The sequence below is a fragment of the Actinomyces sp. genome, from assembly GCF_030524025.1.
Classification (GTDB): domain Bacteria; phylum Actinomycetota; class Actinomycetes; order Actinomycetales; family Actinomycetaceae; genus Actinomyces.
In genome coordinates this window covers 1-47013 of the sequence record NZ_JAUNHI010000019.1, presented here as the reverse complement: position 1 = coordinate 47013, position 47013 = coordinate 1, and the positions used below count along the sequence as shown (strand labels likewise).

At 72.4% G+C, this 47013-nt stretch carries 43 protein-coding genes and 2 pseudogenes; 5 read left to right on the top strand and 40 right to left on the bottom strand.

Annotation, left to right across the window (positions count from 1 at the left end; translation table 11 throughout):
- Positions 1-390: 390 nt before the first annotated feature.
- The 5 genes and pseudogenes from tyrS to Q4C85_RS08175 all read right to left on the bottom strand — a co-directional run bounded on the left by tyrS (position 391) and on the right by Q4C85_RS08175 (position 6849).
- A complete protein-coding gene (gene tyrS, locus Q4C85_RS08195) occupies positions 391-1653 on the bottom strand; it encodes a tyrosine--tRNA ligase (RefSeq protein WP_303141184.1) in 1263 nt (420 codons plus the stop codon).
- A gap of 97 nt (positions 1654-1750) precedes the next feature.
- Positions 1751-1900: pseudogene (locus Q4C85_RS08190) on the bottom strand (SAM-dependent methyltransferase); the annotation flags it as partial.
- Between the two features lie 68 nt (positions 1901-1968).
- On the bottom strand, positions 1969-2604 hold the full coding sequence (locus tag Q4C85_RS08185; RefSeq protein WP_368501438.1) for a DNA-3-methyladenine glycosylase: 636 nt from the start codon (positions 2602-2604) through the stop codon (positions 1969-1971).
- An 80-nt stretch (positions 2605-2684) separates the two neighbouring features.
- Positions 2685-4190: an argininosuccinate lyase gene (gene argH / locus Q4C85_RS08180; protein WP_303141182.1), complete on the bottom strand. Its 1506-nt coding sequence runs from the start codon at positions 4188-4190 to the stop codon at positions 2685-2687.
- 208 nt (positions 4191-4398) lie between these two features.
- Entirely contained in the window at positions 4399-6849 is a 2451-nt protein-coding gene (locus Q4C85_RS08175) for a hypothetical protein (protein ID WP_303141181.1), read from the bottom strand.
- A gap of 556 nt (positions 6850-7405) precedes the next feature.
- Between Q4C85_RS08175 and Q4C85_RS08170 the strand changes: the two genes are divergently transcribed.
- Positions 7406-8293: a formate/nitrite transporter family protein gene (locus Q4C85_RS08170; RefSeq protein ID WP_303141179.1), complete on the top strand. Its 888-nt coding sequence runs from the start codon at positions 7406-7408 to the stop codon at positions 8291-8293.
- A gap of 48 nt (positions 8294-8341) precedes the next feature.
- Here the strand turns inward: Q4C85_RS08170 and Q4C85_RS08165 are convergent, their stop codons facing one another.
- The 9 genes from Q4C85_RS08165 to pheS all read right to left on the bottom strand — a co-directional run bounded on the left by Q4C85_RS08165 (position 8342) and on the right by pheS (position 19157).
- Complete coding sequence (locus Q4C85_RS08165) at positions 8342-9586, bottom strand: argininosuccinate synthase (protein WP_303141178.1); 1245 nt, start codon at positions 9584-9586, stop codon at positions 8342-8344.
- Between the two features lie 87 nt (positions 9587-9673).
- Positions 9674-10234 carry an arginine repressor gene (locus tag Q4C85_RS08160; RefSeq protein ID WP_303141177.1) on the bottom strand — a complete coding sequence of 187 codons (561 nt, stop codon included), beginning with the start codon at positions 10232-10234 and terminating at the stop codon, positions 9674-9676.
- Entirely contained in the window at positions 10231-11472 is a 1242-nt protein-coding gene (locus Q4C85_RS08155) for an acetylornithine transaminase (protein ID WP_303141176.1), read from the bottom strand. Before Q4C85_RS08155 ends, Q4C85_RS08160 begins: the two co-directional genes overlap by 4 nt.
- Complete coding sequence (gene argB, locus Q4C85_RS08150; protein ID WP_303141174.1) at positions 11469-12404, bottom strand: acetylglutamate kinase; 936 nt, start codon at positions 12402-12404, stop codon at positions 11469-11471. Before argB ends, Q4C85_RS08155 begins: the two co-directional genes overlap by 4 nt.
- Positions 12401-13582 carry a bifunctional glutamate N-acetyltransferase/amino-acid acetyltransferase ArgJ gene (gene argJ, locus Q4C85_RS08145; protein WP_303141172.1) on the bottom strand — a complete coding sequence of 394 codons (1182 nt, stop codon included), beginning with the start codon at positions 13580-13582 and terminating at the stop codon, positions 12401-12403. The genes argB and argJ overlap by 4 nt, the downstream gene beginning before the upstream one ends.
- Complete coding sequence (gene argC, locus Q4C85_RS08140; RefSeq protein ID WP_303141171.1) at positions 13579-14688, bottom strand: N-acetyl-gamma-glutamyl-phosphate reductase; 1110 nt, start codon at positions 14686-14688, stop codon at positions 13579-13581. The genes argJ and argC overlap by 4 nt, the downstream gene beginning before the upstream one ends.
- 138 nt (positions 14689-14826) lie before the next feature.
- Positions 14827-15321: a flavodoxin domain-containing protein gene (locus Q4C85_RS08135; RefSeq protein WP_303141169.1), complete on the bottom strand. Its 495-nt coding sequence runs from the start codon at positions 15319-15321 to the stop codon at positions 14827-14829.
- Between the two features lie 91 nt (positions 15322-15412).
- Positions 15413-18070 (bottom strand): phenylalanine--tRNA ligase subunit beta, encoded by a 2658-nt coding sequence (gene pheT, locus Q4C85_RS08130; RefSeq protein WP_303141167.1) that lies wholly within the window; start codon positions 18068-18070, stop codon positions 15413-15415.
- Between the two features lies 1 nt (position 18071).
- Complete coding sequence (pheS, locus tag Q4C85_RS08125) at positions 18072-19157, bottom strand: phenylalanine--tRNA ligase subunit alpha (RefSeq protein WP_303141166.1); 1086 nt, start codon at positions 19155-19157, stop codon at positions 18072-18074.
- 698 nt (positions 19158-19855) lie between these two features.
- Between pheS and Q4C85_RS08120 the strand changes: the two genes are divergently transcribed.
- From Q4C85_RS08120 to Q4C85_RS08110, 3 genes are read left to right on the top strand one after another with little or no spacing between them, the layout of a single operon-like run.
- Complete coding sequence (locus tag Q4C85_RS08120) at positions 19856-20707, top strand: MerR family transcriptional regulator (protein ID WP_303141164.1); 852 nt, start codon at positions 19856-19858, stop codon at positions 20705-20707.
- Positions 20704-21687, top strand: coding sequence for an ABC transporter ATP-binding protein (locus Q4C85_RS08115; RefSeq protein ID WP_368501437.1), 984 nt, complete (start codon positions 20704-20706; stop codon positions 21685-21687). Before Q4C85_RS08120 ends, Q4C85_RS08115 begins: the two co-directional genes overlap by 4 nt.
- Positions 21687-23366 (top strand): ABC transporter permease, encoded by a 1680-nt coding sequence (locus Q4C85_RS08110; RefSeq protein WP_303141163.1) that lies wholly within the window; start codon positions 21687-21689, stop codon positions 23364-23366. Before Q4C85_RS08115 ends, Q4C85_RS08110 begins: the two co-directional genes overlap by 1 nt.
- Positions 23367-23374: 8 nt before the next feature.
- On the opposite strand, the gene Q4C85_RS08105 is transcribed toward Q4C85_RS08110, so the two are convergent.
- From Q4C85_RS08105 to hisH, 19 genes and pseudogenes are all read right to left on the bottom strand, one after another.
- On the bottom strand, positions 23375-24238 hold the full coding sequence (locus Q4C85_RS08105; RefSeq protein ID WP_303141162.1) for an amino acid ABC transporter permease: 864 nt from the start codon (positions 24236-24238) through the stop codon (positions 23375-23377).
- On the bottom strand, positions 24235-24891 hold the full coding sequence (locus tag Q4C85_RS08100) for an amino acid ABC transporter permease (RefSeq protein ID WP_303141161.1): 657 nt from the start codon (positions 24889-24891) through the stop codon (positions 24235-24237). The genes Q4C85_RS08105 and Q4C85_RS08100 overlap by 4 nt, the downstream gene beginning before the upstream one ends.
- Positions 24892-24958: 67 nt before the next feature.
- A complete protein-coding gene (locus Q4C85_RS08095; RefSeq protein WP_303141159.1) occupies positions 24959-25918 on the bottom strand; it encodes a glutamate ABC transporter substrate-binding protein in 960 nt (319 codons plus the stop codon).
- A gap of 172 nt (positions 25919-26090) precedes the next feature.
- Positions 26091-26822 carry an amino acid ABC transporter ATP-binding protein gene (locus Q4C85_RS08090; protein ID WP_303141186.1) on the bottom strand — a complete coding sequence of 244 codons (732 nt, stop codon included), beginning with the start codon at positions 26820-26822 and terminating at the stop codon, positions 26091-26093.
- Between the two features lie 588 nt (positions 26823-27410).
- The gene (locus tag Q4C85_RS08085) at positions 27411-28304 is read right to left on the bottom strand and encodes an RNA methyltransferase (RefSeq protein ID WP_303141157.1); all 894 of its coding nucleotides are present in this window, start codon (positions 28302-28304) and stop codon (positions 27411-27413) included.
- A gap of 93 nt (positions 28305-28397) precedes the next feature.
- Positions 28398-29288 carry a sirohydrochlorin chelatase gene (locus Q4C85_RS08080; RefSeq protein ID WP_303141156.1) on the bottom strand — a complete coding sequence of 297 codons (891 nt, stop codon included), beginning with the start codon at positions 29286-29288 and terminating at the stop codon, positions 28398-28400.
- A complete protein-coding gene (locus tag Q4C85_RS08075) occupies positions 29285-30172 on the bottom strand; it encodes a sulfite exporter TauE/SafE family protein (protein WP_303141155.1) in 888 nt (295 codons plus the stop codon). The genes Q4C85_RS08080 and Q4C85_RS08075 overlap by 4 nt, the downstream gene beginning before the upstream one ends.
- A 45-nt stretch (positions 30173-30217) precedes the next feature.
- The gene (cobA, locus tag Q4C85_RS08070) at positions 30218-30940 is read right to left on the bottom strand and encodes a uroporphyrinogen-III C-methyltransferase (RefSeq protein WP_303141153.1); all 723 of its coding nucleotides are present in this window, start codon (positions 30938-30940) and stop codon (positions 30218-30220) included.
- Positions 30937-32250 carry a sulfate adenylyltransferase subunit 1 gene (locus Q4C85_RS08065; RefSeq protein WP_303141152.1) on the bottom strand — a complete coding sequence of 438 codons (1314 nt, stop codon included), beginning with the start codon at positions 32248-32250 and terminating at the stop codon, positions 30937-30939. The genes cobA and Q4C85_RS08065 overlap by 4 nt, the downstream gene beginning before the upstream one ends.
- Entirely contained in the window at positions 32250-33218 is a 969-nt protein-coding gene (gene cysD, locus Q4C85_RS08060; protein WP_303141151.1) for a sulfate adenylyltransferase subunit CysD, read from the bottom strand. Before cysD ends, Q4C85_RS08065 begins: the two co-directional genes overlap by 1 nt.
- Complete coding sequence (locus Q4C85_RS08055; RefSeq protein WP_303141150.1) at positions 33215-34015, bottom strand: phosphoadenylyl-sulfate reductase; 801 nt, start codon at positions 34013-34015, stop codon at positions 33215-33217. The genes cysD and Q4C85_RS08055 overlap by 4 nt, the downstream gene beginning before the upstream one ends.
- On the bottom strand, positions 34012-35760 hold the full coding sequence (locus tag Q4C85_RS08050; protein WP_303141149.1) for a nitrite/sulfite reductase: 1749 nt from the start codon (positions 35758-35760) through the stop codon (positions 34012-34014). The genes Q4C85_RS08055 and Q4C85_RS08050 overlap by 4 nt, the downstream gene beginning before the upstream one ends.
- 508 nt (positions 35761-36268) lie before the next feature.
- Positions 36269-37735 carry a diguanylate cyclase gene (locus Q4C85_RS08045; protein WP_303141148.1) on the bottom strand — a complete coding sequence of 489 codons (1467 nt, stop codon included), beginning with the start codon at positions 37733-37735 and terminating at the stop codon, positions 36269-36271.
- Between the two features lie 158 nt (positions 37736-37893).
- Entirely contained in the window at positions 37894-38274 is a 381-nt protein-coding gene (rplT, locus tag Q4C85_RS08040) for a 50S ribosomal protein L20 (RefSeq protein WP_303141147.1), read from the bottom strand.
- A 28-nt stretch (positions 38275-38302) separates the two neighbouring features.
- On the bottom strand, positions 38303-38497 hold the full coding sequence (gene rpmI / locus Q4C85_RS08035; protein ID WP_303141145.1) for a 50S ribosomal protein L35: 195 nt from the start codon (positions 38495-38497) through the stop codon (positions 38303-38305).
- 248 nt (positions 38498-38745) lie between these two features.
- A pseudogene (gene infC, locus Q4C85_RS08030) lies at positions 38746-39255 on the bottom strand (translation initiation factor IF-3); the annotation flags it as partial.
- Between the two features lie 224 nt (positions 39256-39479).
- A complete protein-coding gene (locus tag Q4C85_RS08025) occupies positions 39480-40310 on the bottom strand; it encodes an SseB family protein (RefSeq protein WP_303141143.1) in 831 nt (276 codons plus the stop codon).
- A complete protein-coding gene (gene priA / locus Q4C85_RS08020; protein ID WP_303141142.1) occupies positions 40303-41037 on the bottom strand; it encodes a bifunctional 1-(5-phosphoribosyl)-5-((5-phosphoribosylamino)methylideneamino)imidazole-4-carboxamide isomerase/phosphoribosylanthranilate isomerase PriA in 735 nt (244 codons plus the stop codon). Before priA ends, Q4C85_RS08025 begins: the two co-directional genes overlap by 8 nt.
- 47 nt (positions 41038-41084) lie before the next feature.
- Positions 41085-41732 (bottom strand): imidazole glycerol phosphate synthase subunit HisH, encoded by a 648-nt coding sequence (gene hisH, locus Q4C85_RS08015; RefSeq protein WP_303141140.1) that lies wholly within the window; start codon positions 41730-41732, stop codon positions 41085-41087.
- Between the two features lie 366 nt (positions 41733-42098).
- On the opposite strand from hisH, the gene Q4C85_RS08010 reads away from it, so the two are divergent.
- Complete coding sequence (locus tag Q4C85_RS08010; RefSeq protein WP_303141139.1) at positions 42099-42347, top strand: hypothetical protein; 249 nt, start codon at positions 42099-42101, stop codon at positions 42345-42347.
- A gap of 113 nt (positions 42348-42460) precedes the next feature.
- On the opposite strand, the gene Q4C85_RS08005 is transcribed toward Q4C85_RS08010, so the two are convergent.
- From Q4C85_RS08005 to Q4C85_RS11785, 7 genes are all read right to left on the bottom strand, one after another.
- A complete protein-coding gene (locus Q4C85_RS08005) occupies positions 42461-43276 on the bottom strand; it encodes a hypothetical protein (protein WP_303141138.1) in 816 nt (271 codons plus the stop codon).
- On the bottom strand, positions 43276-43875 hold the full coding sequence (gene hisB, locus Q4C85_RS08000) for an imidazoleglycerol-phosphate dehydratase HisB (protein WP_303141137.1): 600 nt from the start codon (positions 43873-43875) through the stop codon (positions 43276-43278). Before hisB ends, Q4C85_RS08005 begins: the two co-directional genes overlap by 1 nt.
- Positions 43872-45029 (bottom strand): histidinol-phosphate transaminase, encoded by a 1158-nt coding sequence (locus Q4C85_RS07995; protein ID WP_303141136.1) that lies wholly within the window; start codon positions 45027-45029, stop codon positions 43872-43874. The genes hisB and Q4C85_RS07995 overlap by 4 nt, the downstream gene beginning before the upstream one ends.
- Before the next feature lie 22 nt (positions 45030-45051).
- Positions 45052-45390 carry a hypothetical protein gene (locus Q4C85_RS07990; RefSeq protein ID WP_303141135.1) on the bottom strand — a complete coding sequence of 113 codons (339 nt, stop codon included), beginning with the start codon at positions 45388-45390 and terminating at the stop codon, positions 45052-45054.
- A gap of 93 nt (positions 45391-45483) precedes the next feature.
- On the bottom strand, positions 45484-46002 hold the full coding sequence (locus tag Q4C85_RS11795) for a hypothetical protein (RefSeq protein WP_368501436.1): 519 nt from the start codon (positions 46000-46002) through the stop codon (positions 45484-45486).
- Positions 45971-46702 carry a cation:proton antiporter gene (locus Q4C85_RS11790; RefSeq protein WP_368501435.1) on the bottom strand — a complete coding sequence of 244 codons (732 nt, stop codon included), beginning with the start codon at positions 46700-46702 and terminating at the stop codon, positions 45971-45973. The genes Q4C85_RS11795 and Q4C85_RS11790 overlap by 32 nt, the downstream gene beginning before the upstream one ends.
- On the bottom strand, positions 46675-46824 hold the full coding sequence (locus Q4C85_RS11785) for a hypothetical protein (protein ID WP_368501434.1): 150 nt from the start codon (positions 46822-46824) through the stop codon (positions 46675-46677). Before Q4C85_RS11785 ends, Q4C85_RS11790 begins: the two co-directional genes overlap by 28 nt.
- Positions 46825-47013 lie beyond the last annotated feature (189 nt).

Below are 47013 nucleotides of genomic sequence, written 5' to 3'. Positions count from 1 at the left end.
CCCAACATGGCATAAAAAACATGACACACTATCGAGTTCTCAAACAACACACCCACCGGAATTCAACGGCCACTTTCGCCTGCCGCCTCGCTCCGGAAGCGCCCGATCAACTTTAGCGAGTCGATGTCTTCCGGTCAAACCCTGGATCAGTGATCCCGGTCTCCCGATCGACTCGCTGTTCAGTTGCCGGTTCCCGCCGGTGACGGTCATCCTTGGCAGATCACCGGCCGCCGGGCCGCGGAGTACATTACGCAGCGGTCAACCCCGGGTCAAACGCCAGGGCGGTGACTGTAACCACACGCCGCGGGCCGCGCCACGCGGCACACGATCTTGTCCGCGCACCGGGACGGCGTCGGTCCCGGGCAGTGGTGCCCGTCGGGCTCGTCCGGTTCACACGGTCCTGGCCACGGCCAGGTTGCGCCGTCCGCGGCGGATGAGCACCACTCCCCCGGCCAGCAGATCAGCCTGGGCGACGGGGGCGTCCTCGTCAGTGACCTTGACGTTGTTGAGGTAGGCCCCGCCCGAGGCGACCGTCTTGCGGGCGGCGTTGCGCCCCTTCTCCAGGCCCGTGCCGACGAGGAGGTCGACGATGGTCGACCCGCCGACGGTCAGGTCGGTTGCCGGCAGCGCCTCGGTGGCCGCCGCCAGTGTCGAGGCGTCGAGGGCCCTGAGGTCACCGGTGCCCCACAGGGCGGCCGTCGCAGCCTCGGCCTGAGCAGTCGCCGCGGGCCCGTGGACCCAGGTCGTCACCTCGTGGGCCAGAATCCGCTGTGCCTCGCGCGCACGGGGGTTGGCGGCGGTGGCCGCCTCAAGACGCTCGATCTCTTCACGCTCCAGGAAGGTGAAGACCTTGAGGAACCGCACGACGTCGACGTCGTCCGTCTGGAGCCAGAACTGGTAGAAGGCGTAGGGGCTGAGCATCTGCGGGTCGAGCCACACGGCCCCGCCCTCGGTCTTGCCGAACTTCGTGCCATCCGCCTTGGTAATAAGGGGGTTGGTCATGACGTGGACGGTGGCTCCCTCGACCTTGCGGATGAGGTCCATGCCACCGACGAGGTTGCCCCACTGGTCGTTGCCGCCGACCTCGAGGATGCACCCGTAGCGGCGGAAGAGCTCGAGGTAGTCGTTGGCCTGGAGGATCTGGTAGCTGAACTCCGTGAAGGAGATGCCCTCCTCGCTGGCCAGGCGCCTGGCGATGATGTCCTTGGAGAGCATCGTGCCCATGCGGAAGTGCTTGCCCAGGTCCCGCAGGAGGTCGACGGCGCTGAGGTCGGCGGTCCAGTCCAGGTTGTTGACGATCCGCGCGCCGTTCTCGCCGCTGAAGTCCAGGAGGTTCTCCAGCTGGGCCTGGAGCCCCGCCGACCACTGGGCGACGACATCCTTGGTGTTAAGGGCGCGCTCACCCTTGGCCCGCGGGTCCCCGATGAGACCGGTGGCCCCGCCGACCAGGGCCAGCGGCCGGTGCCCGGCGAGCTGGAGGTGGCGCATCACCTTGACCGCGACGAGGTGGCCGTGGTGGAGGCTCGGCGCGGTGGGGTCGAAGCCGCAGTAGTAAGTGACCGTGCCCTCGGTGAGCACCGCGCGCAGCGCGTCGATGTCGGTGTGCTGGGCCACAAGGCCCCGCCACTGCAACTCGTCCAGGATGTCGGTCACGTTCCTGCTCGCCTTTCGTGCGGTGTCACAGCGCCTCGCGGGCACCGGTCCGGGACGGGGAGTCCCGGCGCGGCAAGTGTGCCATGTCCGACGGCGGCTACTCGGGACGGTCCCACACGAGGGTGTATCGGTAGTAGAAGCGGCGCCTGACCCGGGCACCCGGGAGCACTCGTGTCGCCGCCCGCCGGATCTCGGTCAGCGACTCGCGGGGCTCGGCAACCGGGAGGCCGATATCGGGCGTTTCGTGGCGTCGGCGACCAGCGCGTTGTGGAAGGCGACGTTGTGGTTCCAGTACTCCTCGGCCATGGTCGCAACCTACTGCGACGCGGAGGACCTCGTTCGGCGTCTGGGGGCGGCGGCCCGGTAGGGCGAGACTGTGGGCTCGCCGTCGATCCAGAAGCGCCAGGGGTAGGTCCGGCCGTCACCGCCCGGTCCGGAGACGCCGGTGCGCGCTCCAAACCGGAGGCGGTCCTCGGCCACAGGTGTCTCCGGGAGGGACAGGCTGAGGCGGCTGTCGTCCGGGCCGAGGCGGAGGCCGTCGTCGGCACGGGTCAGCCCAAGCGCTGCGCACAGGCGTGCCGGGCCACGGGCCAGGTCCCGGTCGACCGACGCGGCGGGGCGCCGCCGCCGGGCCAGGTCGATGCCCTCAACGATCTGGCCGCCGCGCAGCAGGACCGCCGCTGCCTGCCCGGCTGGCCCGGTGACGAGGTTGACACAGTGGTGCATGCCGTAGGTGAAGTAGACGTAGACCGCTCCGGCGGCCTCGAACATGGTGGCGTTGCGGGCCGTGCGCCCGCCGAAGGCGTGGGATCCCGGGTCGGTCCGACCGCGGTAGGCCTCGACCTCGGTCAGGCGCACGCCGACCCTCCCCTCGGGGCCCGTCACCGACAGTCTCGCCCCGAGCAGGCCCGGGGCGGCCGTCAGGCTGTCGCCTGACAGCAGAGTGAGCACGCGCTCGATCTCCTCCGGCCCCGTGCACGAGCCGGTCGGAGCCACGGCCCCCACCGGTTCGGCCGGACCCGCGGGCGCCATCAGGCCCGGTCCGCCCCGCAGGCCCCGTCGCTCCCCGCCGGGGGCGGGTCCGCGGCGGCGTCAGCGTCATCAGCGGCGCCGGCGGCAGCGCCCTCCTCCAGCACCGAGCCCTCCTCGGCGAAGCCGCGCAGCTCGGCGGCGCGCTCACCGGCGCGTGCCAGTTGCTCGACCACCCGCACCGGCGCCGTGCCGCCGCGCCCGTCGCGCGCCGCCACCGATCCGGCGGCGCTGAGCACCTCGCGCACCCCGGGGGTCAGGCGCGGGTCGATGGCCGTCATCTCGGCGTCGGTCAGCTCCCACAGCTCGATGCCGCGCTCCTCGCAGGAGCGCACGCAGGCACCGGCGATCTCGTGGGCGGTGCGGAAGGGCACTCCCTCCTTGACCAGCCACTCGGCGAGATCGGTGGCCAGGGAGAAGCCTTGGGGGGCGAGCTCGGCCATGCGCTCGGTGTGCAGGGTCATCGTGTCGATCATCCCGGCCACCGCGGGCAGCAAGAGGTCCAGGGTGTCGAGGGCGTCGAAGACCGGCTCCTTGTCCTCCTGGAGGTCCCGGTCGTAGGCCAGGGGCAGGGCCTTGAGAGTGGCCAGGAGCCCGGCCAGGTCGCCGATGAGGCGGCCGGCCTTGCCACGGGCCAGCTCGGCGACGTCGGGGTTCTTCTTCTGGGGCATGATCGAGGACCCCGTGGAGTAGGCGTCGTCAAGGGTGATGAAACCGAACTCCTTGGTGGCCCAGATGATGACCTCCTCGCTCAGGCGCGAGATGTCGACCGCGGTCATCGCCAGGATGAAGCTCATCTCGGCCACGACGTCGCGCGCCGCGGTGCCGTCGATCGAGTTGTCGACCGCCGACTCGAAGCCGAGCTCGGCGGCGACGGCGTCGGGGTCCAGGCCCAGCGTGCTGCCGGCAAGCGCCCCCGAGCCGTAGGGGGAGACGGCGGCCCGAGCGTCCCAGTCGAGCATCCTCTCAACGTCGCGCATGAGCGGCCAGGCGTGCGCCAAGAGGTGGTGGGCCACGAGGACGGGCTGGGCGTGCTGGAGATGGGTGCGCCCGGGCATGATCGCCTCGCCGGCGCCGCAGGCCTGGGACACGAGGGCGTCGACGACGTCGAGGACGAGACCGGCGGTGTGGCGCGCCGCGTCGCGCAGGTACATCCGGATAAGGGTGGCGATTTGGTCGTTGCGCGAGCGGCCGGCGCGCAGTCGACCACCCAGGTCCTCGCCCGCACGCTCGATGAGGCCGCGCTCGAGGGCGGTGTGGACGTCCTCGTCACTGGGTGCCGGCGCGAAGGCGCCCGAGACGACGTCCGCCTCGAGACGGTCGAGGGCGGCGAGCATCGCGGCGAGCTGGGCGGGATCGAGCAGGCCCACGGCGCCCAGGGCACGGGCGTGGGCACGAGAGCCGGCGACGTCGTAGCGTGCCAGGCGCCAGTCGACGTGGGTCGAGACGCTCAGAGCCGCCAGCGCCTGGGCGGGGCCGCCGGCGAAGCGTCCTCCCCACAGGCTCATGGCGGGACGCTGAGCGGAGGGGCCGGGGGGGAGGTCGGGTCCGTGACCGGAAGCGGTGCTCGTCGAGCTCATGGGGGCCATCATTCCTCACCCGAGGCCGGTGGCGGGACTCTCCCCGCCACCGCAGCCGGGTTGCCCCGCCCTCCGCAGACACCAGTGGCGGGGCAACCCGGCCGATCCGGTGCCTGCGGAGGGCGGGTCCGTGCGCTCACCAGGAGTCGGTCACCGTGATCTCGGGCTCGCCGGCGTCGTCGAACTCGATATTGCCCTGCATGGTGAACTCGATCTCCGTCTCGGGAGGATCGGGGTTCCACTGGGTGGCCTTGGGCTTGATGGCGATCGTGGCCGACCCGGAGGTGAAGGAGCCGACCGACAGCTCCGTGATCTCCGTGGGGGACGCCGAGACCCGGAGAGACTGCAGGTTGGTCGACTGCACCTGCCAGGGGCACTCCGACCCGGTGTTGCCCGGCACCGAGGCGCAAGTCTCGACGGCGCTCTTGACGGCCTCGAGGACCTTGGTCTCCAGCTCATCGCTGGGCTCGACGGTCATGGACACGGCGGCCGTGTCCCAGTCCTGATCGTCGCCTGCGTCGATCACTCCGTCATCCATCGTCACATAGGTCGACAGGTCCTTCGAGGCCGTGACGGTGTAGATACCGGGGTAGGCGTAGACAGTGACGGTGCGCTCGTAGGTGTCCGTGTCCCCATCCTGGGACGGATCCTCCATCGCGATGGAGGCCCGTCCGACCATGACCGAGTCGACCATCTCGGCGGTGATCTCGCATGGCACGGCCAGCGAGCTGGAGACCTCCCACTCGTGGAGGACGATCATCGAGTTGTCCCTCTTCTTGACCTCGACCTGCGCCTGACGTTTCTCGCCGTCGATCTGGTAGTCGACATCGACGATCACCGTGGAGGAGTCATCGGGGCTGTCAGAGGACACCTCGACCTCCTGGACGGTCATCGTCGAGGTCCGCCCGGACATCGCGGCGTCGGTGAGCAGGCCGCGCTGGGCGTTGGGGACGCCGGGGTCCACCAGGGCCGTAGCGGCGTCGGCCTCCCCGGCAGCGATGAGCTCGACGTACTCACGAGCCGCCGCCTCGGGCGTGCGGGAGGAGTTGAGGACGGCGACGGCCACGACGCCGGCGATGACGGCCAGGGCTAGCACCGCCGCGGCGAACAGTCCCAGCCGGAGGCGCTGACGGGCCGAGGGCGACATGGGAGGGGGCGGCGCCAGTGACGGTGCACCGGCAGCCGGTGCCGCTCCGACCGGCTGGGCCGGTGACGGGGACTGTCCCACAATGGGGAAGGCGCTGGTCGCCAAGGGCTCTGTCGGCGGGGGCGGAGGGGCCGCCGCCTGCGCCGCGACGAGGGCCGGTGCGCCCTGCGGCATGGCGGGGGCCGGTGCGCCCTGCGGCATGGCGGGCGCCGACGCACCCAGTGGGGCGCCCGGGATCGGGACTGCCTGTGGCGTGCCGGCCACCCAGGACTCGAGCGCCCGGCGTCCGGCGAGCACCTGGAGCAGCCGGGGGAACAGACCGTAGGCGGGGGCGGGCAGGAGCTCTGCCAGGACCGAGACGATGGCGACCGCGATGGGCACGGTGACCAGCGCCAGCACCGAAGGGCTGATCGAGAACTCCATTCGCAGGAAGGAGCTCGAGACCGATCCGCCGCCGGACAGGGCGGCAAGAACGAGGGGGATCCAGATGACGGTCCAGGCCGCGGGCAGCTGCCAGCACCTGCTCCACCGAGGAGCCGCCAGGCGCTGGCGGTGCACGCCGACGCGCAGGGCCACGACGACGAAGGCAAGCACGGCCAGTACGACGAGCAACCAGCCCCAGGCCGAATCGGTCCAGGCGTAGTGGGTCTCCGAGGGCGAGCCCAGCTCAGTGGACGAGGCACTCACCCCGCCCAGTGCGCCCAACGTGAGAAGCCCGACGACAAGGTTGGGCGCGACGAGCGGGATGGCGAGCAGGATGCTCGGGTCGTCCACGGCAGCGATGATGGTCAAGATGAGCACCGCCGCGGTGAAGACGGCCGCCAGGACCAGGGCCGACTGCACCACCTCGATGCGGACCTGCCGGGAGCGCGACCACCATGGGGGCATGCCGGATGCCGGCAGGCGGGACAGGCGCCCGGTGGCCGAGCCGAGCGCGGAGACCAGGAGGATTGCCAGGAAGATCCGGGGTGCCGACGGCGAGATGGTCAGCTCGCCGTAGTCGGTCAGACCCAGCGGGTCCGAGAAACCACCCCCGCTGGTGATGGTCGCCAGTCCGGTGAGCAGGGCGGTGACGGCCGCGGCGACAAGGCCCTCGACCAAGGAGCGCAGCAGCAGCGGGCCCATGGAGGCGGCACGGGAGTCTACCGGGCTGCGGCGACGCGTCGTCCAGGCGGTGAGCACGCCGACGGCCACCAGCGGTCCCAGGCACAACAGCGAGATGAACGCCTTGAAGTACTCGTGCTCCATCGTGAACCCGCCTCCGGCGACGGCGCCGGAGGCCACCAGGAAGGTGGTCAGCATCGAGGTTCCCCCCAAGGACACCTCCCCCGTCTCCAGGCCGACACACAGGAGGATCCCCGAGATGAGGATCGGACCGAGGGCGGCCAGGACGATGAGCCCCACGGTGAGCAGGCCCGCCGGTGAGGCGAGCAGGCCCATCTCGACGGCCTCGACCGACCGTGGTGGGGGGCCGCCCACGCCGGGAGCCGGTGGGGCTGCCGGCACCATCGGTGCACCGGCAGCCACCGGCACACCGGGCACCCCTTGGACGCCGGGCGCTCCCGGAGCCGCAACGGCATCGGTGACCACCTCCTGTGAGGAGGGCGCCGGCGCGCCGGCGGGCTCAGCGACTGATTCCGAGACTTGTTCAGCGACAGACTCAGAGGATGACTCAGAGGCTGATGGGGACCCGGAGGCGCCACCCTCCTGGAGGGCCTGCGCCCCCGGAGGCCAGGAGACCTCCTCCGTAGAACCGTCGTCCTCGGCGCCGGGCGCCTCGGGCGGAGTGGGGATGTGTTCGTCGGAACTGTTATTCATGCCGGTCTCCTGCATGGATCAGGGAAGGGAGTAGCGAGCGCAGTTTATAGCGGCGCGGCTCCGGGCGTGTCCGATCCATGGAACGAGCTCGCGTGGAGGCCGGGGCTCCGGGCCGGTCGGGCAGGTGCCCCTCATGTTTCGGGCGTGGCGTCCGTCATGACATGGGACGATGGTGACCATGGCCGACTCGCAGAACGCGCTCTTCCCCGGCAAGCAGTTCATCTCGACGGTGCTCGAGGCACTGGAGACCAAGACCCAGATGACCGGCTCGATCGCCCACCGGTACCTCATGCGTGCCGCGATGGCGGGCATGATCGTCGCCGTCTTCTACATCGTCAACTACGCGATCATCGGGATCTTCGACGGCCTGACCGTCGGCGAGACGTCCATGGCCGGACTGGGACGGGTGCTGGGCGCCCTGTGCTTCGGTCCCGCCCTGGTCTTCATCTACTACACGCGCTCCGAGCTGCTGACCTCCAACATGATGGTGGTGGTCGTCGGGGCCTACTACCGCCGCAGCTCCTGGTGGAGGGGTCTGCGGGTCCTGGGGCTGTGCCTCTTCGGCAACTTCCTGGGCGGCCTGGTCTTCGCGATCCTCTACCGCTTCTCCTCACTGGTCCAGGGCCCCACCGGCGAGATGGCCGTCCACTCGGTGGAGGTCAAGCTCGGTTACCTGTCCTCGGCCTCCGGCGTCGGGGACCTGTTCGTCCGGGCAATCCTGTGCAACTTCATGATCAACCTGGCGATGCTGCTCATCTACAACGGCTACATCCACGAGGACTGGTCGAAGATCTTCTCGATGATCGTCGCCGTGTTCGTCTTCGCCTTCCTCGGACTGGAGCACTCGGTGGCCAACACGGTCCTGTTCTCCGTGGTCGGCCTGACCCACGGGATCGACGTCCCACTGGCGCTGGCCAATGTCGGGGTCGCCCTGCTGGGCAACTTCGTCGGCGGCGGGCTGCTCATCGGCGCCTACTACGCCTACGCCAACGACGACACCCGCTTCCTGCGGCGCAAGGAGATGAAGGGGGCGGCACAGGCCTCGGGGCCCGCCGACCGCCCCTGACCTGCCGGACAGAACCCGACCGGCAGGGGCGGCGGCGCGCCCGGCATCTCAGGTGCGCGCCGTGGTGCCCTGGGCGGCCTCGGTCTGCCCGGTGCGAGCCGCGCGGGCGGCCACGAGCCTGGACTGCAGGCCGTAGATGTCGATGAACCCGCGTGAGGAGGACTGGTCGAAGGTGTCCCCCGTGTCATAGGTGGCCAGGTTGAAGTCGTAGAGCCCCACAGGCGAGCGCCGGCCGGTGGCCGTGGCCCTCCCGCCGTGAAGGACCATACGCACATCGCCACTGACATAGCGCTGGGTGTCCTCGACAAAGGCGTCCAGGGAGCTCTTGAGCGGCGAGAACCACTGCGCCTCGTAGACCAGCTCGGCCCAGGTCTGCTCGACATGGCGCTTGAACCGGCGCTGCAGCCGGTCCAGGGTCAGAGCCTCGAGGGCGCGGTGGGCCTCGATGAGGGCGATCGCGCCCGGGGCCTCGTAGACCTCGCGTGACTTGATCCCCACAAGGCGGTCCTCGACGACGTCGATGCGCCCCACGCCCTGGGCGCCCGCCCGGCGGTTGAGCTCCTGGACCGCCTCCAGGGGCGTGACCGGCACCGAGTCGATCGCCACCGGCACCCCGGTGTCGAAGGTGATGACGAGCTCGTCGGGCAGGGGCGGGTAGGCGGGGTCGTCGGTGTAGACGTAGACGTCCTTGGTCGGGGCGTTCCACAGGTCCTCGAGAAAACCGGTCTCGACCGCCCTGCCCCAGACGTTCTGGTCGATGGAGAAGGGGTTGTGCCGGGTGGTCTCGATCGGCAGGCGGTGCTCGACGGCGTAGTCGATGGCGAGGTCGCGTGTCAGGGCGAGGTCGCGCACCGGCGACAGGCACTCGAGCTCGGGGGCGATCGAGGTGATGGAGACCTCGAAGCGCACCTGGTCGTTGCCCTTGCCCGTGCACCCGTGCGCGACGGTGGAGGCTCCCATCTCACGCGCGGTGGCCACGAGGTGCTTGGCGATCAGTGGGCGGGACAGGGCCGACACGAGCGGGTAGGCACCCTCGTACAGGGCGTTGGTCTTGAGCGCCGGCATGCAGTAGTCGGCGGCGAACTCCTCACGGGCGTCGACCACGTGGGCACGCAGGGCGCCACAGTCCAGGGCTCGGCGTCGGATGACCTCAAGGTCCTCGCCTCCCTGACCGACGTCGACGGCCACCGCCACGACATCTCTGCCCGTTCGCTCCCTGATCCACCCGATGGCCACGGAGGTGTCAAGGCCTCCGGAGTATGCCAGGACGACAGGGTCGTTGTGCGTGCTCATCTGTGTTCTCCTCCGACTGGTGCAGGGACGCACCGTTGTGGGATAGGGGTGTGGACCCGCCCTCGGCAGGGCCTCGGGCGGGGTCTCTCAGGCGCGCGTCGCGGGGTCGGCCAGTGCCAGCAGGTGGCTGGCGAGCCGGGCCGCGACCCCTTCGTCGCGGGTGACGACCAGGAGGGTGTCGTCTCCCCCGACGCATCCGAGCACGCCTGGGAGCATGGAGTCGTCCACCGCGCTGGCCAGGAGCTGGGCGGCTCCGGCGGGGGTGCGCAGGACGAGCTGGTTGCCGGCCCATTCGGCCGTGACGAGCAGATCGGCGCACCAGCGTGCCAGGCGTGCCGTGGTGTGCTCGGCCAGTGTGGCGTCGCCGCCGGGGCCAGTGTGCATCTGGACCTGGCCGGGAGCCCCGGCCTCCGGGATCGCGTAGACCTGGGTCCCTCCGGAGGAGCGGATCTTGGTCGCCCGCAGCTCGACAAGGTCGCGGGAAAGGGTGGCCTGGGTCGTGCTCACCCCGCGGGCCGCCAGGGCGTCGCGCAGCTCGGCCTGGGAGCGGATGCGCTCCTTGGACAGGATCTGGGCGATGAGGGCGTGGCGCGCCGCCTTGGTGGCGGGCGCCGTTGTCACCGGCTCGGCCACAAGGTCCTCGATCATGGCCGTCCGCCCCCCTGGTCAGCCCGCTCGCCCAGGACCTCCCCCAGGACCTCGGTGAAGGAGTCGGCCTCGGCGTCGGACAGGATGAGCGGAGGGGCCAGGCGCAGGGTGTCGGGCCGGGGGGCGTTGACGATGAAGCCCCGTCTGGCCAGCTCGGCGGCGACCTCGGCGGCGGGGCCGACCCGCTCGTCCAGTCCCACGCCACGCAGCAGCCCGCGGCCGCGCACCTCGGTGACGCCGGGCAGACGGCCCAGCTCGGATGCCCAGCGCTCACCCAGGGACGTGGCCCGTGGCAGCAGGCCCTGGGAGCCGATGGTCCGGATGACCGCCAGGGCCGCCGCACAGGCCACGGGATTGCCCCCGAAGGTCGTGCCGTGCTGACCGGGTCCCAGCAGCTCGGCGGCCGGGCCGGTGGCCACCACCGCTCCCACAGGGATCCCCCCGCCCAGCCCTTTGGCCAGGGTGACGACGTCGGGGACGATCCCGGGGGCCAGGGCGTGGTGAGCCATCCACGCACCGGTGCGGCCCATGCCGGTCTGGACCTCGTCGACGACGAGCAGCGCACCGGCCTGGGCGGTCAGCTCGCGTGCCGCCTCGAGGTATCCCGGGCCCAGCTCGCGCACCCCGGCCTCGCCCTGGATCGGCTCGAGGACGAGGGCGGCGACGTCGGGTCCCATCGCTTGGCGCAGCGCGGGGATGTCTCCGGCGGCGATGAACTCCACCCCGCCGGGCAGCGGTTCGAAGGGCTCGCGGTAGGAGGCCTTGTGGGTAAGCGCCAGGGCGCCCATGGTCCGCCCGTGGAAGGACTGCTCGAGGGCCAGCACGCGCGGGCGTGCCGGGCTGCCGTGGAGCCTGGTCATCTTGAGGGCGGCCTCGTTGGCCTCGGTGCCGGAGTTGGCCAGGAAGACCTTGACCTCCTGTGCCGGGGTGGCCGGGAAGGTCAGCGCCGCCAGCTCCTCGGCCAGACCGACCTGGGCGGGGGTGGTGAACAGGTTGGAGACGTGGCCGAGGGTGGACATCTGCTCACCGACCGCCTCGATGAGGGCGGGGTGGGCGTGCCCGAGGCAGTTGACGGCGATACCCGCCAGCAGGTCGAGGTACTCGACGCCGTCGGCGTCCCACACCCGGGCGCCCTGTCCGCGCACGAGGACGCGCTCGGGGGTGCCGAAGGTGTTCATGACGGCGTCGGCGTAGCGCCGACGCCACTGCTCGGTGACGCTGGTCGTCGAGGTGCTCACCGCGGGACCTCCCCTGCGTGCCGGATGACCTTGGCGTGCTCGAGCTGGATCTCCGTGCCGACCCCGGAGTCGGTGACGATCTCCAGGAGCATGGAGTGCGGCTGGCGGCCGTCGACGATGTGGGCCTGGCGCACTCCTCCGCGCACCGCACGCAGGCAGGCCTCCATCTTGGGGATCATGCCCGAGGCGAGGGAAGGCAGGATGGTCTCGAGCTCATCGGCACCGATACAGCCGATGATCGAGGACTTGTCGGGCCAGTCGGCATAGAGTCCCTCGACGTCGGTGAGCATGATGAGCTTCTGGGCCTTGAGCGCCACGGCCAGGGCCGCCGCGGCGGTGTCGGCGTTGATGTTGAGCACGGTGGTCGAGTCGGTGACCAAGGGCGCGACCGAGGAGATGACCGGGATGCGGCCCATGGCCAGCAGCTCGGTGACCGAGCGAGGATCCACCTCGACGACGTCGCCCACGAGGCCGACGTCGACGCTCTCGCCGTCGATGGTGGCATGACGCTGCCGGGCCGACAACAGCCCACCGTCCTCCCCGGAGATCCCCACGGCCGCCGAGCCGTCCTTGTTGAGCAGGCTGACCAGCTCGCGCTGGACAGAGCCGGTCAGGACCATGCGCACGACGTCCATGACCTCGGGGGTGGTCACCCGCAGGCCGCCGCGGAACTCGGAGTCGATGCCCAGGCGGGTGAGCATCGCCGAGATCTGGGGACCGCCGCCGTGCACGACGACGGGCTTGAGCCCGACCTGGTGGAGGAAGAGGATGTCGGCGGCGAAGGCGCGCTTGAGGTGCTCATCGACCATGGCGTTGCCGCCGTACTTGATGACGACGGTCGTGCCCTTGTAGGTGCGCAGCCAGGGCACGGCCTCCAGCAGCACCGACGCCTTCTGGGTAGCGGTGAGGTAGGCGGGGAACTTCGTGGTCATGTCGTGTACTCCGCGTTGATCGTGACGTAACCGTGGGTGAGGTCGTTGGTCCACACGGTGGCCTCGGCGTCGCCGGCCGACAGGGCGATGTCGATGCGGGTCTCGCGGGGGGTCATGTCGACCAGGGAGCGGTCCTCCCCCAGCGCGCCGTGGCGGAAGATCGTCACGCCGTTGATGGTGACGTCGACCTGGTCGGGGTCGAAGGGGCACACCTCCTCAGGCACGGTCCCAAGCTGGGACAGGACCCGCCCCCAGTTGGGGTCGTTGCCCGCCACGGCGCACTTGAGGAGGTTCGAGGCCGACACCGCGCGCGCCGCGGCCTCGGCAGCCGCCTCGCTGACCGCCCCGGACACGGTGACGGCGATGTCGTGGGTGGCGCCCTCGGCGTCGGCGACCAGACGGCGGCCCAGCAGACCCAGGAGCTCGGTGAGCGCCTCCTCCAGCTCAAGGGCCCCCGGGTTGAGGCCGGATGCGCCCGAGGCCAGGAGCACGACGGTGTCGTTGGTCGACATGCAGCCGTCGGAGTTGATGCGGTTGACGGTGCGGGCGGTGGCCGCCTCGAGCGCGCGCTGGGCGTCGGCGGCATCGACCTGGGCGTCGGTGGTGACCACCGCGAGCATCGTGGCCAGGCCGGGGGCGAGCATGCCCACGCCCTTGATCATGCCGCCCACGGTCCAGCCCTGCCGGACCACGAGGTCCTCCTTGGACACCGTGTCGGTGGTCATGATGGCGGAGGCGGCATCGTGCCCGGCTGCCGCGCCGGGGTCGAGCGCCTGAGCCGCGGCCTGGGCGCCGGCCAGGAGCCTGGGCATGTCCAGGGGCGTGCCGATGACGCCGGTGGAGCACACGAGCACCTCGTGGGCGGCGGCGCCCAGGAGCCGTCCGACCTCTTCAGCGGTCGTGCGGGCGTCGGCGGCGCCCTGCGGACCGGTGCAGGCATTGGCCGAGCCCGAGTTGAGGACGACCGCCCGGGCCGCGCCGGCCGTGCCGCCCCTGCCCTCGATGACCTCCCGCGACCAGACCACCGGGGCGGCCACAACCCGGTTGGTGGTGAACACGCCCGCGGCGACGTCGAGGGGCCCGTCGTTGACGACGAGGGCGAGGTCGGGCTTGCCGGAGGCCTTGAGCCCGGCGCGCACGCCTGCGGCCCGGAATCCTCGTGCTGCTGTCACGCTCATGGTGCGACTCCTTGGAGGGTCAGGCCTGTCGTCTCGGGAAGGCCCAGGGCGAGGTTGAGCGACTGGACGGCGGCGCTGGCCGTCCCTTTGCCGAGGTTGTCGACGGCGCACACCATGGTGGCCACGCCCGCGCCCCGGTCGAGGGCGACCTGGACGGTCGCCAGGCCGGAACCGGCCACCGCACCGGAGACCGGCCAGGTGCCCTCGGGCAGGAGATGGACGGCCGACTCACCGGCACCTGGTGGACCGTAGGCGCGCACCCACGGGGCCCGCAGTGTCTCCGTGGGATTGTCGGCCTCGAGGACTGCCCTGGTCACCGGTGCGGTCACCGTGGCCAGGATGCCGCGGCTCATGGGGACCAGGACCGGAGTGAAGGACAGGCCGACCCCGCCCTGCGGGGCACCGGCCGCCTCGAGGTTCTGGATGATCTCCGGGATGTGGCGGTGGGTGCCCCCGACCGCGTAGGGCTGGGCCGAGCCCAGGGCCTCGGCGGCACTCAGATGGAGCTTGAGCGCCTTGCCCGCTCCGGAGTAGCCGACGGCGAGGACGGCGGTCAGGCGGGCGGGGTCGATGAGCCCGGCGCCCACGCCCGGCTGGGCGGCCAGGGTCACGGCGGTCACGTTGCATCCCGGCACGGCGATGCGGTCGGTGGCGGCCAGGTCGCGGCGCTGGGCCGCCGCCCGGTCCTCCCCGGCGTGCAGGAGCTCGGGCATGCCGTAGGTCCACGCACCAGCGTGCTCGCCCCCGTAGAACTCCGCCCACGCCCGGGGGCTGGTCAGGCGGTGGTCTGCCCCGCAGTCCACGAGCACCGGGCCGGACCCGCCGCCTGCGCCCGCCTCCTCCAGCGCGGCCGCCACGGCGCCGGAGGCGCCGTGCGGCAGGGCCAGGACGACGGCGTCGTGCCCGCGCAGGTGCTCGACGTCGGTGGGCTCGACGACGCGGTCAGCGAGCAGGGGCAGATGGGGGTGGTGGGCGCCCAGCAGGGTGCCGGCCGAGGAGTTGGCGGTCAGCGCGCCGATCTCGACATCGGGATGGGACAGGAGGATCCGCAGCACCTCTCCCCCGGCGTACCCCGTCGCTCCGGCGACCGCGATGGTCCAAGTCATGCGCAAACCATACGCTGGGGTGCATAGAAATCCATAACGGGATGGTGCGGCGGGCACGTAGCCTGGCTCACACCATCCCGTCCACGCGGCATCATGGACATGGCACCGGAGACGAGTGCCCCCGGGGCCGGCCGCGTGTCATATACCCGAGGACAGGGTCCCCGCGATGGCGTCCGCCCACTCGCGCACCGCGTCGAAGTCACGGAAGTCGCCCTCCGTGGCACCACCGAGGGTGGCGATCGAGCGCTCGCGCAGGGACAGCCTGCTCGGGTCAAATGTTCCCGGGAAGGTGACGTGGTCCTCCGGGTCGATGGACAGCAGCACCGGGCCGATCCGGTGCGGGTCGGAGACCTTGCCCTTGGGCAGGCCGGCCAGCCCCACGGAGAAGGCCCACACCGGGTGGGCTCGCAGGGCGTCGCGGAAGCGTTCGGTGAAGGCGACGGCCTCGTTGGTCCAGTGCGTCATGTAGACGGCGCTGCCCAGGATGAAGGCCCCGTACGGGGCGACGTCGGCCACGTCCTCGGGGCGGGCCTGATCGACGTCGTGCCCCGCCTGGCGCAGGCGCTCGGCGATGACGTGCCCGATCTCCTCCGTGGTGCCGTGGCGCGAAGACACGGCGAGCAGGATCTTCATGGTTCCAGTATTCACGGCGAAGGCCTGTGGCGTGTGGGACTGGGGACCCGGATGAGCCCATCGTGACCACCCCCACAGCCGAAGGGCGGCCTCAGGACCGCAGCTGCGCCCCCACGGCCCTGGCGGCGCGCTTGACGACCCGCTTGCGCACTGCCGCGGTCTCCTCGGCGGTCAGGGTACGGTCGCCGGCGCGCAGCCGCAGGGAGAAGGCCAGGGACTTCTTGCCCACGCCCAGCTGGGGGCCGCGGAAGACGTCGAACAACCGCACCTCCTCGGCCAGGTCTCCGGCCGCCTGGATGATGACGGCCTCGACCCGGGCGGCAGTGACCTCCTCGTCGACGACGAGGGCGAGGTCCTCCTTGGCGACCGGGAAGGTCGACACCGCACTGACCTGGAGCACCCCGGCGGCCTCGACGGCCTCGAGCAGCGGCTCGAGGTCGATCTCGACGGCGCAGGCGCGTTCGGGCAGGCCCAGTGAGCGCAGCACCCGGGGGTGGAGCTCGCCGGCGTGCGCGACGAGGGCCCCGGGGATCGTCTCCCGCCCCCTGCGGGTGGAGGGCAGACGCAGCTCGGCGGTGCGCCCGGGGTGCCACGGGGCGACAGGGGCGCCGGGGGCCCCCACTTCGAGGTCCACCCCCAGGGCGGAGGCGATGGTGCGCACGAGCTGGACCGCGTCCGCCCAGTCCCAGGGGCGGCCGGCTCCCAGCACCCCGGGCCGAAGCCGGTCACCGGTCAGGACCGCCGCGACATGGGTGGGCTGGGCGGGGATGCCCTGCTCGATGGCCGCGAGCTCCTCCGGGGAGGGCCGGTGGGCCACACCGGGGATCGGCGCCGGGACGGTTTGCTCGGGGTGGGTGACGGTGCCGATCTCGAACAGGGCGACCTCGGTCATGCCCCGGGAGATGTTGCGTCGGGCGGTGTCGACAAGGGTGTCGAGGACGGAGGTGCGCAGGCCCGGGGCGTCCTCGGCCAGGGGGTTGGCCAGGCGGACCACCTGGCGGCGCGGGTCCTGGGCGTCGATTCCCAGGCGGTCGTGGACGTCGCCGATGAACGGGTAGGACAGCACCTGGGTGAGCCCGGCCGCCGCCAGGGCCTGGGCGACCTCACGCCTGGCCGCCTGCCGGGCGGTCAGGCCGGTGCCGGGCGGGGCGGCGGGCACGATCGAGGGGATGTGGTCGTAGCCGTCGAGGCGGGCGACCTCCTCGGCCAGGTGGGCCGCGCCGACGAGGTCGGGCCGCCAGGTCGGGGCCGTCACGCGCAGCAGCTCAACGCCCGTCTCGTCGGTGCCGGCGGGCTCGACGGTGCAGCCGATCATCCTGAGCAGCTCGACGACCCGGGCGGTGCCGTAGGGCACGCCGGTCAGGCGCTCTGCGGCGTCGGCGCGCACGACCATCGGCTCGGGGTCGCGGGTGCGGTCGACGTCGGTGGCCTGCGGGTCGGCGGTCCCGCCGCCATAGGCCACGAGGAGGTCGACGGCGCGCTGGGCGGCCACCGGGGCGAGCGCGGTGTCGACGCCCCGCTCGTTGCGCTTGGCCGACTCGGTGGGCAGGCGGTGGCGGCGGGCAGAGCGGGCTACGGACACGGCGTCGAAGTGCGCGGCCTCGATGAGCACGTCGGTGGTCGCCGCGTCGATCTCGGCCTCGGCCCCCCCGAAGACCCCCGCCAGGACGAGGGCGCGCGCGCCCTCGGAGTCCGGGGAGTCGGAGATGACGAGGTCCTCGGGGTCCAGGGTGCGAGTGACCTCATCGAGGAAGGTGAGGGTCTCCCCCGCCCGGGCGCGGCGCACGACGACGGGTGCTGTCAGCTTGGCCAGGTCGAAGGCGTGCAGCGGCTGTCCCAGGTCGAGCATGACGTAGTTGGTCACGTCGACGACCAGCGAGATGGGACGCATGCCGGCCGCCGAGAGCCGCTCACGCATCCAGCGCGGGCTCGGGGCCGCCGGGTCGATGCCGCGCACGACGCGGGCGACGTACCGGTCGATCCCCGGGCGCCCGCGGACCGGGCTGGGGTCCTCGGCGAAGCGCACGTCATAGCCCTCGGGTCCGGCCGGCGCCACCCCGTGGGGGTAGAGCGCGGCGTTGGAGGCGTCAGCGGGGTCAGTGAAGGCGGCACCCGTGGCGTGGGAGTACTCGCGGGCCACCCCCCGCATGGAGAAGCAGTAGCCGCGGTCCGGGGTGATGTTGATCTCCAGGACCTCGTCTCCCAGGCCAAGCAGGGCGACGGCGTCGGCGCCCGGAACGAGCTCGGCCGCCACCTCGCGCCCCTGCTCGGCCAGCCACTGGTCGAGCACGATGATGCCGTCGTGGTCCTCGCCGATGCCCAGCTCCCGGGCCGAGCAGATCATGCCGTCCGAGACGTGCCCGTAGGTCTTGCGGGCGGAGATGGCGAAGCCGCCGGGCAGCACCGCCCCGGGCAGGGTGACGACGACGAGGTCGCCGACGGCGAAGTTGTGGGCACCGCACACGATGCCGCGGCTGGGCAGCTCCGAGGGCTCCTTGCCCGTGCCCGGGGGGTCGTTGTGCTCGGGCCCGACGTCGACGCGGCAGTAGTTGATGAGCTTGCCGTTGGACTGCTCCTTGGCCTCCAGGGTCAGGACCCTGCCGACGACGAGCGGGCCGGTGACGGCCGGAGGAACGATGCCCTCCTCCTCCAGGCCCACGCGCACAAGGTCGGCGGCGAGCTGCTCGGCGGTGGTGCCCGTGGGGAGGTCGACGTGCTCGCGGAGCCACTCGATGGGGACGTACGGCATGTCAGTTGCCCTTTCCGGTCGTGCCGAACTGCTGGGAGAAGCGCAGGTCGCCCTCGACGATGTCGTGCATGTCGGCGATGCCGTGGCGCAGCATGAGGGTTCGCTCCAGCCCCATGCCGAAGGCGAAGCCGGTGTGGACCTCGGGGTCGATACCGCAGGCGATGAGCACGTTGGGGTTGACCATGCCGCATCCGCCCCACTCGATCCACCCCGGTCCGCCCTTCTTCTGGGGGAACCACAGGTCCATCTCGGCGCTGGGCTCGGTGAAGGGGAAGAAGGAGGGGCGCAGGCGGGTGCGGGCCTCGGGCCCGAACATGGCTCGGGCGAAGTGGTCGAGGGTGCCCTTGAGGTGGGCCATGGTCAGACCCTTGTCGACGGCCAGGCCCTCGACCTGGTGGAAGACGGGGGTGTGGGTGGCATCGAGCTCGTCGGAGCGAAAGACCTTCCCGGGGCAGGCGATGTACAGGGGCGGCTCGGCGGCGAGCATGGCTCGGGCCTGGACCGGGGAGGTGTGGGTGCGCAGCACGAGGTTGGCCTGCTCGCCCGGGGCGGCGCCGACGCTGGCGCCCTCGACGTAGAAGGTGTCCTGCATCTGGCGGGCGGGGTGGTCGGAGTCGAAGTTGAGGGCGTCGAAGTCGTACCACTCGTGCTCGAGCTCGGGACCCTCGGCGATCGACCAGCCCATGGCCACGAAGAAGTCGGAGATCTCCTCAACGAGCAGGTCCAGGGGGTGGCGCGCCCCGGCCGGGTCGCGGTCGGTGGGCATCGTGACGTCGACGGCCTCGGTGTCGAGCATGCGCGTCTCGGCCTCGGCCTCGAGGAGCTCCTGGCGTGCGGTCAGGGCCGCGGCCAGGCGCGCGCGGGCCCCGCCGAGCAGCCTGCCGGCGGCGGGCTTGTCGGCCCGGTCCAGGGCGCCGATGCCCCGGTTGGTCAGCGCCAGGACGGAGGAGTCGCCGGTGAAGGCCAGGCGGGCCTCCTTGAGGGCCGCCAGGTCGCCCGCCGCGGCGATGGCCTCGAGCCCCTCGGCGACCACGGCGTTGATACCCGCTTCGTCCAGCGGCGACAGCGCGCCGGCTGCGTCAGTCATCTGCGAACCTTCCAGTGGTGCAACACGTCGCGTCCAGGGTAGTCCGCGGATGCGCCGCCCAGAAATCGCGCCGGGGCGCGGGGCGGGCGGTGCAGGCGCTCAGCCGTTGCCCTCGACCTCGAGATCGGGAGATATGACACCTCGAGATCGGGAGATATCGATAGATATGGCACAGTCGGGAGCAGGGCCGTCCTCGGGCTGGCGACGTGAGTCCGGGGTCGGGTCGGTCAAAGCGGGGATCTGCGGTGATTCCGGGGCGGACACCCCCGGAATCACCGCAAAGCCCCGTACCCACCCACCGCGCCCCCGACTCACCCCCCCAGCCCCGAGCCACCGCCAAGGACCAGCGCTGGGTCCCGCGTGACATGCCCGCCCGCATCGCCGCCATCCCGCCCGTCAGCGCCGTCCAGGCCGCCATCCCACGCTCACCGGGTGCTCATACACCGCTCTGCAGGACTCCACTCAGAGACCTGACCGCCGGGCCAGCACCCCCGCGTGTCATATGTACCGATCTCGAGGTGCCATATGTCCCGATCTCGCGGTTCGACGAGCACCGACACGACACGCGCCGCGCCCACATCCGGGACGACCACGAGGCCACCGCGCTACACCACTATGCGGGACTCCACTCGGGCCGCCCACACGATCTGAGCGCGGCCGCTTGACCGTGACGTTGCGTCACCTGCTGGGATGAGGCCATGCGAGTCAAGGAGATCGCCGATCTGGCCGGCACGACCCCCCGGGCGGTGCGCCACTACCACCGCCTCGGGCTGCTCGAGGTGCCTCCCACCGTCCATGGCAGGCGCCACTACGGGGTGGAGCACCTGGCCCGGCTGCTGCGCATCCGCTGGCTGGCCGACGGCGGCTTGTCACTGTCCCAGGTCGCCGACATGCTCACCTCCGATGCCCAGGGATCCGACCGTGAGGCCGTCCTACGGGACCTGCGTGCCGCCCGCGGGACGATCGAGGCCCAGCGGCGCAGCCTGGAGGAGCAGGCCGCGCGGATCGACGAGCTGATCGCCCGGGTCGAGTCCGGGCGGCCCCTGTCCCCCGCACCGGCGGCACTGACCCGTTTCTACGACGACGTCGAGATCCGTGTGCGCGACATGGGAGGAGACCTGCGCAGCCTGCGCACCGAGAAACAGATGAATCTCGTCCTGGCCTCCCTGGGAATGATCCCCGACAGCGCCAGCGCCTTCATCGAGGAGTTCGACGCCGCCGAGCGCGAGGTGTGCGCCCAGCAGATCACCGCCTTCGCCCGGCTCACCCAGCTCGACGAGGCAACCGGCATCGCGCGGGCGCACGAGCTCGCCGAGAACACCATGGCGCTGACGATGCGCCACAAGCAGGCCGCCATCCGGGCCCTGGACGACCTGCCCGACGGGGCGGCGGGCCGCGCCTTGTGGCGCCTGACCCATGTGCTCACCGTGGCGGGCTACCCCCATCCAGCCCAACGGGCCTTCGCCACGCGCTTCCTCGAGCTGCTCATGACCGACCCCGACCTCGCCACCACGATCCGCCGCTCGGCGGGAGAGGACCCCGTTCTGTGAGTCCACCGACCACACCGACGTCCCCGACCTCAGCCCCGACCTCAGCCTCAACCTCACCACCCGCTGCCCCGCGGGCCGGCACGGGCACCGACTCACCGATCCGGGTGCGCGGACTGGTCAAGCGGTTCGGGGGCCTCAAGGCGCTGGACCGGTTGGACCTCGAGGTCCGGCCGGGCTCGGTCCACGGCTTCCTCGGCCCCAACGGGGCCGGCAAGTCCACCACGATCCGGGTGCTGCTCGGGTTGTTGAGGCCCGATGACGGTCAGGTGCGCGTGCTCGGCCGACCACCGGGCAGGCAGTCCAGCCGGATCAACCGGGAGGTGTCCTATGTGGCCGGCGACGTCGCCCTGTGGCCCAACCTCACCGGCGGCCAGGTCCTCGACGCCCTGGCCGGGCTGCGCGGCCGACGCGACCGGGACCGGGAGCGCGAACTCATCGAGCGCTTCGAGCTCGACCCCTCCAAGCGGGTGCGCACCTATTCCAAGGGCAATCGGCAGAAGGTCGCCCTCGTGGCGGCCCTGGCCGCGCCGACGCGCCTGCTCGTGCTCGATGAGCCCACATCGGGCCTGGACCCCCTCATGGAGCGGGTCTTCACCGAGGAGGTGTCCCGCGCCGCCTCCGAGGGGCGCACGGTCCTGCTGTCCAGCCACATCCTGGCCGAGGTGCAGCGCCTGTGCTCGGCGGTGACGATCGTCAAGGCGGGCCGGGTGGTCGAGGACGGGGACCTGAGCACCCTGCGCGCGCTGTCCGAGACCCGCGTCGAGGCGGCGGGTGGGGCCTCGGTGGTGGCCGGCGCCCGCCAGGACCTGGAGCAGCTGGGCATCGCCGTGGCGGGAGGTGTGGAGCGTCTTGAGGTCCAGGTGCCCGCCGCGCGGGTGCCCGAGGTCCTGGGGGTGCTGGCCACGCACCGCCTGACCGAGGTGACCTGTGAGCCGGCCAGCCTGGAGGACTTGTTCCTGCGGCACTACGAGGCGGCGTGATGAGCACCGACGTCTCGACTGCACCGACCTTGGCCGCGGCTGCGGCCCCGCGGCCCGGGCGGCGGGTGACGCCGATGGCGTGGAGCCCCGACCTGGCGGGCCTCCTGCCCGCCGTGCGCCTGACCGTCCGGCGCGTGTGGCTGGGTGTCGCCGCCTGGCTGGTCCCCCTGTGGGGGCTGGCGGCCGCGGCCTCGAGCTATGAGGCGGCCTACCCCTCCTTGGCCTCACGCGAGACCCTCATCGAGGCGATGCGCGCCTCGGCCGGCACCCGCCTGCTCTACGGCGTCCTGCCCCTGCCGGGGACGCTGGGGCAGCTCACCCAGTGGGAGATCGGCACCTACCTCCTGGTGTGCACCGGGCTCATGTCGGTCCTGCTCACCTGCCGCCTGCTGCGCGCCGATGAGGACTCAGGGCGCTCTGAGGTGCTGCGCGGCGCCGGCGTCGGGCGCGCCGTGCCCCTCCTGGCCCCGCTCATCGTCGTGGGGGCCGCGGTGGCGCTGCTCGCGACGGGCATCGGGGCGACCCTGGCGGCGCTGCACACCTCCTTCCCCGAGCTGACGGTCGCAGGAGCCTGGGCGCTGGCGGGAACGGTGGCCGTGACGGGATGGGCCATGACCGGTCTGGCGGCGCTGGTGTGCCAGCTCGCGCGCTCGGGCCCCGGCGCGCGCGGTCTGGCCCTGTCCGCCCTGGGCGCCTCCTTCGCCGTGCGGGTCCTCGCCGACGAGACGGGTGCGGCCCGGCTGCGATGGCTCTCCCCCCTGGCCTGGCGCGACATCGTCGAGCCCTACACCTCCAACCGAGTCGGGCCGTTGGTTGCGTGCGCGGTTGCCGGCCTCCTGCTCAACGGTCTGGCCGCCGTGGCCTACGCGCGCCGGGAGTACCAGAGCGGCTACCTGCCGGACCGCTCCGCCAGCCCGCGGCGGTGGCGTGTCGGCGGGCACGCCGGGCTCCTCGCGCGGCTCATGGCCGGGTCGGCGGCGGGCTGGGCCGTGGCGGTCACCGCCGTCTCCGCCCTGTTCGGGGCGATGTCGGGGGCGATCACCGACCTGCTCGAGCCCGGGTCGGCGACCGCCGCCTACGTCGTCAAGATGGCCTCGGGCAGCCCGGTCAGGCAGTTCATGTCCCTGCTGACCATCCTCACCGTGCTTGTCGTGGTCGTGGCGGCGGTGCAGCGCGCCACAGCCCTGGCCGCCGCCGAGTCCGACGGCTTCGTCGAGGCCGAGGCGGCGACCGGGGTCGGCCGCACACGCCTGTTCGTGGCCCAGGCCGGTGCGGCCCTCGGGCAGGGGGCGGCGCTGCTGGTCCTGTCGGGCGCCGTCATGGCGTGGTCGACCTCCACCCAGGTGACGGCGGACCACGCGGTCGGACGCGCCTTCGTCATGACCGTCAGCCAGCTGCCGGGGCTCATGGCCGCGGTCGGCATCGCCCTGGCCCTGGTGGGGCTCGCCCCGCGATGGGTCGCCCTCGTGTGGGGGGTCGTGGCGTGGAGCGCTTTCGCCCAGTTCCTCGGGGGCCTGGTCAAGCTGCCCACGTGGGCCGCCGACCTGAGCGTGCTCGGTCACGGTCTCGACGTCGTCGGGCCGATGGACTGGGGGCCGCTGGCGGTACAGACGGGGGTCGGCGCCCTCGGGCTCCTGACGGGCCTGGTCGCCTACCGGCGCCGGGACCTGGGGGCCTGACGGGGCCGTCAGCGGGTGCGCGCCTCGATGCGGCGTGCGGCCGCGCCCAGGGACCAGTTGAGGGCGATGTAGAGCAGCGCCACGATCATGTAGGCGGGCAGGTAGACGTCCAGGTACACCGTGGCGCGGGCGCTGGAGACCAGCAGGCGCGCGGCATACATGAGCTCGGCGTAGGCCACGACGTAGCCCAGGGAGGAGTTCTTGAGGATGACGATGAGCTGGGTGATGAGGGTGGGCAGCATGACCCGCAGCGCCTGCGGGGCCAGGACGAGGCGCATCGTCTGCCCGCGGCTCAGGCCCAGCGCCAGGGATGCCTCGCTCTGCCCCCGGTCCAGGGAGAGCACGCCGGAGCGGAACACCTCGGAGGTGGTCGCCGAGGTGCACATGACGATGGGCACCGCGAGCATCCAGAAGGGGGACAGTGTCAGGCCCCAGCGCGGCACGACGAGGAGGAAGAAGTAGATGAGCAGGAGCATGGGGATCGCGCGCATGGCGTCGATCCAGGCTCCCACGACCACCTTGCCGACCCGGCCGGCCGCCAGCCGCGCCCAACCCAGGACGATGCCCAGCGGGAAGGACAGCGCCGCGCTGACGGCGGTGACCGTCAGCGTGTCGCGCAGCGCCTTGCCCAGGTAGCGCACCACCGACTGGCCTGCGAAGTAGCGCCACTTGGGGTAGTCGAGCTGGCCGGCCTGGGCCAGCTGGGCCACCGCGGCCGCGACCAGGGCGACGATGAGCACCGTGACCAGGACCGAGCAGACAAGGATGCGGCGCCGGGCGCGGGGCCCTGGTGCATCGAAGAGCAGGGCCGAGTCGGTGGGGCCGGTGGTGCGCCCCCGGCGGGTGACGAGCCGGGTCGATGCCATCGTCATGCGCGGGCCTCCCGTCCTGAGGACAGGCGCCGTTCGAGCGCTCCCCCGACCTTCGTGGCGGCGAAGGCGATGGCCAGGTAGGTCAGGCCCGAGGTGAGGAAGGTGACGACCGCCTCGGCGTACTGGCGGTTGAGGGACTGGGTGACGCTGGTCAGCTCGGGCACGCCGATGGCGGCGGCCAGAGCCGAGCCGATGAGGCAGGAGATGAAGATGTTGACCAGCGGCTGGATGGTGCGGGCCAGTGCCTGGGGCAGGACGACGCGGGTGATGGTCATCGAGAACGGCATGCCCAGGGCCCGGGAGGCCTCGATCTGCCCCTTGGGCACCGAGTTGACCCCGGAGCGGACGGTTTCGCAGACGAATCCTGAGGCGGAGAAGGTCAGGGAGCCGACCGCGGCCCAGAACAGGGACACGCGCACCCCGGCCACCGGCAGGGCGAAGGCCGCCAGGATCATGAGGCACAGCAGCGGGATGTTGCATGCCACCGTCACCCAGGCAGCGCCCACGAGCCGCAGCGGCGGGATGGGGCTGACCCGGAACACCGCCATGACGGTGCCCAGAACCAAGGCGCCGGCGTAGGCGGACAGGGCGAGGACCAGGGTCGTGGCCAGGCCCTGCCCGAGCAGGTCGAGGTTGTCGGTGAGGACCGTCATGGTGCTCCTGAGGACGTGCGGGTCGGAGGCCGACCGCCCGGCCCCGGGCGAGGGCCGAGCGGTCGGGTCAGGCGGTCTCGGAACCGGGGACCGAGCCGATGGCGGGCGGCTCGGGTGCCGAGCCGCCCAGGATCGCGCCGATCGTGGCCTGCCAGATGGCGTCCCAGGTGCCATCGGACTCGATGGTCTCCAGGAAGGTGTTGACGAAGGCCTGGGCGTCGGAGTCCTTGGGCAGGCCGATGCCGTAGGGGTCGTCGGTGAAGGGGTCGCCAACGATCTTGAGGGAGTCGTTGCCGGCGATCTCGGACAGTGCCAGCGCCTGGTCGACGACGTAGGCGTCGACCTGCCCGGCCGTCAGGGCCGCCACGCACTCGGAGTTGGTGTCGAAGGGCACGGCCTGGGCCCCCGGGGTCTTCTCGGCCAGGGCGTCGGCGGAGGTCGAGTTGGACTGGACAGCCGCCTTCTTGCCATCCAGGGACTCCACCCCGGTGATCTCGCTGTTATCGGAAGTGACCAGGACGATCTGCCCCGAGGAGTAGTAGGGGCCGGCGAAGGTGATCTTCTGGGCCCGCTCCGGGGTGATCGTGTAGGTGGCGATGACGGCGTCGACGCTGCCGTTGGTCAGGAAGGTCTCGCGGGTGTCGGAGGAGACCTGGGTGACCTCGAGCAGAGAGGCGGCGTCGTCCCCGCCGATGATGTAGCGGGCCAGGGCCTGGGCCAGGCCCGCGTCGAAGCCGGTCAGCTTGCCGGTGGCCGGGTCCTCGATGGAGAAGACCTGGGAGGTCTTCGTCCCGCCCGTGCGCAGCTTGCCCGCGTTCTTGATGGCTGTGGCCCAGGTCGAGGCCGCCACGACGTCGTCGGCCGCCACCGGGCCGGAGGCTACCGCGGTGTCGAAGCCGCCGGCGCCCTCTGACGCGCTGGCCACCGCCTGGCCGTCGGCGCCGGTGTCGGCGCAGGCGGCCAGGGCGAGGGCCACGGAGGCGGAGACCGAGGAGGTCAGGAGGAGTCGGCGGGACAGGGTCGCCATGGTGGTTCCTTTCACGGATCGTCGCTCGCCGGGGTCCGCACGGGGTGCGCGGGCCGGTGCGACTGGGTGCGGGTCGGCGCGGGGCCGCCGCAGGTCGGTGGACGGTGGAGGTGAGGTGGCTGGTGGGCGGGTCGCCAGTGGCTGAATCAGGTGCTCATTCAGGTGTGCGGAATCAGTGGCTGAGGACCTTGGACAGGAAGTCGCGGGCGCGCTCGGTGCGCGGCTGGGAGAAGAACTCCGCCGGCGGGCCGGCCTCGACGATCTGCCCGGCATCCATGAAGACGACCCGGTCGGCCGCCGAGCGGGCGAAGCCCATCTCGTGGGTGACGACGAGCATCGTCATCCCCGAGGTGGCCAGGTCCTTGATGACGTCGAGGACCTCGTTGATCATCTCGGGGTCCAGGGCGGAGGTGGGCTCGTCGAAGAGCATGACCTTGGGGTCCATGGCCAGGGCCCGCGCGATGGCCACCCGCTGGGCCTGGCCTCCGGAGAGCTGGGTCGGGCGTTTGGCGGCCTGGTCGGCCAGCCCGACGCGCTCCAGCAGGGAGCGCGCCCTGGCCTGGGCCATGTCCTTGTCGAGGCCGCGGACCTTGACCGGAGCCAGGGTGATGTTGTCCAGGACGCTCAGGTGCGGGAAGAGGTTGAAGGACTGGAAGACCATGCCGACCTCGGCGCGCAGGCGGGCCAGCTCCTTGCCCTCCTCGGGCAGGGGGACGCCGTCGATCTCGATGGTGCCGGACTCGATGGTCTCCAGGCGGTTGATCGTGCGGCACAGGGTGGACTTGCCCGAGCCCGAGGCGCCGACGACGGTGACCACCTCACCGCGGTGGATGTCCAGGGACACATCGTCCAGCGCGGTGAAGTCTCCGTAGCGCTTGACCACATGGCTGATGCGCACGAGCACGTCGGCGGGCGATGCCGGCCGGTGGTCGTCGGACTGGTCTGCGGGCGGGGTGGGAGTGCGCACGAGCACCTCGTCTCGGTCTGGGAGCGAATGGGTCTGGAGGCTGTCTCAGTGACAGCGACAGCAACACATCCACATGCGCACCGAGTTCCTCCTCCTGCATCCGGCGGCCGCCGACCGCGGCCGCGTGCCCGAACCGTAACACCGATGCCCCGCCATGCCCAGCGCTGCGCCGATCTGCGAGACCGTCGGGGCTCTGCCGGGCCGGTCGGCTCAGCCCGCCTCGCGTCCGAGCGCCACCCGGCCGCGGTGCCGGGGACCGGACCCAGCAGGAGATCGGGTCTCCGAGTGCCGGTGCGGCAGGCCAGATCCGGGGAGAATAGCTGTGCGTCGGGGACCGGGGCATCGACATGGCGGCGGCACGCGCCGCCGGGATGGCCGCCGCGCTGCTCGTGCGGCCGGGCACCTCGGTCACCCTGCCCGACGACGCCCCGGCGCCCTTGTCGTGGCCAGCCTGCGCGACCTGCTCACCGTGCTGGGCTGAGGCCGCGCGCGATCCCCTCCCGCGCGGTCGGCCGATCTCGCACCTCAGCGCTGGGCGCGGGCGGAGGCGTAGAGGCAGATGGTGGCGGCGGTGGCGACGTTGAGGGACTCGGCGGCCCCGTAGATGGGGATGGAGACGACGGCATCGGCCTGCTCGAGGGCGGCCGGGGCCAGGCCCCGCGCCTCATTGCCCAGCAGCCAGGCGCCGGGGGCGGCCAGCAACTCGTCGGCCTCGAAGAGGTCGACCGGTCCGCGCCCGTCGGCGGCCAGAAGCGTCAGCCCGGCGGCCCGCAGCGCCCCCACGACCTCCTCCAGGCCGCCGCCGGTGAGCACCGGCAGGTGGAAGAGCGACCCGGCCGTGGAGCGCACCACTTTGGGGCTTGTGGCCTCCACCGATCCGCGGGCAAGAACCACGGCGTCGGCGCCCGCGGCGTCGGCGGCCCGGATGATCGTCCCGGCGTTGCCGGGGTCCTGGACCTCGGTGAGCACCGCCACGAGCCTGGCCCCGGCCAGGGCATGCGCCCAGTCCCCCACAGAGCCCACCGCGGGGTCCGTCGAGGCGCCCGTCGTCGAGCCCTCGGCCGCACCTCTCCCCCGCCCCGGGGCCGCGAGCGCACCGACACCGACGACAGCCAGCGCCCCCTGCGCGTCCGCGCTCATGGCCTCCATGACCGAGGGGCTGACGAGGTGGGTGTGGATCCCGGACTGGCGGGCTTGGGACACGATCTCCCGGTACCGCTCAGCAGCGGCCTCGGTGAGATAGACGTCCAGGACGTGGTCGGGGGCGTGGCGCACGGCCTCGCGCACGCTTTGGGGGCCTTCTGCGAGAAAACGACCGTGCCGCTCGCGCGCCTGGCGGCGGGCCAGCCCGGCCACCCGCGTGACCCGCGCGGAGCCGGGGTTGGACAGGACCTGTCGGGCCTCGGGGCGCGCGCTCATGGGCCGAGGCTACCCTCACGGACACCGCGGCCCCGTGAGCATGGCCGCCGGCAAGGACAGTTCTCACCGAGCCCTGACCGACCGGCCCCGGGCTCACGCCTCCTGGCCGGCCGCGGCATCGACCGGGATGTCGCCGAGTGGACCGGCGGCCGCCCGGTACCCCTCGAGCACCGCCTCGACGATCTCCCGGTGGGCACCCAGGGGTGCGGTGACGACGTCGGCCCCCGCCCTGCTCAGGGCCTGCTGGAACACGCCGTCGGAGAGCAGCAGCGAGCTGACCACGACACGCCGGTGCCCCTGGGCGCGCAGGGAGGCAACGGCCTCGCGCACGTCAGGGGTGGCGGCCGACAGGAAACCCACACCCACCTCGGTCCTCAGACGCGCGCCGAGAACCTCGGCCAGGGCGTGGACCTCCTGGACCGCACCGGGGTCGGAGGAGCCGGCCGCCGCCAGGACCACCCCGTCGCCCGGCCGGGCCCCCGCCTGGTCGAGGCGGTCGGACAGCACCTCGACCAGGCGGGGAGAGGCCCCGAGGTGGGGCACGATCTGCCCGCTGCCGTGGCGGCGCAGCTCATGGGGGATGTCGACCCGCACGTGGTAGCCCTGACCCAGGAACAGGGGCAGGACGACGGGGTCCTCGGTGCCCGCCAGAGCCTGGGCCGGTGAGGGGGTCATCTCCCGCAGGAAGCCCAGGGTCACCCGGGTACCGTGCCCGCGCAGCCGGTGGGCGACCTGGCCGGTGATGTCCTCCACGACCTCCCGTCCCGCCGGGTGCCCGGAGCCGTGGGCCAGCAGGACCAGACTGCGGCCGGCGGCCGGCGCCGCGGGCTCGTGCCGACGCCCCGGGGCTGGGACCCGCCCGTGCCCGGGGGCGCGGGGGCCGGGACGGTGCTCGGCGGCATGCGGCTCCGGGCCGTGGCCGCCGGGCGGCCGGGTCGGGGTGCGCGGCACTGGACGGGGTGCCAATGGGGGCAGGGCGTTCACGCGGCACCGACCTCCTCGGCCAGTGGGGCCGGACGACGCCGCAGCGTCGCCAGGGTCCACACGATGACACTGGCCCACACGAGGCTGACGAGCAGGTAGGCGCCCTGGGAGACCTCGGCGCGGGCGTCGGCGGCCGACAGCAGGGTGCGCAGGTTGGTCAGGACGATCAGTCCGCCGACACCCACCCCCAGGAGGCGGGAGGGCAGGCGTGAGACCGCCAGCGCCGCCAGGGGTGCGGCCACCACCCCTCCCGCCAGGAGCGCCAGGACGATGCCCAGGTCGATGCCGGCGGTGCCCAGGCCCAGGAGGAAGCCGACCGAGGCCGACACGGTGACCAGGAACTCGGAGGTGTCGACCGTGCCCACCGCCTTGCGCGGCTCAAGCCGGCCGCTGGTCAGCAGCGTTGTCGTGGCCACCGGGCCCCAGCCGCCGCCCCCCGTGGCGTCGACCAGGCCGGCGACGACACCGAGCGGGGCCAGGAAGCCCGTGCGGGCCTCGGCCCGTGGCCTGACCGCGATCGGGCGCAGGTAGCGCACGATGATGTAGGCACCCAGGACCAGCAGGATCGAGGCGGTGATGGGCTGGGCCGCCGAGGTCGACAGGTGGGACAGGACGGTGGCGCCCGTGAAGGCGCCGACCGCACCGGGCAGTGCCAGCCGCACGGCGGTGGGCCAGTCGACGTTGCCCAGGCGCCAGTGGGAGACCCCGGACACGAAGGTCGTGCCGATCTCGGACAGGTGGACGCTGGCCACGGCCAGCGCCGGCGAGAGTCCGACGAGGAGCAGGAGGGTTGAGGAGGTCACGCCGTAGCCCATGCCGAGGGCACCGTCGACGAGTTGGGCCCCGAATCCGACGATGGCGAGTTTGAGGAGCTTGCTGTTCATGAGGAGATGCCTTCCGAGCCAGGAGGTGGCGCCGCCGAGGGGGTCTCAGCTGTGCCAGTGGGGGCTGAGGGTCACGACGTCTCCGAGGACGACGACGGCCGGGGGCCGCACGCCGGTGCGCTCGGCGACGTCGGGAAGACATCGCATCGTCGAGGTGGTGACGCGCTGGTGGGGCAGCAGGCCGTTCTCGATGACCGCCGCCGGGGTCTCGGGGTCCTTGCCCCGGTCGATCAGCGCGGTCACGACCTGGCGCAGGGTGGCCACGCCCATGAGGATGACAAGAGTGTGCTCCCCGCCCAGTGGGAGCTCGCCCAGCGGCCCGTGGCCGTCCAGGACGGTGAAGGCACGGGCCGTGCCGCGGTGGGTCAGGGGGATGCCCGCCGCGGCCGGAACCGCGATGGCGCTGGTGACCCCGGGGACGACCTCGGGCTCGATGCCGGCGGCGCGGCAGGCGGCCACCTCCTCGCCTCCCCGGCCCAGCACGTAGGGGTCGCCCCCTTTGAGGCGCACCACCCGTCGTCCGGCCCGGGCCTGGTCGACCAGGATCGCGTTGATGTCGTCCTGGATGACGCGGTGGAGGCCGTTCTCCTTGCCGACGTCGATGACCTCGGTGCCCCGGGGAACGGCCTCGCGCGGGGCCAGGCGGTCCAGGACGACGACGTCGGCCCGGGCCAGGGCGGCGAGCCCGGCCTCGGTGACCAGGCCCGCGGGCCCCGGGCCGCCCCCGACGAGTGTGACCGTCCCGCGCGGCTCCTCCGGCGCGCTCACCGCAGCGCCCCTGAGGTCTTAGCGCCCGCGGTGCCGGCGGGCAGGCTGGCCATGCCCGCGGCGAGGGTCGCGCCGTCGGCAGGGTCGACCAGGAGGAAGGCGCCGCCGGCGCGGGAGGCGCCGTAGTCCTCGAGGGGAACCGGCTGGGCCAGGCGCAGGTGCACCTGCCCGATGTCGTTGAGCTCGAGGGCGTCGGCATCGACGTGGGTGAGGTCGTCCAGGTCCAGGCGCCCCAGGACCTGGTCGACGATGGCCTGGACGGTGCGCGCGCCGTGCTTGAGCAGGACGCGGGCGCGGGGACGCAGCGCAGACTCCGAGAGCCAGGCGACAGTGGCCTCGAGCTCGCGCACCGGGACCGGGGCGTCCCCGACCGCAGCGATGAGGTCGCCACGGGCGATGTCGATGTCGTCGGCCAGGCGCAGCGTGACGGACTGTCCCGCCACCGCCCGGCTCAGCGGGCGCTCGGCCAGGTCGATGTCGGTGACCGTCGAGCGCCGTCCCGAGGGCAGGACGACGACCTCGTCGCCGGGGCTGACGGCCCCGGCGCTGATCTGGCCGGCGTAGCCGCGGTAGTCGAGCAGCCGCGGGTCGGCGGCCGCCGTCTGGGGCCGGATGACGGTCTGGACCGGCAGGCGCAGCCCGGTGGTGCCCGGGGCGCTGCCGGGGCTGGAGACCTCGGCGGGCAGCTCCTCGAGGAGCTCCAGAAGGGTCGGGCCGGTGTAGTAGGGAGTCGATGCGGAGGGCTCGACGATGTTGTCGCCCAGCAGCGCCGAGGTGGGGATCGTGTGCACCCGGGCGACGCCGAGGGCCGCCGCGATCTGCTCGAGCTGGGCCGAGATGGTCTCGAAGACCTCCTGGGAGTAGTCGACCAGGTCGATCTTGTTGACCGCGACGACCACTGAGGGCACCCGCAGGAGCGCCGCCACCGCCAGGTGCCGGCGGGTCTGCTCCAGGACGCCGTGGCGGGCGTCGACGAGCAGGACGACGACGTCGGCCGTCGAGGAGCCGGTGACCGTGTTGCGGGTGTACTGCACGTGCCCGGGGCAGTCGGCCAGGATGAAGGAGCGGCGCGGGGTGGCGAAGTACCGGTAGGCGACATCGATGGTGATGCCCTGCTCCCGCTCGGCCCGCAGGCCGTCGGTGAGCAGCGCCAGGTCGGCCCCGTCCAGCCCGCGCTCGGCGCTGACCCGTTCGACGGCTGCCAGCTGGTCGATGAGCACCGACTTGGAGTCGTAGAGGAGCCGTCCCACCAGCGTCGACTTGCCGTCGTCGACGCTCCCGGCCGTGGCCAGTCTCAGCAACGTGGTCATCAGAAGTAGCCCTCCTTCTTGCGGTCCTCCATGGCGGCCTCCGAGAGCCTGTCGTCGGCGCGGGTCGCGCCGCGCTCGGTCAGGGTCGAGGCCGCCACCTCGACGACGACGTCGTGGATCGTGGCCGCGCTGGAGTCCACGGCACCGGTGCACGACATGTCACCCACGGTCCGGTAGCGCACGGTGCGGGTGACCACCGGCTCGTCGGGGCGCGGGGCCGAGACCTTGGAGGCCGCCAGCCACATGCCGTCGCGCTTGAAGACCTGCCGCTCGTGGGCGTAGTAGAGGCTGGGCAGCTCGATGCCCTCGCGCTCGATGTAGCTCCACACGTCCAGCTCGGTCCAGTTCGACAGGGGGAAGACGCGCACGTGCTCCCCCGGGGCGTGCCGTGGATTGAACAGGTTCCACAGCTCGGGGCGCTGGTTGCGCGGGTCCCACTGGCCGAAGGCGTCGCGCAGGGAGACCACCCGCTCCTTGGCCCGCGCCTTCTCCTCGTCACGCCGCCCGCCCCCGAAGACGCCATCGAAACGGCCCTCCTCGATGGCGTCGAGCAGCGGCATGGTCTGCAAGGGGTTGCGCGTGCCGTCGGGGCGCTCACGCAGGCGACCGTCGTCGATGTAGTCCTGGACCCTGGCCACGATCAGCCGCAGGCCCAGGCGCTCGACCGTGGCGTCCCGGTAGGCCAGCACCTCGGGGAAGTTGTGGCCGGTGTCGACGTGGAGGACCGGGAAGGGGATGGGCGCCGGCCAGAAGGCCTTGGCCGCCAGGTGGAGCATGACCACCGAGTCCTTGCCGCCGGAGAACAGCAGCACCGGGCGCTCGACCTCGGCGGTCACCTCCCGGATGATGAGGATCGCCTCGGACTCCAGCACGTCGAGGTCTGACAGGGGCTCGACGGCGGGCGGGGCGGCCACCGGACCGGGCAGGTCGGGCAGCGGGGCGGCAGGGGCGGTGTCGAGGAGAGTCATAGGTGGATTCCGCATTCTGTCTTGGCGAATCCGGCCCAGCGGCCGGAACGGGGGTCTTCGCCCGGCGCGACGCGCCGGGTGCAGGGCTGGCAGCCGATCGAGGGGTAGCCGTCAGCCAGCAGCGGGTTGACCACGACGTGGTGCTCCTCGGCGTAGGCCAGGAGGTCGTCGAGGGTCCAGGCGGCCAGCGGGTTGATCTTGACCAGACCGCGTGAGGCGTCCCAGGACACCAACGGGGTGTGTGTGCGGGTGGAGGCGTCCTCCCGCCGCACCCCGGTGACCCAGGCCTCGTAGCCGGTCAGTGCCCGCTGGAGGGGCTCGACCTTGCGCAGGGCGCAGCAGCGCGTCGGGTCGCGCTCGTAGAGGCGCGGGCCCCAGGCGGCGTCCTGCTCCTCGACGGTCAGGGCGGGCAGGACGTCGACGACGCGCACGTCCAGGCTCGCGGCCACGGCGTCGCGGGTGCCGTAGGTCTCGGCGAAGTGGTAGCCGGTGTCGAGGAACAGGACGTCGACGCCCGGGACGTGGCGCGCCACCAGGTGGGGCAGGACGGCGTCGGCCATCGAGCAGGCCACGGCCAGCGTGCCGGGGAAGGCGGCGGCCGCCCAGGCCATCACTTCATCGGCACTGGCCTCGGAGTCCTCGTCGCCGAGGCCGCCGAGCCGGCCAACGGCCTCCTCGACGACACTCTGGAGCTCCTCGGCAGGGCGCAGGGAGCGGGGCGCCTCAGGGAACCGGGCCCCCGGGGCCTCGGGCGCGATCCGGCCCTCCTGGGGCCTCACTGGTGTCTGGTGCGTCATACGAGCTCCTCCTCATCGGCTCGGTGGGCCCACTGGGCGAAGGTCTCGCCGTCGTGGCGGGCGGCGACGAAGCGGCGGGTGATCCGCTCGACGTAGTCGGCCACGCCGTCGGCGGGGACCTTGAGGCCCCGCACGGTGCGGCCCAGGCCGGCCTCCTCACGCCCGGAGTCGGCCAGGCCGCCACCCAGGTGGACCTGGAAGCCCGGCACCCGCTTGCCGTCGACAGTGATGATCTGGCCCTTGAGGCCGATGTCCGCGATCTGGATCCGGGCGCAGGAGTTGGGGCAGCCGTTGACGTTGAGGCTCAGGGGCCGGTCGAGGTCGAGGTCGGCCAGACGCTCGTCGAGCTCGGCGGCCACGCGGGAGGCCAGGTCCTTGGTCTCGACGATGGCGAACTTGCAGAACTCGATCCCCGTGCACGCCAGGGTGGCGCGCCGGAACGGCCGGGGCGTGACCTGCAGGTCGAGGGCCTCCAGACCGGCGACGAGCTCATCGACCTCGTCCTTCTCGACGTCGAGGATGAGCAGGTTCTGCAGGGGGGTGAAGCGGATCCGGTCGCTTCCGGCGCTGCGGGCCAGGCGGGCCACGGCGCTCAGGCGTTTGCCCCCGATCCTGCCCACCCCGGGGGAGGCGCCGATGAAGAAGCGGCCGTCCTTCTGCTCGTGGACACCCAGGTGGTCGGCGCGTGCGGCGGTCGAGCGCGGGGCGGGCCCGTCGGCCAGCTCGTAGCCGAGGTACTCGTCCTGGAGCACCTGGCGGAAGCGCTGCGGCCCCCACTCGGCCAGGAGGAACTTCATCCGCGCCTTGGCTCGCAGACGCCGGTACCCGTAGTCCCGGAAGATCCTGATCGTTGCGTACCAGACCTCGGCTGCCTGCTCGGGCGTGACGAAGGCGCCCAGCCTCTCCCCCAACCGCGGTGCGGTCGACAGGGCGCCACCGACCCACAGGTCGTAACCGGGGCCCAGCTCGGGGTGGACGACCCCGACCAGGGAGATGTCGTTGATCTCGTGGACGATGTCGAGGCTGGGGTGGCCAGTGATCGCCGTCTTGAACTTGCGCGGCAGGTTCGCCAGCTCGGGGTCGCCGATATAAGTGCGCCGGATCGCCTCGGCCACCGGCGTGGGGTCGATGATCTCGTCGGCGGCGATGCCCGCCACCGGGCTGAGCAGGAAGGCGCGCGGGGTGTCGCCGGCCGACACGATGGTCGACAGGCCCACCTCCTCCAGGCGGCGCCAGATCTCGGGCAGGTCCTCGACCCTGATCCAGTGGAACTGGATGTTCTGCCGGTCGGTGATGTCGGCCGTGTCCCTGCCGAAGGTGGTGGAGATCTCCCCCAGGACCTCGACCTGCTCGGCCGACAGGACCGCGCCGTCGATCCGCACGCGCTGCATGAAGTAGGAGTCCTCGAGCTCGGTGACGTCGAGCTGGGCCGTGCGGCCACCGTCGATACCCGGCTTGCGCTGGGTGTACAGGCCCCACCACCGCAGGCGCACGTGGAGGTCGTCGGGGTCGATGGAGTCGAAGCCCTCCAGGGCGTAGCGCTCCTCGACCCGCTGACGCACCTCGAGCGGAGGGCTCAGCTGCTTGACGGTCTCGTTGGGGTTGAGCGGTGCACGCCCGTCCACGGCCCACTGGCCGTTGGAGCGGCCGGCACGCGGGGGGCGAACCGGGCGCTGGGAGGTCCGCTGGGCGCCTTCGTCGGGCTGGGTCGTCGGGGATGGGGCAGTCACGGATGTCTCGCTCATCGCTTCCTCAGTGGTGGGAGGGTGTGAGCGTCCGGAGAGCCGATGTCAGGCTGTGTCCCGGTGGGGGCTGGACCCGTGGTTGGCCGAGCGCCTCGGCCGCCATGCCTCCGGACGCTGTGCGCCGGAGCCTCCGAGGGATGCTGCGTCTCGGAGCGTCAGGCGCCGGTCAGGCCTGACAACACATGGAGCACAGGACACGCAGCGTGCCGAGGCGGGCAGGGGCCGCCGGGCGGTGTGCGAGGTCCGTGGTCACACGACCAACCTAGGCCCTGGTACGCCGAAGGGTCAACTGGGGTGGGGGGGGGGGGGGGGGACCGGCACCCACCCACCCCCCATTTGAACCCCAGCCGCGCCCCCCGGGGGCGTCGGGGTGTGGGGGGTGGGGGCGGGGGTGTGGTCACACTCCCCCCCGCGCGGGGGGAGCGCGGTGGGGGCGGGGGGGGGGGGGGGGGGGCCCCCCCCCCCCCCCCCCCCCACCCCAGTTGACACCCATTCCGGCGCCGCCGGCTCAGTCCTGTGTGTCCTGTGTGACGCCGGTGTACGCCTCGAGCTCGTCGTGCAGGACGCGGAAGCCCGCGTCGAAGGCGTCCTTGTCAATGGGCAGCTCGAGCCCGCGGCACTCGGCCGCCAGGGCCGCCATCGGCCCCGCCTCGGGGAAGCCCTGCTGCGCCAGTGCCTCGACCCGCACGATGACCGTCTCGCAGTCCACGGCATCGCCCGACTGCTCCTCGGCGGCGGGCTCGGCCGCCGGCACCTCCTCGGCGGCGGGCTCCTCGCTCTCGCTGTCCCCAGTCGGCGGCGCGTCGGCCGTCAGGGGCACGGCGCCCTCGTCGCGCAGGGTGCGCAGCCACCGGTCGAGGGGACGCTGGGTGGAGTCGAGGTCCTTGACCAGGGCGCGGGTGTGCACATCGAGCTCGGCCACGCCCGTGCGCACCGCCGCGCTCGTGTCCGCCAGGCTCCCGGTCCCTTCCTCCAGGGCCCGGCACAGCAGCGTCATGGATGCCAGGGCGTCCTCCTCGCCGTCGTGCACGGCCGAGGCGGCGAAGCGTCCCACCATGAGGGTGAGAAGCCGCATCTGGGAGGCCAGGAAACGCAGCCGGACGACCTCGCGACGCAGCTCGTCCATCTCCGTGGGCAGGGAACCGAGGATCTCGACGGCGCTGCTCAGCGCGGTGACCACCCGCTCGCTCGTGCGCGGCGCGGAGGAGTCGGAGTCGGGGCTGCCCACCGACGAGACGCCGGCGATCACGTCCCGGGCGCGCTGGGACATGTCGGCCATCTCCGAGGAGCGTGCGTCCAGCGCGCCCAGCAGGCGGCTGTACTCGTCGAGCTGACGCACCAGGGCGTCGGAGTCGCGCTCGACGGTGCGCACAACCTCGAGGATCCGGCCCAGCGGCCCCGTGGCCTCGGGGGTCTCGGGCACGCGCACACCCGCCCCCAGCAGCAGCTGGAGCTCGGTGGGAAGCAGGGCCTGGGTCATGTCGTACAGGGAGCCGAAGCCCAGCGGCGCGAGGGCCGCGGCCAGCTCGCCGGCGCCGTAGACCCCGACCTCGTAGCGGGAGGCGCCCTCGCCCGCGACCCGCCGCTCCTCGGCGCGCACCGTCTCATAGACGGACTCCACCAGGGTGCGAACCTCATCGTTCTGCGGCTTCATGCGCACCGACAGGTAGTCCTCCCCCACTGGCACGACCACAGCGAAGACGCGGTAGTCCAGGTCGTCATTGGCCTTGTTGACCACGTAGGCGCACACCGGCAGACCCTGGGACAGGTCGTCCCACATGAGCTTGAAGGCGCCCGCCGGCATCGTGTCGTGGCGGATGAGGTTGTGCGGCGCCCCGATGAGCTCGTCGCGCCCGAAGGCCGAGAGCTGGACGAAGGTGGAGTTCGACCGCGTGATGACGCCCTTGGCGTCGGTGACCGAGAAGAAGATGTCTTCCGGGTCGAAGAAGCGCTCGTTACCGACGACGTGCTCCATACTTTCCTCTCAGGGACGACTGATGGGCGGGGCCCCGCAAGCCGCGATGGCACGGCCAGGACGACAAGCGCCCCGGTCCCGTGGGCGGGGCCGAGGCACAAGTCTCAACTAGGACGATGGTACGACGCAAGGTCACGCGCCGGTTACGATCCGTTGTCTCAGGCGCGGGGGGCGTTGACATCCTCCGGCAGGGCCTTGCGGGCGACGTCGACGAGGGCCGAGAAGGCGGCCGGCTCGTTGACGGCCAGCTCGGCCAGCATGCGGCGGTCGACCTCGACGCCGGCCAGGCCCAGGCCCTGGATGAACCGGTTGTAGGTCATGCCCTCCGCACGGGCGGCGGCGTTGATGCGCTGGATCCACAGGCGACGGAAGTCGCCCTTGCGGGCGCGACGGTCGCGGAAGGCGTAGACGCCGGAGTGGGTGACCTGCTCCTTGGCCTTGCGGTAGAGGCGCGAGCGCTGCCCGCGGTATCCCGACGCGCGGTCGAGAACGGTACGACGCTTCTTCTGGGCGTTGACAGCCCGCTTCACACGTGCCATGTGATGACTCCTTGGGGTGGTGGGGCGCTCAGCGACCGAGCAGCTTCTTGGCCTGACGACGGTCCGCCCGGGAGACCGGCTGGTCCTGGGCGAGCTTGCGCTTGCGGCGGGAGGACTTGCCCTCGAGCAGGTGGCGCTTGTTGGCCTGCTCACGCATGAACTTGCCGCTGCCGGTGACCCGGAAGCGCTTCTTGGCACCGGAGTGCGTCTTGTTCTTCGGCATTCTCGATTTCCTCGTTCTCGGCCCCGGCCTGGACGGCCCGGGCTGCGGACCCCGCACGGTCTGCCGCGGGGTGGGTGATGGTCTGCGTATTCAGGGGCTCAGCCCTGGGCCTCCTCCGGCGGGGCCTGGTCGTCCTGACCGGTGCGGCCCTCCGGCTGAGTCTTCCTCGTCCGGTGGGAGTGCTTCTCGGCCCGACGGCTCGCGCGGGCCTCCTCCCGACGACGGCGCTGGTCCGACTTGACCTCGGTCTTCTTGCGTGTGGGCGCCAGGACCATGACCATGTTCCGTCCGTCCTGTCGCGGGTGGGACTCGATGGTGCCCAGCTCGGACATCTCCTCGGCCACACGCTGGAGCAGCCGGATGCCCAGCTCCGGGCGGGACTGCTCGCGCCCGCGGAAGCGGACGATGCACTTGACCTTGTCCCCGCCCTTGAGGAATCGCTCGACGTGGCCCATCTTCGTGGCGTAGTCGTGCTCATCGATCTTGGGGCGGAACTGGATCTCCTTGAGCTGGGTGTTCGCCTGGTTCCTCCGGGCGTCGCGCGCCTTCATGGCCGACTCGTACTTGAACTTGCCGTAGTCCATGAGCTTGCACACCGGGGGGCGCGCGTCAGGCGCCACCTCGACCAGGTCGAGGTTGGCCTCCTCGGCCAGGCGCAGGGCGTCCTCGAGGCGGACGACGCCGACCTGCTCGCCACTGGGGCCGACCAGGCGCACCTCGGGGACGCGGATCCGTTCGTTGATACGGGGCTCGCTGATGACTGTTCCTCACTCTTGGTGACGGTGACCGCCACGACGAGAAGGGGCCCCGCCGCAGTACGCGCGCGAAGGCCCCGCATGTGCTCGCCCGAGCACGGCCGCGCTGGGACGCGCGACCGCCGAGGATTGCTCCTCGCATGACCCGACCCCTTGCTCGGGACCCAGGTGGGATCTCTCCGCTTGCGAGCCGGAGACAGACTCCGGCCGGTCGGTTGAGAAGGCTATCAGGTCGGGCCGGTCCCCGGCAGCCCCATCCCCCCGATCTCACCGTGACCCTCCCCACCCCGAGAGGTCGGAGGCACAGGGCACAGCTCGACCGCCTCGAGGCGCTCCCCCCAGGCGGGGTCGGACACGACCCGGCCGCACTCGGCCAGGACCGCCTGCACCTGCCGCGCACCCTGGGGATCAAGCAGGACGAGGACCCGCAGGCCCGCTCCCGCGCCCGGCCCGAGCCGCGCACCCTCGACACCGGGGACGGCGCCCAGGCGTCGCTCGAGCTCACCGACGAGACGACCGTCGCGCCACGGGGGCACCCACGCCTCCCCCCGGGCCACCGCGGCCACCGCCGTGCGCGGCACCAGCAGGTCGACCGTTCCGGGGTCCACGAGCCACAGCCCGTCGGCCTCCCGGCGGGCGAGCCCGGCTGCGCGGCCCACCGCCACCGGGACCGGCCGGGCCCGCGGACGCCAGGCGGCGAGCGCGGCGGCCCCGGTGAACACCGGCAGGGCGAGCCTTCCGCCCTGCACCTTCACCGCCGGGCAGGCCGGGTCGGCCGTCCGGACGCCGGCGTCCCCACCCGAACCACACCCCTCCCGCGGCACACGGGGGTGGGGATCGACCGGCACGAGGACCCGCCCACCGCTGAGAGCAGCGAGGAGCCGCTCCAGGCGCCGGTGCCCGTCAGCCTCCGTCAGGGCACGAGCGACCGCCGGGGCCACCGCGCCGTCGTCGTGCGGGAAGGCGGTGGGCGCGGCCAGGAGCCGGGCGAGCCTGCGGTGCGCGGCCTGCGCAGGAGGCTCGCCCCGGCCGCCGACCGTGGGCCGGTCCTCAGGCACCGGGCTCCTGGCCGCGGGCGACAGCCAGGGCGTCGGGCAGGGTCATGTTCCCGTTGTACAGCGCCTTGCCGATGATGGCCCCCTCAACGCCCTCGGGCACGAGCCGGGCCAGCGCCCTGAGGTCATCGAGGCCCGAGATGCCGCCCGAGGCCACCACCGGTGCGTCGGTCCGGGCGCAGACCTGACGCAGCAGCTCGGTGTTGGGGCCGGTCAAGGTGCCGTCGCGGGTCACATCGGTCACGACGTAACGGGTGCAGCCGGCGGCGTCAAGGCGCTCCAGGGTCTCCCACAGGTCCCCGCCCTCCCGGGTCCAGCCGCGAGCAGCTAGGGTCGTTCCACGGACGTCGAGGCCCACGGCGATGGCCTCACCGTGCTCAGCGATGACCCGCTCGGTCCACTCGGGGTCCTCGAGCGCCGCCGTGCCGAGGTTGACACGCGCCGCGCCCGCATCGAGAGCGCGCGCCAGCGAGGCGTCATCGCGGATGCCTCCGGACAGCTCGACCTTGATGCCGACCTCGGCCACGATGCGCGCCAGCAGGGGGGCGTTGGAGCCGCGCCCGAAGGCTGCGTCCAGATCGACCAGGTGGATCCACTCCGCACCGGCGGCCACCCAGTCCTGCGCAGCCTCCACGGGGCTGCCGTAGTCGGTCTCGGAGCCGGCCTCCCCCTGGAGGAGACGGACGGCCTTGCCGTCGGCGACGTCGACGGCGGGAAGAAGGGTGAGCATGGTCGAACTCCTCGGATCGGGTGTGCCCGGCGGGTGCCGGCGATGGGTCACAGCGTCGTCAGCCAGTTGCGCAGCAGCCGGGCCCCGGCGTCCCCGGACTTCTCGGGGTGGAACTGGGTGGCGCACAGCGCGCCGTTCTCCACGGCGGCCACGAAGTCCTGACCGTGTCTGGCCCAGGTGGCCAGCGGCGGACGTGTCGGGCCCTGCCCGAGCAGGGCCGCGGGGTCGGTGGTGGCCGCGTAGGAGTGGACGAAGTAGAAGCGCTCCTGGTCCAGGCCCTCGAAGAGCACCGAGCCCTCCGGGGGGCGCACCCGGCTCCACCCCATGTGGGGCACGACGTCGGCCTGCAGGCGGGTGACGGTCCCGGGCCACTGGGCCAGGCCCTCGATCCCCCGGCCGTCGACGGCGTGCTCGGCCGATGACTCGAACATGACCTGCATGCCCACGCAGATGCCCAGCACCGGCCGGCCCCCGGCCAGGCGGCGATCGATGAGGCGGGGGGCGTCGACCGCCCGGAGCTGGTCCATCACCGCCCCGAAGGCGCCGACACCGGGGACCACCAGGCCGTCGGCGCGCGCCACGGCCTCGGCGTCGTCGGTCAGCTTCACCCGGGCCCCGACGCGCTCGAGCGCGCGCACGGCGGAGCGCACATTGCCGCTTCCGTAGGACAGGACGACCACCCGGGGTGCTTTCACGCCCCGAAGCCTACCCGCCCCCGGCGGGTGTGCCCTCCGGGCCGGACCGGCGCTCCGCCCCGACTTCACACTCCGGGCCCTCAGGCGCGAGGATGGCGCGCTGACCAGCACGCCCGTCCCACCACCGCCGCCCCAGGCCACCGCGCAGCTGCACATCCCGGGGGTCAGGCTCCTCGACGTCATCGGCCGCGGCGGGTTCGCCACCGTGTACGGCGGTGTGCAGGAGTCGATGGCACGGCCGGTGGCGGTCAAGATCGACTCCCGGCCCCTGAGCGATGAGCGCAACAGGCGCCGCTACCTGCGCGAGGTCCAGGCGGCGGGACGGATCACCGGCCACCCGCACGTCGTGTCACTCATCACACCGGCGTGCTGCCCGATGACCGGCCCTTCATCGTCATGGAGCGCTGCGACGGGGGAAGCCTGGTCGACCTGGTGGCGGGCGGCCCGGTGGCGCCGGCCGACGCCGTGCCCCTCGTGCGCGCCGCCGCTTCGGCGCTAGGGGCGGCCCAGGCCTACGGATTCGACAACCCCGAGGTCTCCGTCCTAGGCCCCAGCGAGGTCGAGTGGACGGTCAACGGCAACCGCGGCTTGTCGTGCGTCCCCTCATCGGCCTGACCGCCCGAACCCGTGTCACCCCACCCACCCCCTTTGCGAGATCGGGACATATGTCCCGATCTCGCGGTGTCATATCTACCGATCTCGGTGAGGGGGGAGGGTCCCGGGGCCGGTCAGCTCGGCTGGTTGCCGTCCTCGTGCGCACCGGCGTCGTCGTGACGGCCCCGGCCGCGACCCCGGCGCAGGCCTCGTCCCAGCCGGCGCAGCGCGCCTCCGGGCTTGACCTCGGCCGTGCGGACCGCCCCGCGCACCTCATCGGCCTTGACCGCGCCGATGAGGACGTCCTCGACGACCTGGTCGACCCCGGCCAGCAGCAGCCCGGCCGAGGCCTCCTCCCCCGCCGCGCCGTTGTCATAGCGCCGGGCGGTGATCGTCCCCGACAGCCCCTTCTCGATACCGACGTCGGTGGCCAGGTCGGCGGTCAGAAGAACGACGCCGCCCCGACTGAAGCGCGACAGGGCACCGGCGAGCTCCGCCGCCTCGGCGGGCTCGGTCTCCAGCCCGCCGAAGAGCTCGGCGACATCCCACTCGGCGTGGGCCGAGACGAACTCCTTGACCGCGAAGGCGCCCGAGGCCGCCGGGACGATCGTGCAGTCGAGACCGCTCATCGCGCACAGCCCGGCCAGCGCCTCGGCGTTGGCGATCGGGGTGAGCACGACGGCCACCTTGACGGCCTTGGGCGCCCCGCCCGCTGCGCCGCCGGCGGCAGGGCCTGGAGCGCTCCCGTCCTCGGCTGCAGCCCCCTGCGCCCCGGCCCCGCCGGCGATCCCACCGGCCTGCGGGACGATGCCGCCCTCGGTGCGCCCTTGCCCATCGGGCTCGGGGGCCGGGGGAGCCTCGAGGTCGAGCCCTTCCATCATCGCGGCGAAACGGGCGTCGATGTCCTCGTCCCCGCCGTCCTGCCTGTCGACATCCCGTCCGTCGCCCATCACAGCGCCCCCTTGGTCGACGGGATCCCGTCGACCCGCGGGTCGGGCTCCACCGCGGCGCGCAGCGCCCGGGCCAGGGCCTTGAACTCGGCCTCGGCGATGTGGTGGGGGTCCCGTCCGGACAGGACGCGCACATGCAGGCAGATGCCCGCGTGGTAGGCGATCGCCTCAAGGACGTGGCGGACCATCGAGCCGGTGAAGTGCCCGCCCAGGAGATGATGGACGAAGGCCTCCGACTCGCCGTCGTGCATGAGGTAGGGCCGGCCCGACACGTCGACCACCGCCTGCGCCAGGGCCTCGTCGAGTGGGACGAGGGCGTCCCCGAAGCGCTTGATGCCGCGCTTGTCCCCCAGGGCCACGCGCAGCGCCTGCCCGATGCAGATAGCGGTGTCCTCCACGGTGTGGTGGACGTCGATGTCGGTGTCCCCACTTGCCCGAACGGTCAGGTCGATGAGGGAGTGCTTGCCCAGCGCGGTGAGCATGTGGTCGTAGAAGGGGACGGTCGTCGCCACTTCTGTGCGCCCGGTGCCGTCGAGGTCGATCTCGACGACGACCGTCGACTCACTCGTGGAACGTTCGATACGGGCGGTACGGCTCATGCGGGCGCCTCCTGCGCGGTGGTGTGGTCGGGTGCGGACAGGATCCGGGTGAGCGCGGCGCGGAAGAGCCCCATCTCCTCGGGGGTGCCCACCGAGACCCTCAGGTACCCGTCGGGCCCGACGACGCGGATGAGCACCCCGTGATCGAGCAGGTCGCGCCACACGGCCTCGCGGTCGGCGAAAGGGCCGAACAGGACGAAGTTGGCGTCGGAGTCGTGCGCGGTCAGGCCTTGGGCGCGCAGCCACGCCACCAGCCCGTCGCGCTCGGCGCGCAGGGAGGCCACCTGCTCCATCAGCTCCTCGCGGTGGTCCAGGGCGGCGACGGCCGCCGCCTGAGTGAGCGCCGACAGGTGGTAGGGCAGGCGCACAACGCGCAGAGCGTCGACGACGCCCGGCGCCGCGGCCAGGTAGCCCAGCCGCAGCCCCGCCATGCCGAAGGCCTTGCTCATCGTCCGGGTGACCGCCAGGTGGGGGTTGTCCTCGAGAAGCTCGAGCGCGCTGGGGACCCCGGGCCGGCGGAACTCCCCGTAGGCCTCGTCGACGACGACCAGAGCGTCGGTGGGACGGCCCTGCGGGTCGAGGGGGCCGTTGCCCCGGGCGGCGTCGAGCAGCGCCTGGAGCTGGTCGGTCGGCAGTGCCGTCCCGGTGGGGTTGTTGGGGCTGGCCACGATAACGACGGCGGGTCGGTGGGCCCGCACGGCGGCGACCGCCTCGCCGTTCGGCCCGAGGGTGAAGTCGGCCGAGCGCAGCGCGGTCACGAACGGGGTGAGCGTGTCGCGGGCGTACTCGGGGTACATCGCGTAGGTGGGGGCGAAGCTGAGGCACGGCCGCTCGGGGCCACCGAAGGCCTGGAGGACGTGGAGCATGACCTCGTTCGAGCCGTTGGCCGCCCAGATCCGCTCCGAAGGCAGGCGCACGCCGGACTCGACGGCGAGGTAGTCGGCCAGGGCCTCGCGCAGCGCCGGGAAGTCGCGGTCCGGGTAGCGGTTGGCCCCCGCCACCGCCTGGGCTGCTGCCGCCGCGATGCCTGCGACGACCGCCTCCGAGGGGGGGTAGGGGTTCTCGTTGACGTTGAGGCGCACCGGAACCTTGAGCTCCGGGGCGCCGTAGGGCTCGCATCCCTCAAGGCCGGGTCGCAGACGGGGTGTGGTCACGGCCCGCAGTCTACGCGGCCGCTCAGTCCCCGCCGGTCGGCCCCGCGTCCGGGGCCGCCGCCTCGTGGTGCAGGCGGATGGAGACCAGACGGCCCTGGTCGTCCAGGGCGTACTCGACCAGGACCGCACCGCCGGCGCCGTCGCTGACCGTCAGGCAGCGCGCCCCCGATGGGTCGACACCCTGGGAGACCGTCCAGCCGGGCAGGAGCCGGACCAGCCCCTCCAGGGACCATGCCGGGTCGTCGAGGCCCGGCAGGAGGCGCGGCAGCCGGGAGGTGACGTCCGCCAGGGCGAGCGGGGGCAGAGGGCGGGACAGCTGATCGAGCAGGACCACGGCGCGCGAGCCGCCGCCGACCGGCATGGAGTAGTAGCAGTACGAGGGCCCGAAGAGCTCGACGCCCAGCGCGCCGACGTCGTGGGCCAGGGCCGCGATGACCTCACCCTGGTCGGCCCCCTACGGGATGGGGTAGGCGACGTCCTCGGCGACCAGCTGGCCGAGCCCGTGGTCGACCCCTGCCCGCCGGACCCCGGCGGCCAGGGTGACGGCGCCCCGCATACCGGCCCAGACGATGACCGAGGCCTCCCGGAGGCCAAGGGGCTCGTTGAGGAAGTAGTCGAGGTCGTTGCGGCTGCGCCGCTGCCGCCGCCGTTCCCGCTCCAGCCGGCGGGACCACCGGTGCAGCGCCCGGTCCCACTCCTGCGGCGTGAGGTGCCGGGCGGTGAGCATCTCCGGGTCGACCTCGCAGGCGCACGACAGGCGCTGCTCGAAAGCGCTCATGCGCTCCTCCCAGCGCTCGTAGCGTCGTCGGGAACGCCTCCCCAGCCGGCGCAGCCAGGCCAGCAGCGGCACAACGAAGACGGCACGCAGGGCGACCGTCAGGGTCCCCGCCGTCAAGGCCAGGAGAACCACCCAGGTCACGCCGCCGGCCACCTCCCCCACCTCACTGACGATGCCGTAGGCCTGCAGCCCCATGGTCAGGAAGACGCCCCCCCCCGAGAACCAGCTGGACCGTGCGCCAGTTGTGCTGGGCCGTGCGCCGGTTGGCAGGCGAGACGAGCAGCGGGGCGCGGTAGGAGCCCACGAGCCCGGCCACGACGGCGGCCACCAGCCCCGAGCCGCCGAGGTGCTCGGCCGGGATCGAGGCCAGGAAAGGGATCGTGAAGGAGATGACCGTGTTGGCGGTCGGGTCGCTGACCCGTGCGCACACGCGCGTGCTCACCTCCCCGACCACCCAGCCCACGGCCAGAGCGATCGCCAGGGCGAGAAGGAAGTCGAGCACGAGGCTGCCCGGCTCCAGGGCGTGGGTGTCGGTCATGAGCCCTGCTGCCGTGGCCGAGGACAGCAGGACGAGCGCGGTGGCGTCGTTGAACAGGCCCTCGCCCTCAAGGATCGTGATGATGCGCTGGGAGACTCCCAGGTCCTTGGCAATGGCCACGGCCACGGCGTCGGTCGGGCTGAGCACGGCGCCCAGCGCAATGGCCCAGGGCAGCGGCAGGACCGGGACGATCGCGTGGATGACGAGCCCCAGGACCACGGCCGTCATGACGACCAGGCCGACGGCCAGGCCCGCCACCGCGATGAGCTCGCGACGGAAGTCCATGACGGGCATGGACACGGCCGCACCGAACAGCAGTGGCGGAAGGACTATCTCCAGGACGATCTCCGGGTCCACTCGATGGCACCGACCATCGGCAGGAAGCCCACGGCGACGCCCAGGCCAAGCAGGATGAGCGGAGAGGCCAGGCCGAGCCGGGGTGCGATCTGGCTGCACGCGGCGATGACAAGCAGGTCCACAGTCGCAGGCTACGGCCACCCCTGCCGGTGGGGCACGGTCTCAGAAAGCACGCCACTGGCCGGTTCAATAGCGGCGGCCCTGGCCGGGTTCGTGGCGGCCGCCGCGATAGGCCCGGGACCGGCCGTCGGAACGCTGCTCATCGGGCAGGCCGGGACCGCCCCGCCGCCCGCGCCCCGCCCCGCCGCCCC

What these genes read in the sequence shown, in the direction of transcription:
- argC (WP_303141171.1), bottom strand. Translation starts at nt 14,688, where the DNA reads ATGACTTGGACCATCGCGGTCGCCGGAGCGACGGGGTACGCCGGGGGA.
- Q4C85_RS08160 (WP_303141177.1), bottom strand. Translation starts at nt 10,234, where the DNA reads ATGATCGAGGACCTTGTGGCCGAGCCGGTGACAACGGCGCCCGCCACC.
- Q4C85_RS08065 (WP_303141152.1), bottom strand. Translation starts at nt 32,250, where the DNA reads ATGACCACGTTGCTGAGACTGGCCACGGCCGGGAGCGTCGACGACGGC.
- Q4C85_RS08095 (WP_303141159.1), bottom strand. Translation starts at nt 25,918, where the DNA reads ATGGCGACCCTGTCCCGCCGACTCCTCCTGACCTCCTCGGTCTCCGCC.
- rpmI (WP_303141145.1), bottom strand. Translation starts at nt 38,497, where the DNA reads ATGCCGAAGAACAAGACGCACTCCGGTGCCAAGAAGCGCTTCCGGGTC.
- rplT (WP_303141147.1), bottom strand. Translation starts at nt 38,274, where the DNA reads ATGGCACGTGTGAAGCGGGCTGTCAACGCCCAGAAGAAGCGTCGTACC.
- Q4C85_RS07990 (WP_303141135.1), bottom strand. Translation starts at nt 45,390, where the DNA reads ATGCCGGTCGGCGGCGGCTCGCGCGCCGTGGTCCTGCTCGATCAGCTG.
- Q4C85_RS08085 (WP_303141157.1), bottom strand. Translation starts at nt 28,304, where the DNA reads ATGAGCGCGCGCCCCGAGGCCCGACAGGTCCTGTCCAACCCCGGCTCC.
- pheS (WP_303141166.1), bottom strand. Translation starts at nt 19,157, where the DNA reads ATGACTGACGCAGCCGGCGCGCTGTCGCCGCTGGACGAAGCGGGTATC.
- Q4C85_RS11795 (WP_368501436.1), bottom strand. Translation starts at nt 46,002, where the DNA reads ATGGGGCTGCAGGCCTACGGCATCGTCAGTGAGGTGGGGGAGGTGGCC.
- Q4C85_RS08110 (WP_303141163.1), top strand. Translation starts at nt 21,687, where the DNA reads ATGAGCACCGACGTCTCGACTGCACCGACCTTGGCCGCGGCTGCGGCC.
- argB (WP_303141174.1), bottom strand. Translation starts at nt 12,404, where the DNA reads ATGACCACGAAGTTCCCCGCCTACCTCACCGCTACCCAGAAGGCGTCG.
- Q4C85_RS08075 (WP_303141155.1), bottom strand. Translation starts at nt 30,172, where the DNA reads ATGAACAGCAAGCTCCTCAAACTCGCCATCGTCGGATTCGGGGCCCAA.
- hisB (WP_303141137.1), bottom strand. Translation starts at nt 43,875, where the DNA reads ATGAGCCGTACCGCCCGTATCGAACGTTCCACGAGTGAGTCGACGGTC.
- Q4C85_RS08170 (WP_303141179.1), top strand. Translation starts at nt 7,406, where the DNA reads ATGGCCGACTCGCAGAACGCGCTCTTCCCCGGCAAGCAGTTCATCTCG.
- Q4C85_RS08165 (WP_303141178.1), bottom strand. Translation starts at nt 9,586, where the DNA reads ATGAGCACGCACAACGACCCTGTCGTCCTGGCATACTCCGGAGGCCTT.
- Q4C85_RS08055 (WP_303141150.1), bottom strand. Translation starts at nt 34,015, where the DNA reads ATGACGCACCAGACACCAGTGAGGCCCCAGGAGGGCCGGATCGCGCCC.
- Q4C85_RS08105 (WP_303141162.1), bottom strand. Translation starts at nt 24,238, where the DNA reads ATGACGATGGCATCGACCCGGCTCGTCACCCGCCGGGGGCGCACCACC.
- Q4C85_RS08175 (WP_303141181.1), bottom strand. Translation starts at nt 6,849, where the DNA reads ATGGGCCTGCTCGCCTCACCGGCGGGCCTGCTCACCGTGGGGCTCATC.
- Q4C85_RS08100 (WP_303141161.1), bottom strand. Translation starts at nt 24,891, where the DNA reads ATGACGGTCCTCACCGACAACCTCGACCTGCTCGGGCAGGGCCTGGCC.
- cysD (WP_303141151.1), bottom strand. Translation starts at nt 33,218, where the DNA reads ATGACTCTCCTCGACACCGCCCCTGCCGCCCCGCTGCCCGACCTGCCC.
- argJ (WP_303141172.1), bottom strand. Translation starts at nt 13,582, where the DNA reads ATGAGCGTGACAGCAGCACGAGGATTCCGGGCCGCAGGCGTGCGCGCC.
- priA (WP_303141142.1), bottom strand. Translation starts at nt 41,037, where the DNA reads ATGCTCACCCTTCTTCCCGCCGTCGACGTCGCCGACGGCAAGGCCGTC.
- Q4C85_RS08135 (WP_303141169.1), bottom strand. Translation starts at nt 15,321, where the DNA reads ATGAAGATCCTGCTCGCCGTGTCTTCGCGCCACGGCACCACGGAGGAG.
- Q4C85_RS08005 (WP_303141138.1), bottom strand. Translation starts at nt 43,276, where the DNA reads ATGGGCGACGGACGGGATGTCGACAGGCAGGACGGCGGGGACGAGGAC.
- Q4C85_RS08050 (WP_303141149.1), bottom strand. Translation starts at nt 35,760, where the DNA reads ATGAGCGAGACATCCGTGACTGCCCCATCCCCGACGACCCAGCCCGAC.
- pheT (WP_303141167.1), bottom strand. Translation starts at nt 18,070, where the DNA reads ATGCCGTACGTCCCCATCGAGTGGCTCCGCGAGCACGTCGACCTCCCC.
- Q4C85_RS08120 (WP_303141164.1), top strand. Translation starts at nt 19,856, where the DNA reads ATGCGAGTCAAGGAGATCGCCGATCTGGCCGGCACGACCCCCCGGGCG.
- Q4C85_RS08045 (WP_303141148.1), bottom strand. Translation starts at nt 37,735, where the DNA reads ATGGAGCACGTCGTCGGTAACGAGCGCTTCTTCGACCCGGAAGACATC.
- argH (WP_303141182.1), bottom strand. Translation starts at nt 4,190, where the DNA reads ATGAGCCTGTGGGGAGGACGCTTCGCCGGCGGCCCCGCCCAGGCGCTG.